This window comes from Haloarcula terrestris (genome assembly GCF_031624315.1).
Classification (GTDB): domain Archaea; phylum Halobacteriota; class Halobacteria; order Halobacteriales; family Haloarculaceae; genus Haloarcula; species Haloarcula terrestris.
The window spans coordinates 1-53885 of record NZ_JAMQOM010000010.1 but is presented as its reverse complement, the minus strand read 5'-3'; the positions used below and the strand labels follow the sequence as shown (position 1 = coordinate 53885).

Genomic DNA, 53885 nt, shown 5'->3' with positions numbered 1-53885 from the left:
TCCTCAACGGCGTCGAAGTCCAGCGTTAGGCCCAGGCCGGGCTCCTCGGGGATCGGCATGTACCCGTCTTGGATGAGGTCGTCCTGCTCGACAAGGTCTTCCCACCAGCCCAGCTCGTAGGAGTGGTACTCGACGGCGAGCGCGTTCGGGATGGCTGCGCCGACCTGTGCGGAGGCCATCGTCCCGATAGGCGAGGAGACGTTGTGCATCGCGACCGGGACGTAGAACATGTCCGCGAGGGTGGCGATCTTCGCCGTCTCGCGCATGCCGCCCACCTTCGGGCAGTCGGGTGCGATGATGTCGACGGCCTGGTCGGTGATGAGTTGGCGCTGGCCGTGGGTCCGGTAGACGTTCTCGCCGACGGCGATAGGCGTCCCGGTCGACTGTGTGACTTCGCGCTGCACGTCGTGGTTCTCCGGCGGGACAGGGTCTTCCAGCCACCACACGTCGTACTGTTCGAGTTCGCGCGCCAGGCGCTTCGCGCTCCCGCTCGCGAAGGCCCAGTGACAGTCGAACGCGGCGTCGGCCTTGTCGCCGACGCGCTCGGTGACTCGCTTGACGATCTCGGCCTTGTGTTCGATTTCGGGCTGGCGGAGGTGCCGGTTCGCGCGGTCTTTCTCGTGGCCCGACGGCACGTCAAGGTCGAACTTCAGGGCGTCGTAGCCCAGTTCGTCGACGACGCGCTCGGCTTCGTCGGCACAGGCTTCGGGGTCGGCCTCCTCCTCGGTGTGACAGTCACAGTAGGTCCGGACCTCGTCGCGGTATTTCCCGCCGAGGAGCTGATACGCCGGCACGTCGAGGATCTTCCCGGCCACGTCGTGCAGGGCCAGTTCGATGCCGGAGATGGCGGCGATGTCCTTCCCGGCGACGGAGCCCTCGCCGGACATCTTCTGGACCATGTGCTCGTAGAGCCGGTCGATGTCGAGTGGGTTCTCGCCGACGACGAACGGCTTCAGGCGTTCGATGATCTCCGGGATCGCGCCGCCCCAGTAGGCCTCGCCGTTGCCGGCGACGCCGGCGTCCGTGTATACGCGGACGAGCGTCCACGGGTAGTTCCCGTCAACGATGACTGTCTGAACATCGGTAATCTCCACGTCGCGCCTCTCGCCGCGGGAGTCGGTGAGTCCCATCGTCTCCGCCGAGAGATCGCGCATGGTGTACTCTGCATTCGGGTCTCGTAGATCTGCGTAGCTCATGCAACAGGCTGAAATCCAAGTCCACGATAAAAACAGTTCCGGGTCGAGGCGTGATAACATGTGCCGCAAATACCGAGTCCAGCGGCTCCCAGCGATACTGCGGCCACACCCCCTGGTCGATATCGGCTCAGACGACGGTGACGGAGTTGTTCAGCGTCCCGATGGATTCAATGTCGATTGAGATCTCGTCGCCTTCCTGCAGCGTGAAGTCGTCGTCGGGAACGAGGCAGGTCCCGGTAAGCAGCACCGACAGTTCGGGGACTGCGTTGTGCGCGTTGTAGTACGAGACCAGTTCCTCGCAGGTCCGTTTCATTTCGCCGGTGTTGGTCTCCCCGCGGTAGACACACTCGCCGTCGCGGTGAATCGACATCGAGAGCGACAGCGAATGCGGGTCTTCGATGTCGGTGACGACAGTGGGTCCGACCGAGCAACAGCGGTCGTACACCTTGGCCTGGGGGAGGTACAGCGGGTTCTCCCCCTCGATAGAGCGACTGCTCATGTCGTTGCCGATAGTGTAGCCGACGATTTCCCCCTCGTAGAGGACGATGCCGAGTTCGGGCTCGGGTACGTCCCAGTCCGAGTCGGCGCGGATACCGACATCCTCGTCGGGACCGACGGTACGGTTCGGTGTGGACTTGAAGAAAATCTCCGGTCGCTCCGCGTCGTGGACGTACAGATACATCTCCGGCGTGTCGCTTTCCTCCTTCCGGGCCTCCTCGCTGATCTGGTACGTGACGCCAGCGGCCCAGACTTCGTCCGCCGTGACTGGGTTGATGGCGTCCGCGTCGAGTTGCTGCTCTGGAATCGTTTCGGCGGCGTCAAGGTGGCGTGTGCTGATTGTATCCGGTGAGGTATCCGAAATCGAAGCCGCCTTGAGGAGGTCGCGGAACGTCCGGAGCTGGGGTTTGGCGCTGGTCAAATCGTACGCCCCGTCGTCGGTCTCGACTGCTAACCGCTGTGAGTTCCCGTCGCGTAGCTGGTAATACCTCATACGGAGTAGCAAACTGCAATACTATATGAATCTTGTGCTGCCGGCGCCATATCTCCCACCGACAGGCCCGGATAGCGGAGAAAACCGCTCAGCCCTCAGAAACCTTTCGGGCCTTCAGTACACGAGGACACAGACGAAAGCACGCGATGGACACCGCTGACCATTGGGCCGGTGCATCGTTCCCCCAGCCGAATCACCGTTCATAATTGCTGAACAGCTTGAATGACAGACGTACAGACGTTATTCTGGGATTCTCCCGATCAGGTGGGAAGAAATGTCGATATTGTCCCCAGAAACCGCTTCTACAGCATGGTGGGCCCGCAGTACTGGTATACTATCCTGTGACCATTGTCAGAATCTGTTCCACATTGCTGAATTAACTTTCCGTACTGTTGACTACCCTCCTCACACATGGGAATGGCTGTATCGCTAGAAAGAACTATATAAAAACTCGTAAATAGTGCATATTTACCGAATCTGATCGAGTTCTCCGCTTGGAATTTCGTACTACTATTTTAAAGTATCGGCTCAGAACTCCTGTGATCGCCTGTCCGCCTGTCCGGAATTCGTACTGCCTGTTCCACGTTGGAAAACTCGCACGCGGTGGCCCTGACAGACGATCCAGGCCTGCTTGGATCGCGGTAACTGAATGCGCTATTCGACATATCCGCTGTGGTATCTGTCTCTAAAATCTTGGTAGCAGCATTTCACATCATATTGGCCCTCACTGTATTCATATATGTATATATTTGCAGAAACGCTCTCGTTAGATCCCTAAGGTAGTATTTCTAGATACATATACTAGAATACAGAGATAAACAGCGGAATACCCTTCCTCAATCCCTTTTGATCTATTCCGGTGGCTGGAATACCCGGACAGTGTCCCGGTTGCCGTCCATTGAGTCGGTTTCGATGAGATCACATGCTGTGAACACTGCGTTCCAGTCCCTGTAGTACAGCGGGACGTTATCGTCGACGTAGTTTACCTCACCCGCAGTGCCACCTTCGTTCTCGACAGTGATCAGCAGGTCATCGACGATCCGTGCCAGTTCCTCAAACGCCCAGTCGACATCCGGATGCAGATGCTGCAGCGTTTCGACGGAAAAGACGACATCGTACGCGTCGTCCACGACATCCGTGACGAACTCCTCGATGGCCATCGCGTGAAACGAGCCACTTGCCGCGAGCTCGGGGTACGTCTCGGCGAGGACATCTAACGCATCGGCGTTGATGTCGACGCCGGTCAGATCAGAGAAGCCAGCGTCGGACAGCGCAGCGAGATGCCGCCCGGAGCTACACCCCACCTCTAGAATAGCCGCGTCTTTCTCGACGTGCTCTTCGAGAATCGACCGCACCAGCTCACTCGTCTCGTCCGCGCCGTAGTACGCATAATACGTCGGAGAATACTCTCCGGACCGCTCGGCCCATTCCGCACGGATGTCGTTTGAGTCCACGGTAACCCCCCGGGGCGGGCACGGAAAGGTCTGCCGGCTCCGCCGTGGTGTCAGCGTCCCGACCGAAAAACGCAACACCTTCGCTGACGAGGGGTCGGCATGGTCTGGACAGTGATGCCGGACTTCGAGGGGGACGACGAGGCACGGTCCCAGTTCACCTGGGACCTGCCGGAGTCGTATAATCCGGCCGTCGATTTTCTGCGGAAACACGAGAACCCTGACAGGGTGGCGCTCGAACAGGCCTACCCCGATGGGCGGCGCGAACAGTACACGTTCCGCGAACTGGACGAGCTATCTGACCGGCTGGCGGCGGGGTTGGCCGACCTCGGCATCGAGGCCGGCGACCGCGTCGGCGTCGTCGTGCCACAGAAGCCCCAGAACCCGATCACGCACCTGGCGAACTGGAAGCTCGGGGCCGTCTCGATCCCGCTGACGGTCCTGTTCGGGACGGACGCGCTGCAGTATCGGTTAGACGACGCCGACGCGAAAATCGCCGTTATCGACCCGGCCGTGCGAGATGACATCGACGCGGTCAGAGACGACTGTTCGGTGCTGGAACACGTCGTCGAGATCGAAACTGACACACCAGGCGGCGATGTTCACGCCTTCGAGGACGTGCTTGCCGCCCCAGCCGACACCGATATCGAGCCATACGCCTCCACGCCGGACACGGACACCGCGATCATGTACACGAGCGGGTCGACAGGACCGCCCAAGGGTGTCCGCCATTCCCACGCGCTCTGGCTCGGGCGGGCCGCAGCGGCGTACAACTTCTTCGATCAGGGACTGGGACCGGCGGCAACAGTCTGGACACCTGCGGACTGGGCCTGGGGTGCAGCGCTCGGCGGCACCCTGTTCGCGACGTGGCACCACGGCGGTACTATCGTCGGCTACCCCGCCTCGGGGTTCGAGGCCGAGGAAGCGTTCGACCTCCTTGCCGAGTTCGACGTGACCCGGTCGTTCATGCCGGCGACGGCCCTGCGGCTCCTGATGGACGTGGATGACCCGACTGCGACGTACGACCTCGAAATCGAGACGTTCGCCGTCGGCGGCGAGTCGCTGACGCCGGAAATCGTCGATTGGGTTGCGGAAGCCTTCGATTCGGTCACGATCAACGAGTTCTACGGCCAAACAGAGTTGAATCTCGTTGTCGCCAACAACTCGAACTGGTTCGACACCCGGCCAGGGAGCATGGGCAAGCCGCTGCCGGGATATGACCTGGCGATTCTGGACCCCGACGCCGCCGACCGCGGGGTTGCTGAACGCCTTCCAACCGGCGACATCGGCGAGATAGCGCTGCGTCCCCACGACCGCTCGGTGTTCTTCGACGAGTACTGGCACCTGCCGGAGAAGACGGCGGCCAAGGAAGTCGAGAGCTGGTTCGTCACCGGCGACCTGGCCCGGCAGGACGACGACGGCTACGTCTGGTTCAAATCACGCAAGGACGACGTGATTATTACGAGCGGCTACCGCGTCGGCCCGATGGAGGTCGAGAGCGCGATCCTCGAACACCCCGATGTGGTCCAGACCGGTGTCATCGGTGCCCCTGACGACACGCGCGGAGAGATAATCAAAGCCTACGTCGAGGCCGCTGAGGACGCGCCAGACCAGAACACGCTCCGGGCAGAGATCCAATCCGTCGTCCGGAACCAGCTCGCCGAGTACGAGTACCCCCGCGAGATCGAGTTCGCCGAAGCCTTGCCACAGACGACCAGCGGGAAGATCCGGCGGAAAGCGCTACAGGAGTGGAACGCCAACGGTGATTCCACCAGTGAATCTTCGTAGTATCGGTGAAATTGCCGCTGTTAGACTGTAGATAGCTCTATATTCAAGATTTTACATTCAAGGAATCGGAAAGAGATATGAGAAAACCAAAGTTTCTGAGAAGCGCTATCTGAGAGAGGATTTGGTGTATGAAACTGAGAGATATAATACTAAATCTGCGTTAATGGATGTAATCGCACACACCTTTGATTAATTTATCGTCATACGATACACCTGATTGTAGGCAATGAGCAGCCCGTGAATCGTGGCTTTTGTTCTGTATTCCGCTCAGGCGACTCCTGACGGTTGCTCGGATACTCTCGACTGATCAGTTCCGGGAGCGAACTACGGCCACACTGTGCTCTGGAATCGAGAATACAGGTATGAATGGAACGGACAGCCAGGATGGCCCGGCGTTCGGACGCGGGTAATCCCGTTTGCCTCCTCCACCCCGCGACCCCACGAGCGACGGGTGTTCGATGGTCCGCTGCTCACTTCCGTGCCTGGCGGAGTGCCATCGTTTAACCACGTGAGCGCACCCCTGCAGGTGCGACCACGCGGACCGCCGTCCCCGTGGGACGAGGCTTCCACGTTAGCTTACGGGGTCCACGTCCGTCAGACCGGACGCCCCCGGTGTTCGGTCCCCGCTCAAGACCACAGTGCGGGCGAGGAGGGGGGCCTAGCCCCCCGACCTAGTCCATCTGAAACTCCGCCGCCACCCCATAAGGGCCTTTCGGATGCGCCACAGACCGCTGGACGACGCCCCGGTCGGGAGACGGCCCTACAGCAGGTCAAGCGCCCGCGCGAACCACGTGCCACCGAGCGGGATGAGACAGCCGGCGACGACAACAGCCCAGCGGTGGTGTTCCATCAGCGTCGATTCAGTCAGGCCCAGCACGAGGCTTTCGGGGACGGTAACCGCCCAGAGGGCACTGAGAGCGACGATGAACACGCCCATCCCGATGCTCGCGCCCGCCGCGATACTGGGGTCCGAACGGCCCTCCCGGCCGGCCGCTAACACGATGATGCAGACGAGCGCGAACACCCCCGGCAACAGCGGCGAAAGTGCCCCCGAGCCGTAGTACGCCCCCACGGCGCTGGTCGTCTCAACGAGACCGTACGGGACCGCGAGCGCGAGGAGATACAGAACGCAACCGACGATACCGACGGTCGGAGCGAGCCGCAAATCGTCCATACCGTCGCTGCGTCCGGCGTCGTCTTAACAGCGACGTTCGAGCGAAACGAGGAAATGGCCGCTCTCCGTACTCAGGGCTATGGGACTTGGTTCCACCGCGAAAAAAATCCAGAAGGTCGCCGATATCGCCGAGGACCTCTACAAGAAGGTCAACGAGCTGAAGACACAACTGGAGGACTTACGAAGCACCGTCGACGAGACGAACGCCCGTGTCGACGGGATGGAGCAGGACCTGGCCGAACAGCGCGCGCTCATCGAGGCACTCGCCGAGGAACGCGGCGTCGATACGGACGCTGTCGTGGCTGATGTCACCGCTGACGCCGATACAGACGCGGCAGAAGCAGTCTCTGAGTGAGCAGGGGATCGCGGTCGCCTCGCGCGGCGGAACCGGTTGGTTTAAACCATAACGTCGTCATACCACTTTACGTAGGGCGCTTAGCTCAGCTTGGACAGAGTGCTTGGCTTCGGACCAAACCGTCGGGGGTTCAAATCCCTCAGCGCCCGTGACTTCTGCGCGAACGACAGTGAGCGCTGAGAAACGTCGGCTGAGGGATTTGCATCAGGGAGGAGCTTGCTCCGACCGTGGTTCAAATCCCTCAGCGCCCGTGTTCTGCCGCGAGCAAATTCGCGAGCGGCTGCCACCGTAACCTGTGGGATTTGAACCACGCGAGACTCGCTTCGCTCGTCTCGCAGTCGGGTGAAAATCCCTCAGCGCCCGTCCTGGATTTTGACGGTTCAAATCGCCCGATGGCAGTAACTCTATTCGTCGGACGGGCGAAGGCGGAGATTGCTATCGTTCACATATCGAACGGTTCTCTATCGGCACATGTACTCCCTCGTCTCCTGTTGAGAACGACGAGATACCGCCGGGTAAATAGTAAAATCTAGATTAGTAAAATGTAGATTTTGCTAATCAGAAGGATTATCATCGTCCCGCGGATAAGGATAGTATGAGCCCGCGTTTCGTCGACCGTGGGGCTGAACTCGAACTGTTAGAGTCGCGCTTCGAGAGCGAGGCGGCGGAGCTACTCGTCGTGTACGGGCGACAGCGACTCGGCAAGAGTGCGCTCGTTCGTGAAGCAGTTCGAAACCGCGAAAACACCGTGTACTGGCAGGCGACCGAGGAGACCGAAGACGCACAGCTGTCGAACTTTGTCGAGACTGCCAGCGAAACGTTCCCCCTCCTTGACGATATCCAGCGCGACTGGGAACCACTTCTCAGAGCACTTGGCCGGGAGGACGCCGTCGTGATTCTTGATGAGTTCCCGTACCTGATCAAGTCGAACGAGGCGCTCCCGTCCAAGATCCAGCGTGTCTGGGATATGCATCTTCAGGAGACAGCCACGACGCTGGTGCTCGTGGGCTCTTCGATAAGTATCATGGAAGACAAAGTCCTCAGCGGCGGGAGTCCGCTCTACGGCCGACGGACAGGCACCATCGACCTCCCTCCGCTGGACTTGACCGATGCCAGAGCGTTCTATCCCGAAGACGAACCGGATTCAGTCATCCAGTCGTGGGGCGTCTTTGGCGGGACACCGTTCTACCTGCAGGCGCTCACACCGTCGGCGTCGCTCGCGGAGAATATCCAGTCACACATCCTCTCGGAACACGGGGTGTTGCACAACGAGCCGGAGTTCTTGCTTCGAACGGAGTTCGGAATCCGCGAGCCCCAGACGTACTACACAATCCTCCGAGCGATTGCGACCGGAAAGCGAGCGGCCAACGAGATCGCCGATTTCGTCGGGGTCGACTCAAACACGCTCGGTTCGTACCTCTCGAAGCTCCGTCGAATCCGACTCATCGAGCGTGACATTCCCGTCACGGCGAATCCGAACTCGACGCGGAAGAGCCGGTATCGACTCCGAGAGCCGCTGTTCAGATTCTGGTTTCGCTACGTCTACGGTCAGGAGGAAAAACTAACGCAACTGGACGACGACGCTTACGAGCAACTGGTCGAACCGACGTTCACCGACTACATGGGAACGATGTTCGAGCAGGTGTGCCAGAACGCACTCCCATCGCTGATTCCGAAGGTGTATCAGGGGATTGGGTACTGGTGGCATCACCAGCACGAACTCGATGTCGCTGGGCTGGCCGACGACGGCACGCTTGTTGCGGGTGAGTGTAAATACACCACGAGACGGATGACTGAGGGAGACCTAGCCGACCTAGAGCGCAGTACTGGGCAGGTGCAATGGTCTCCGGCAGACGGTACAGAACGGACAGAACACTACTGCTGTTTCTGTCGCTCAGGGTTCTCCGACGACTTGCGACAGACCGCTTCGGAGCGGGCCGACGTATCACTCTTTACGCCTGAAGAGATCGTGACGAATAGATAAATAGAATCAGTTGCTCCGAGAGATCCCACTGAGACCGCCCAAGGTTGATCCAGCAGGGCGCAAATATTCACCGTTCACCACACGAGCGAGCGCCCTCAGCGCCCGTATCGGTTAATACGGCCGAATTGTCTGGGCATTCGACTTCTACTCGCCATATCGAACTCTAGACTTCAGTTCCTTTCGTTCGACAATTGAACGGTCCCGAATTGGAGCAGTGCCGTCCGGCGACCCACGTACATGTACACAAGTCTTCTCAGAGAAAATCAATCGCCGATTGAGGGAGCACCATCGTTAGTGACAGAAACCCACTGGCTTCGAGAACCTACTGGGGCGCTGTCAAGTGGTCCGTGCTGAATACAGAGCGTGTATTCACCAATCGACCAGGACTCGAATCGCCAAAATACTGGGAAGATATTTGAGTGAGGGCGTACGACCGTCTCTGTTATTATGCTTCTATTTCGCTCATCTTCTGCATGACATGATCAAGGGCGTGGCTATGCTCGTCTTGTGGGCTGAACAGGACGAACTCGACACTCTCGTTCTCTGTGAAAATCGTGTGTCCGGGAGGCCAGTAGACGGCCTCACCCGCCTTGTGTACTTCTTCGGTTCCGTCGGCGTACCGGACATGGATTGCGCCGTCCACAATGTATCCCCAGTGGGGACATTGGCACAGGTCGTTTTCCAGCCCTTCAAGCAGTCCCGTGACATCAACGCCAGCAGACATCGTCCCACGGACGACGTCGAACTCCCGTCCCTCGAACGCCCCGAAATCGGTCAGTTGCTGAATGTTCGCGTCTGGTGATTCGACCTTCGCCGGTATCTCTTCTGTCTGTTGGTGCATATTGAGTTTCTACCCGCTTGCAAGATAGGACGCCTAGCCATGTGAACTGGTAGCATTTTCATGTCGGGAGAGTGTGAGGAGCAACTGAGTGACTCACGACCATCCACAATGAGTTCTCGCGTTTTTGAATCAGCGATGAGTGCAGAGATGACGACGTTGGCGTCAATAACCAGCTTCATTCGTCGTCTCTACGCCGATTCCTCGTCAACGCGCGTCCGTCCGCTCTCGTTTATTTTGTCGGCAATCTCCTGCACATCGCTCTCGGTGAGATTGCTCTCACCGGTGAGTTCATTCATCGCTTCGAGCGCCTCGATTTTTTCCTCTATGGCCTGTCGCGTGACCTCGCTCCAGTTGATTTCCGGATGGCTCTCCATTCGCTCTTTGAGGTCGTCGTCCACGTTGACGGTGATACTGGGTATACAGAATCCTATGGACACACAGATTACTGTGTTTTCGGTCTCTGTTAGAAATCTCGAATTCGTGAGCCGCTGCTGCGGTAATCTGTGGTCTTGACTCATACTAGCCACGGTCCGCAGTCCCCCACGTGAGAATACAACCGACGAGTGCTCAGTCGTCAGCCGGTTCCACGACGCTATCCAGCCCGGTCATTTCCAGGCCGCCGCCGATAGTGCGGTTCGGGTACGGGATGTTGATGTCCGCTGCGTCGAACCGCTCTTTGACCGTCTTGACGTATTCGGCGCGGGTCTTGACGAAGTCGGCACGGTTCGGGTCCTCAATCCAGATCCGGGACTGGAGACCGACTGAGGAATCGCCGAGCTCGACCAGTCGAACGGACGGTTCGGGGTCGTCCATGATCTCGGGATGGTTCCGCGCTTCCTCCAGAATGATCTCGGTCGCCTTGTCGATGTCGTCGTCGTAGCCGATGCCGAACATGAACTTCAGTCGGAGCTGGTCCTTGGCGACGGGGTTCTTGATGACGCCGTCGGTCAGGTTCGAGTTCGGCACTGTCAATAGCTCGTTGTCGAACGTTCGGACCCGCGAGACTCGCAGGCTGATGTCCTCGACGACGCCGGAGTTGCCGTCCCACTCGATCCAGTCGCCGATCCGGAACGGCTTGTCGGTGTAGATGAACACGCCAGCGACGAAGTTCTTGATGACATCTTGCATCGCGAAACCGATAGCAAGCGTCGCTGCGGCGGCGATGGTCGCCAGCGACTGCAGGAAGTTCCCATACTCGGCCAGCCCGAAGGCGACGGAGATGGCGACGAACACGATACCGATGCTGACGATCTTCTTGAGCGGTCGCCGGGCATGTGTATCGAGGTCGCGGGACTTGAGCGAGCGGTCGACGATGGGTAGCACAATCGCCTTCCCGAGGACGTAGACGAGAACGAAGACGACGATGAAAACCGCTGCCGAGGCGATGGACCCGGCGGCCGGCACACCGAAGCTTTCGAGCAGGTCGGCGAGCGGTTGGACCTGCATCATTTCTCGAACACCGCGGTGTGACCCCGCACCTGAATGACCTCAGCGTTGACCAGCTCGGCCAGGTCGTCGGCGAGTTCCTCGGCCGTCGTGCCGCCCCGGGACGACCGGAGGAACTTGACCTTCACCAGGTCCGTGTTCTCTAACTGGTCTTCGAGTTCGTCCGCAACGGACTCGATGCCGTGCTTGCCGACGCGGAGCGTCGCGTCGAGGTCGTGTATCCGCGACTGTCGAGAAGAATCACTCATGTACACCGTTTAGCAAGGACAGCCCCTTAAAACCAATAGTCGTAAAGAAACCTCAGTCGTACGGATAGCGCGACTGTGCGCCACAGTCACACGTGATGACGACGTGGCCGGACTGGGTCCGGGACCTGGCGTTGTGCCCATGTAACAGGTACGTATCGCAGGCGTCACACGTCGACCGCTCGAACGACCGCGGCAGGCGCAGGCGGTGGCGTTCGGCGACCCGGCGAGCGCGGCGGACGTACGATCGGGCGCGCTCCTCGTTGCCGGCCTGGACCGCCTCGCGAGCGAGTGACTGGAGGCGCTCGATCCGCTCGCGGGCGATTGTCGCCTCGTCCGTCATTGCCGGTACTGTGTCGGCGGCGGGAAAATGCCTTCCGAACGAGCTAGCAGATGTGAGGCCATAGTTTGGAAACTTCTCGAACAGCCAGAAAGTCCCACCCTGTAGTTGTTTGACCAGCCGAAAAGGGTCGGAGTCTCTCAGCGTATCAGGGCCGTTTCTTTTGGGCGAAGTCGGTAGGATTTTCGGCCCCGGCGGAGTTGCCCGAGACGTGCGCGTCCTGAACTATCTCGAACTGGCCGACCGCCTCGACCGGTCGGGCATCGGCACCGCCGTGGACCACCAGCGGGCGGCGCTGTCCGAGACCGACATCGAGGTGGAGACGACGCCCTGGCAGGAGGGGCATCCGGCGTGGGCACTCGGGGGCAACGTCGCCTTCGACGACCCGGTGTTCCGCGAGTTCGATATCGCTCATTGCAACATGATCGGGCCGGGCTCGGTCGCCGTGGCTCGGTACGCGGACCATGCGGACATCCCGCTCGTCCTCCACGCTCACGTCACCCGCGAGGACTTCCGGGACAGTTTCCGCGGATCGAACCTGATCGCGCCGGCGCTGGGCCGCTATCTGAAGCGGTTCTACTCGCAGGCCGACCTCGTGCTCTGTCCCTCCGAGTACACGAAGGGCATCCTCGAATCCTATCCCGTCGACACGCCGATACGGCCGATGACGAACGGTGTCGATATCGACGCACTGGCGGGCTTCGAGGACCTGCGCGAGGACTACCGACGGCGCTACGATCTGGACGGGATGGTCGTTTTCGCCGTCGGCAACGTCTTCGAGCGCAAGGGGCTGACGACGTTCTGCGAACTCGCCCAGGAGACGGACTATGACTTCGCGTGGTTCGGGCCCTACGACGCCGGACCACAGGCCTCCAAGACCGTCTCGCGGTGGGTGAACGACCCGCCCGAAAACGTGACCTTTACCGGCTGGGTCGAGGACATCCGCGGCGCGTTCGGAGCCGGCGACGTGTACCTGTTCCCGACGAAGGCCGAGAACCAGGGCATCGCCGTGCTGGAGGCGATGGCCTGCGGGAAAGCGGTCGTCCTCTCGGATATCCCGGTGTTCCGGGAGTACTACGAGGACGGCCACGACTGTCTCATCTGTGCGGACGAAGCGGAGTTCCGCGAGGCACTGGAGCGCCTCGCTGAGAACCCCGACCTGCGGGAGCAACTGGGCGAGAACGCCAAAGAGACGGCCAGCGAACACAGCCTGGACCGGGTCGGCCGGCGGCTGGTCGAGACGTACGAAGAACTGGCCTGAGCGGGTCGCGGCGGATGGCTTGAGCGGTCGAAGCGATTGTTACGCTGAAACCGGTTCGCTGTCGACAGACACCGCCGGCGAGCGCCGCCAGACGACTGCGACCAGCGCCGCGCCGACAAGGACCAGCGCGCCAGCGACAGAAAACGCCAGCAGGAAGTCGTAGCCGCCGAGCCAGCCACCGAGTATCGACCCGATACCGCTCGCCAGCCCGGAGATAGCAGTGTACAGCCCGAGCGCTTCACCGCGGATGGCCGACGGCGCGAGCTGGGTGACGACGCTGGCCGCAGTGACGGCGATGACGGCCCAGGCGACGCCGATGAGGACGAACACGATACCGTTGAGAATCGTGCCCACGAGCGTCGCCGAAAGCAGGAGTCCCACGACGGCAACGGCCGGATGGAGCGCTGCGCGGGCGAGCAGGCTCCCGACCTGGAGTCCGCTCGGGTCGTATCGCTCGGTGAGTTTGCCGGCGCGGTCGTACCACAGCGCCGAGCCGACGCTGGAAACGAGATACAGTGCGAAGACGAGTCCCGATTCGTAGCCGAGCGTCCGCGAGAGATACAGCGGCAGCGGCCCCCAGAACACGCCGAAGCCAACGAAAAACGCCACGACGGCCCCGAAGTAGATCGTCAGCGCCGGTGAGAACCGGGCGGCGACCTCCCTGGGATGCATCGACCGCGTGAGCCAGTACAACCGGCCCGGGCCAACCGGGAACGTCGCGCTCCTGACCGGGAGCCGACGCGACCGGGCGATGGCCCGCGCGATCCGGCTGGCCCGCGGGCGGTCGAGTTCGTCGGGGTCGGCCGGTAGCCGTTTCGCCGCGAGAAACGCCGACAGACCGACCGCGGCCGCACACACCCACAGCAGCGACTGCTGGGCGGAAATCGCTCCGAGCGGGGCCGACAACAGCGTCGTCCACACCAGCCCGAGGACTAACCCGCCCGCCCATCCCCAGCCCTGGTAGCGGTTCAGGACGGCGAACCGCGTCGGCCAGTCCCGTTCGACGGTGCCGACGGTGACGAGCAGCGTCAGCACCGGCGCGACAGCACCCGCCGCGAACCACAGTAAGCCGTTGCCGACGATGACCAGCCACGGCTGCTCGGTGAGCGAGACGAGCACCAGCGCGGAGGTCGCCAGTCCCAGCGCGATGAGGACGAGCGACCGGCGCTTCCCTGTTTTGTCGGCGATGCGTCCGAAGATGAGTGCGCCCGGTGCGCCCGCGGCGGCGGCCACCCCCGCGAGGACGCCCAGCATGAACGTCTCGCCGCCGATAGCAACGAAATACAGCGGAACGAGCAACGAGCCCGCGCCCAGTGCCACCGATGCGATTGCCCAGGCGTACAGCCAGCCATCCCGATCCATTATCCCCAATCTACCACGGTCCCCCAAAAGGACTCTGGCACCCACCAACGGGTGACAACTGTCTGACGGGTGGCTTACCAATGGCAACGGTTTAAGCCCTGGTCCTGCTACGCCGCGGCGATGGCACTGCCGCACGTCGCGACGTTCACCGACACGTACCTCCCGACCGTCAATGGGGTGACCTACACGGTCGAGACGTGGCGGGACCGCTGGCGCGACCGCGGCGGTCGCATGGACGTGGTGTATCCGAACAGCGATCACGAGCCCTCCGGCAACGAGTACCCAGTCCGGAGCCTGCCGTTTCCCTTCTACGAGGGGTTTCGCCTAGGGATGCCACAGATACCGAAAGGCGTCCGGGATGCCGAACTGGTCCACGCCCACACCCCCTTCAGCCTCGGGATGGCCGGCCAGCGACTCGCGGGCAAACTCGACGTGCCGTTCGTCGCGTCGTATCACACGCCGACGAGCGAGTACGCCGAGTACGTCTCATTCAACGGCGCTGTCGAGTCGGCGGTCCGCTCCAGCGCCGAGAGCTACGAACGGTGGTTCCTGGGCCGTGCCGACACCGTCATCGCGCCGGGCGAGCGTGCGGCCACGCACCTCCGGGAGTCTATCGACCTCGATACGACGGTGACGGTGGTCCCGAACGGCGTCGACACGACCGTGTTCGAACCGGTCGACACGGCCGCGTTCCGGGACCGCTACGACCTCCCCGACGGCCCCATCGTCGGCTACACCGGCCGCCACGGCTACGAGAAGTGCCTGGAGGACATCATCACCGCCTGCGAGGGCCTGGATGTGACTGTCGTGTTCGGCGGCGACGGGCCGGCCCGGGAATCCCTCGAAGCGACGGCCGAACACAGCGACGTTGACGTGCGCTTCCTCGGCTTTCTCGACCGGGCGGAACTCCCGGAACTCTACTCTACTCTAGACGTGTTCGCGTTCCCCAGCCCCGTCGAGACACAGGGGCTGGTCGCGCTGGAGGCCAACTGCTGTGGCACGCCGGTCGCGGGTGTCGACGCCGGCGCGCTCAGCGACACCATCGAGGACGGCGAGACCGGCTACTCCTACGATGAGGGCGACATCGACGGCTTCCGCCGGGCTATCGAGCGCGTCCTCGACGACCGGGAGCGCCTGCGGGAGCGCTGCGTGGCCCGGCGAAACGTCGTGAGCGTCGAGCACGCAATCGACAAGCTGGCCGACGTGTACGACAGCGTGCTGTAGCTGTCGCCACCGCGGCACTCGATCCGGCAACTCAGTTCCGCGAGTGCGACCAGCCGACACCGAACGCCAGTCCGTTCAGCGTCCCCAGCGCCATGCCGAGGTAGAAATCTCCCAGTGCGACGGCCAGTATCATCCCGACCCCAATCCCGAGCGCCAGTCCCTTCAGGACCGTCGGCCAGTGGAGCCAGCTCAATCGCCCGTCGGCGTCGTCGCTCATACCCTCTCTCGGGCCGCCGGCGAGTAAACTGTGTCCTTTCGAGATTACGGTCGATTACGCTCGTCGAGCACGGACTGTCGCTCCTGCAGGGCGGCGATACGGTCGTCAACGTTTGGATGTGATCCGGGCAGCAGCCGTTCGGTGACGCTGTGCCACCGACGGGCGAGCCGTTCGGCCCGTCCCTCCGGCGCGGTCTGTTCGCCGGGCTCAATTGCGTGTGGGACCACACAGAGCTCTCGGACGCCGGTCTCGGCGGTCCGGATGTCCCTGTCCGGGCGCTGGTCGTCTGTCAGCGACTCCAGCGCGCTGGCAAGTGCCGCCGGGGAGCCACAGATGGCGACACCGCCCGCATCGGCGGCGTACTCTCGGATCCGTGAGAGGAGTCGGTAGCAGGCCGTGCTGGCGAGATACAGTGTCGCCGCGACTGGTATCGCGATGACAGCAAAGAGCAGCATCACGAGGTGAATGTTCCCGCCAGCGACCCACGTCCCGTCCCGGTCGTCGCCGCCGAGGAACCAGTGACAGAACACCGAATACTGCAGTGTCTTCCCGAGCGTGCGAGCGAACAGCGCGCTGACAGTCGGGAGGAACGCGGCTGCAGTCATGACGAACGCGTCGCCGTTCTTGAGATGCGCCAGTTCGTGGGCGATGACGGCGTCGAGTTCTGCATCGTCGAGTTGGTCGACGAGCGCCGTGGTCACGAATAGCGTCTGCTCGCCGGGCCGACTGGCGACGTAGCTGTTGGGCGTCTCCGAGTCGATGACTGTCACGTCCGGTGTCGCCATGTTCGCCGTCTGTGCCAGCCGAGCCACCCGTTCTCGGAGGCGGTCGGCGGTTTCGCTGCGCCGTATCTTCGCCCGCATCTCATCGACGGACTCGGGGTCGGACGCCGGGGATTCGGTTTCGGTCGTCCCGGCGTCCCGGAGCGTCATCCGGTAGCCGTAGATGGATTGGACCGCGAGGACGAGCGGCGTCCCACCGAGGACGACGGGCCACAGCGGCACGATATCGAATCCCATCGTCCAGAACAGCGTCCCGGTGTCGTACCCGACCAGCGGCAGGAGACCGACCGCGACATGCCCCAGCACGTACGCGACGGCGACAGCCACGGCGTCGAAAGCGACGAGCACCACTACGAGCGCGATGAGGCGTGCGCGGAGGGACCACGTAGTGGACCGGAGGGGAGCCATAATTGTTCGTTCGTTGTGACGAACAAAAAGCGTACGGGGAGTCCGGGTCCGGTCTCAGGTCAGCGCGCTGCCGGCCCGGATGATTTCTCGTTCGCCAAAGGCCGGCCCGACCAACTGGAGCCCGACCGGGAGCCCGTCGTCGGTTTCGCCGGCGGGGACGGAGATAGCCGGAAGGTTCGCGAGGTTCACCGGGGTCGTGTTGGCGTCGGCTAGATACATCGTGAGCGGGTCGTCAAGGCTCTCACCGCGTTTCATCGGCGGCACGGGCATCGTCGGCGACGCCAGCACGTCGGCGTCCTCAAGCGCTTCGTCGAAGTCCTGTTTGACCCACGCGCGGGCGTCCTGGGCCTTCTTGTAGTACTTGTCGTGGTAGCCCGCTGAGAGGGCGTACGTGCCGAGCAGGATCCGGCGTTTGACCTCCTCACCGAAGCCCGCCTCGCGTGCGTTGGCGAAGGACTCGTTCCAGTTGCCGTCGTAGCCGCCCGACTGTCCGTACCGCACCCCGTCGAACCGCGCGAGGTTTGAGGATGCTTCGGACATCGCGATGACGTAGTACGCCTCGACGGCGTGTTCGACCGAGGGGAGGTCGACCTCGTGGTAGCTCGCGCCCTGGGCTTCGAGGTCGTCCAGTGCCGTCCAGAACGTCTCGACGACTTCCTCGTCGGCCCCGTCAAGGAGTTCCGTCGGCACGCCGATGGAGAGCCCGTCGACATCGCCGTCGGCGGCCGCCGCGTAGGAGCCGTCGGTTTCGGGCGCTTCCTGTGTCGTCGCGTCGTGTTCGTCCGGCCCGGCGATGACATCCAGCAGTTCGGCGGCGTCCTCGACGGTCGGCGCGATGGGGCCGATCTGTTCGAGGCTGTTGGCGTAGGCGACGAGGCCGTACCGGGAGACCAGTCCGTAGGTGGGCTTGATGCCGACGACGCCACAGAAGGCGGCCGGACAGCGGATGGAGCCGCCGGTATCGCTCCCCAGCGCGAGGTCGGCGTCGCCGGCAGCGACGACGGCGGCCGAGCCACCGGAGGACCCGCCCGGAACGCGGCCCTCGGCGACGGGGTTCTCGACAGGGCCGTACGCCGACGTTTCGGTGGTCGTCCCCATCCCGAACTCGTCCATGTTCGTCTTGCCGGGGATGGTCGCGCCGGCGTCTTTCAGGCGCTGGACGACTGTCGCGTCGTACGGTGGGACGTAGCCTTCGAGCATCGCCGAGCCACAGGTCGTCTGGACGCCCTCGGTGGAGATGTTGTCCTTGACCGCAACGGTCTTGTCCGCCAGCGGGCCGTCGTCGGCCCCTTCGATGGTTTCGTCGGAGATGTAGCCGTTGTACGCCGTCATCTACGACACCTTCGGCCCTTTGAACTGTCCGTCCTCGGTATCGCTGGCGTTTTGAAGCGCTTCCTCCTGTGAGAGGCTCTCGCGCGTCTCGTCGGGTCGCATCACGTTCGAGAGTTCGGCCTCCCGTTCTGTCTCGGGCACGTCATCGAGCGCTTCGAACGCGTCGAGAATGTCGCCCAACTGCTCGGTGAACCGCTCGATCTCGTCGTCTGCGAGGTCGACACGGGCGAGGTCGGCGACGTGCCGGACCTCCTCGGGATCGACGGCGGGGTCGCTCATGTCGGGCCGGAGTGCTGGATGCGCGGTAAGCGTTTCGAAACACCGGGGAGAAATGTAGCGAAAGTAACTGGTTGTGAACAGTATCCATACGAATCGCCAATTCTTGTTTTCTCTTCGGAAAATTGGACTTCCGAAACGGACAAAAGTTTTAAGTCGCCGTAGATACAACAATAGGCTACAACACGTTTTTCGGGTACGATACCCGGTTGTCCACCCCCAACAAATGACCGATACCAGCATCCGCCGATACTCGAACGAGCGCGAGACGGAGACAGAGCAGACCGAAGAAGAGGAGTCGGAGACGCTCGTCTGTCCGGAGTGTAGCGGGTCGCTACTCTCCGACAGCGAGCGCGGTGAGACGGTGTGTGAGGACTGTGGCCTGGTCGTCGAGGAGGACGAGATCGATCCCGGTCCCGAGTGGCGCGCGTTCGATTCGAAGGAGAAAGACGAGAAGTCCCGCGTCGGTGCCCCGACGACGAACATGATGCACGACAAGGGGCTCTCGACCAACATCGGCTGGCAGGACAAGGACGCCTACGGCAACTCCCTGTCCTCGCGCCAGCGCGAGAAGATGCAGCGACTGCGGACCTGGAACGAGCGGTTCCGGACACGGGACTCCAAGGAGCGCAACCTCAAGCAGGCCCTCGGTGAGATCGACCGGATGGCCTCCGCGCTCGGCCTCCCGGAGAACGTCCGCGAGACGGCCAGCGTCATCTACCGCCGCGCCCTCGACGAGGACCTGCTGCCCGGCCGCTCCATCGAGGGCGTCTCGACGGCGTCGCTGTACGCCGCCGCACGCCAGGCCGGTACGCCGCGGTCCCTCGATGAGATCGCCGGCGTCTCCCGCGTCGAGAAAGACGAGATCGCCCGCACCTACCGCTACGTCGTCCGGGAACTCAGCCTCGAAATCCAGCCGGCCGACCCGGAGAGCTACGTCCCGCGGTTCGCGTCGGATCTCGATCTCTCCGAGGAGGTCGAGCGCCGCGCCCGCCAGCTCCTCCAGAACGCCAAGGAGGAGGGCGTCCACTCCGGCAAGTCGCCGGTCGGCCTCGCCGCCGCCGCAGTGTACGCCGCCTCGCTGCTCACCAACGAGAAGGTGACCCAGAGCGAGGTCAGCGAGGTCGCCAACATCTCCGAGGTCACCATCCGCAACCGCTACCACGAACTGCTGGAAGCGGAAGACAACATCCACCCCTGACCGGTATCGTAACCGAAACAACCGTCTGTGCCGTCCCGTTGGTATGGAGACCACTCGACATTTTGTTGCGACCGTCTACGTCGTCAGCGACGGTGCCGTCGCGCTCCACGAACACAGTAAGCTCGACATGTGGCTGCCAGCCGGCGGCCACATCGACCGCGACGAACTCCCGCACGAGGCCGCGCTACGCGAGACGCGCGAGGAACTCGGCCTCGACGTAGAGCTGATTGCCCCACAGCAGGACATCGAGAGCGAGACGGTTCGCTCCATCCCACAGCCACAGCACTTCCTGCTTGAGGACATCAACGTCGACGCCAACGGGGATGTCGGCCACCAGCACATCGACTTCATCTTCTACGGCCGCGCGGACAGCCGCGACATCGAGCCGGGGCCGGGCGAACAGCCAGCCGAGGACTGGGAGTGGTTCGCTGCCGACGAACTGCAAGCACAGGCAGACCAGTTCCCGGCCGACGTAGTCGAAGTCGGACAGCGCGCGATTGAAGCGGTACGCGAGGCGTAACACCAGGGCCCATAGCGGCGTATCGAGCATTGGTCGCCCCAGCATCCGTGCTGAGAATGGCCACTGACCAGAAGCGGTATCGCTACCGTTCCAGTTGTTAGGTAGTTGGTAACTAACCGCATGGACCGTGTAGTAGTCACCATGTATCAGGTGGTACTCCCGGTCGACGCCAGCGAGGAACGGGCGAGAGCACAGGCCAGTGCGACGACGGGGCTCCCCCACGCCGAGGACTCGGTGACAGCGACGGTCCTGCGCGTGTTCGACGACGAGGGGACGGCCGACAAAACGTCGGTCAAGCAGACGCCCGCGGGGAAGGCACTCGTCGAAGCGCTCCAGGAGACGGGGGTCGATATCGAGACGGAGACGCGCCACGGAAACCCGGAAGTCCAGATCCTCAACGTCGCTGAAGAGCGCGATGCGGACATGATTATCCTCGGCGGCCGGAAACGCTCGCCACTGGGCGCGCTGGTCTTCGGGAGCGTCAGCCAGAGCGTGATTCTCGACTCCGAGCGGCCGGTCGCCGTAACCGGCAGCGCCGAGTGACCCTCACGCCACGAGCGATTCGACGTACTGCGTGACGTGGTCGTCCATCCGGCGCTTGTAGCCGGCCTGCCGGGCCAGGCGGTCGAGTTCCCGAGCGGCAAGCGAGCCGTACTGAGCGGCCTTCTTGTCCCGATCCGCGATCTCCTGGGGGAGGGACTCGCGGGCCGCCGCCCGGAGCGCGACCTTCCGCGTCTCGCCGTCGACGAGCAGGTCACCGTCCAGTCGGAGCGCGGCCGCGACGACGCGGTCGTGTAACAGCGGCGTCACCGGCTCGACGCCGGCGGCCCGCAACGCGAGCACGTCCCGCTCTAACTGGTCCGGGAGCGAAGCGATGACCTCGCGCTGGGCTCCGCGGACGGTGTCGGCCTCGACGCGTGGGTCCTCGGGAGCCTTGGCGACTTTCGCGTAGCCGCCGAACAGCTCGTCGGCCCCTTGGCCGAGTGCGAGCCGCTCGAAGCCATCGGCGGCGACGCGTTCGGCGACGAGATACAACGGGAGCGCGATCTGGACCGCCATCGCGTTCGTGCGCCCGGTCGCACGGGCGATTTCGGGTACCGCCCGCTCGATGGCGTCGTGTGTGAGTTCGACGACGCGGACTTCCGTTCCCAGCAGATCAGCGGCTGACCGCGCCGCTTCAACATCGTGGCTATCCGGGAAGCCGGCGACGTACAGCGGCGCGTCGAGTCGAGCCGCGAGCAGCGCCGAGTCCACGCCGCCGGAGAACGCGATTGCGAGGGAATCAGTGTCGATAGCATCGATACTCGTCTCGACAGCGTCGCGGACCTGCTCGATGGCCGTCTCGCGGTCGCCGACCGGCTCGGGCGACGGGAGCGACCATCGCCGTTGGGATCCGTTATCGTCCCGAACGTGGCCGGCCGAGAACGACGCCGGGTCGTCGAGGTCCGTCGGGTCGTGGCTCCACTGTTCGGGGTCGAGACGCGTCTCCGCAGACACAGCACGCTCCACGAACAGCGGATATCGGCCGAGCACGTCACGGACGAGCGTGCCGTCGAGGTCGCCCGCGAACCCGCCGGTTCCGGGGAGCGGGTCGCTACTGTCGATGGCCTCGGCGACGGTGTCCGGGTCGGCTCCCTGCATCACTGGAGTAGCTCCGCGATGCCGTTCTTGACGCGTCGTTTCGCCCCACCGGCGGCCTGCCGGAAGCTGATGCGCCACGGCGTCCGCTTGCCCTCGACGGTCGTTTTGCCCTCACGGATGGCGTCGAGAATCGCGTCGGCCGAGCGCTCGTCCGTGTCGACGTTCGTGACTGCCTGCCCGACCATCTCCGCGATGTGGGCGTCGCTGCCGGCGGTCATCGGCAGTCCTTCTCGACGGGCGAAGCGTTCGGCCTGCCGGTTCGACCGCCCGGTCAGCAGCCGCGAGTTGTACACTTCGATGGCGTCGGCGGTGGCGAGTTCGTCTTTCGAGATGTGTTCTAACACGCCGTGGCGGGACTCCTGAAACGGGTGCGGGACGACTGCGAGCCCGCCCTGGTCGCGGATGCGGTCGAGCGTCTCGTCGAAGGGAAGCTGGGGCGGAATCGCCTCCTGAATCCCCAGAGCGAGGACGTGTCCGGCGGCGCACGTGACCTCCATCCCGGGAATGCCGACGAGGCCGTACTCCGGGGCGAGTTCGGCCGCTCGGAGGCTCGCGGCGATCTCGTCGTGGTCCGTCACCGCCAGCGCGTCCAGTCCGACCGCACTGGCTTGCTCTAAGAGGAGCTCGACCGGGTCCCGGCCGTCGTACGACAGCGACGAATGCGTATGTAGCTCAACCGACTGCACAGGTCCCGATAGCGGGGGGCAGGGCAAAAACGCCCCGGTCCGCCCTAAGCAGGGTCACAGAAACGGAGAACGTGTCGGCCGCCCGTTCCAGTGGCGGCCGAATGCCCGAAGGAACGCCCATCTGTCCCACGAGACTGAGCGCGTGCTTTCCCGACGACACGACCGTCAAGCGACGGTCGCGTTCCAAAGTACCAGCGCAGATCGGTTGAGTCACTGTCCCCAGAAATGGGGGCATTGAAACCGGTATTGTTGGGTAGTATATCCCCTTAAAAAATAAGGTCCGATGTCACATTGGAACCGTATATGCCGACAAAAACTGGGGGCTCACACGCTCTCGCCACGTTCGTGACCCTGATCCTCGGTGCATTGTTGTCGAAGTACATCTGGGAACTCGTGCCCCCGCTCGGTGACCTTTCGCTCCGGGTTATGACGTTTATTACTGCCGTGACCGGGGCATCAATCCCCACAAGCGAACAGTTCGCCGGGACTGTCGTCGTGATGGTCGGGATCTCGTTCGTCTGGGGTGTCGTGTATCATCTGGGCCGCCACTCCTGAACGGTGACGGACGTATTCGAGGGGACACAGCGCGACAACCGTATCCGTTCAATCTGCGGTGTGGCGCGTTGATTCCCCGGTGTCAAACGCCGGTTGTCCGCGGATCTCCTCGTCTTCGAGGTAACACTGCGGGTCCGGCGCGAACAGGTCGTCTTCGACGGTCAGCGCCCGGAGCCGGGAGGCCCCGCGACACACCCCAGCGTAGCGGCAGTCGGCACATTTCCCCGTGAGGTGGTCCTCCCGGTTGCGAAGCGCCGAAAGCAGCGGGTTCGACTCGTCCTCCCAGATGTCGCCAAAGGAGCGGTCGCGGACGTTCCCCAGCGAGTAGCCCTGCCAGAACTGCGTCAGGTGGACGTTGCCCTGGTAGTCCACGTCGGCAACGCGTTCGCCGGTCGGGTCGCCGCCGTTGACCCGCAGGTACTCGTACACCCGCCGGGCCTGCGCGTCGCTCATGTGCTCGCGGGCGTACTCGACGAGGTAGGCCGCGTCAGCGTAGTTCCCGACCAGTAGCGTCTCGATCTCCTCGCCGCGGTCGTGGTACTCGCGGGTCATGTCACAGACCCGCTTCACAGCCTGCCGACGGTCCTCGGGGGTGAGGTCGGCATCGACGATTTCGGTCCCTCGGCCGCCGTAGTCCAGGTGGTAGAAACAGAAGCGGTCCACACCCACGTCGGTCAGCAAGTCGACGACGCCCTCTAAATCCGCGGCGTTGCGCTCGGTGATGGTGTACCGGAGTCCGGTCTTCAGTCCCGCGTCGAGACAGTTCTCGATCCCCTGGACAGCGCCCTCGAACGCGCCGTCGACTCCCCGGAAGTCGTCGTTTCGGTCCGGCAGGCCGTCGACAGAGACGCCGGCGTATTTCAGCCCGGCGTCCTTGAGCGACTGGGCGCGCTCCTCGGTGATGAGTGTCCCGTTGGTCGAGAGCACCGGCCGGACGCCGACCTCGTTAGCGTAGGCGACCAGTTCTTCGAGATCTTGGCGGACGAGCGGCTCGCCTCCGGAGAACAGCACGACCGGCGCACCGTAGTCGGCCAGGTCCGCAAGCAGCGCTTTCCCCTCCGCGGTCGAGAGTTCCCCGTCGGCGATTTCGGTGTCGGCGGCGGCGTAACAGTGGTCACAGTAAAGGTTGCACTGCTTGGTGACGTTCCAGACGACGACGGGCCGGCGCTGCTTTTCGTCCCGTATCTGGCGTTTGGTCGACTCGTCAGCGGCGTCGTATCGGAGGCCGTCACCTTCGGCGTCTAAGTCACAGAGCAGTTTCGAGACCGAAATCATCGGTTGTCTCCCCGAAGCGTCGCTGATTCCATTTCGTCGACGGTCATCGTGGCGTCATCCCCGGGTGCCCCCGAACCGAGCGTCGCAGCATCCGTCTGATAGCGCTGTGTCTCGTCGGCGGGACACAGCCACAGCGTGACAGCAGTCCGTCCGAACAGCGATGCCGCCTGTTCTCTGGCGATGTCAGCGGATGGGGCGCTGACGCTGCCGACGTGCGTGAGCGGGTCCGCCGTGTCCTCGCGGACGAACACCTCCCACTCACGGCTCGTCGCGCCGCGTGGGGCGTCCACTTCGGTGTCGAGTTCTCCCATGGCTTCGGATTCGTTCACACGTCAAAAACGGCCCTTGCGTGTTCCCAGTCCGTGAGAACCCTCGGCGAGTTTGATATCGCGCTATGAGATATATTGTAGCGAACCGGGATTGGGTCGTACAGTTGAACCGCTTGCCGAGAAACCGCCGAAAACAGCCGCATGGGACAGACCAACAGACCGCTCCGAATCCGCTCTCAGCCTTCGTAGCCGGCGTACTCCATCAGCTGTTTGAAGATGTCGGTGTCCATCGCTTCCTTGTAGACGACGCCGGTGACCATCCCGCCGGGGTAGGAGTTGCCGTTCATCGCGTGGCTGACCTTGTGACAGTGCGCGAGGTAGATGCCGGGATCGGCGTCGGCCTCAAACTCGATGGTGTGTCGCCCGGCGGGCGGGATGCTGGTGATGTCCTGGTCGTGACGGGCGGCTTCCGGAATCTTCCCGCCGTCCTTGTGGGTCACCTGGAACCGGTGGTTGTGGATGTGCATCGGGTGGTCCATGTACCCGTTGTTACACATGTGGATGCGGACCGTATCGCCCTGCTCGACGATAATCGGCGAGCCGTCTTCGGGATGGAGCGTCCGCGGTGCGGCCTTACCGTTGATGGTGAACGTGTCGGGTCGGCGGTTGCGAGCGTCGTAGCTGGCGTCCATCCCGGCCATCTGGCGGTTGAGCCGGGAGTCCCACTCCTTGAGCGTCATGAAATACTCCTTGTCAGCCGGCTCGTAGCCCTTCGGGTCGACGCGGAAGATGCCGTACATCCCCATGTCGATGTGCCGGTGGGTCTGGTAGTGGCAGTGATAGAGGTGCGTCCCGGGCACGTTCGCGGGGATGGTGTAGGTGTGTTTCTCGCCGGGGTCGATACGGATCCCCGTCGTGGTCGGGACGCCGTCGTCTTCCCATTTCTTCCGGACGGCGTGGAAATGCACCGTGTGCGGGCGCATACCGTCCGTGTTGTCGAAGGTGACCTCCATGTCCTCGCCCTCGGTCGTCCGGAGAATCGGTCCCGGGACGCTTGGCTCGCCGTCGTCGGCTTTGAACGCCCACACCTGTGGGAGTTCGACGGGGCCACCCATCGATTCGCCGGGGTGGGCCTCGTGTTTGGCCGGCACAGAGGAGAGCGTCACCTCTCCGCCCTGCTCGTCGACGTTGACGATCTCCGGCGGCGACGTGGTCGGGAGATCGCTGTCGGACTGGGCCGGGGTTGCGCTGCTGTCAACTGACTCTTCGGTTGGAACCTCACCCGGAGCGGTACAGCCCGCGAGCGCGAGCGTGCCGCCGAGGCCGGACGCTTTCACGAAGTCGCGACGGGAGATGCCCGAGCCGGGTGCGCCAATCTGGTCTTCCATAAGCAATTGAGGATAAGACACCACAGTATAAACCCCCGAAGGGGCGTTCCCAGCCCTGCAGAAGCGTTCTCAGGTACTGGGAACAGAGTGAGAGTATACACATAAGCACCCCATATATCACGGAACGTGAAGCCTGCAACCGGTCGATGTCGGGCGGTAAGCGCTCCGAAGTCGGTTATATTAAACGTCTCGGGCGGGCAGTGTCGGGCAAGGATGGTCCGGGACCCCTTCGCTGACGAGGAGACGCCGGAGTTGCAGACGGTCCTCGACGCGCTCGACGACGAGGATTGTCGCGCTATCGTCAGCGTACTGGAGGAACCACTGACGGCGAGTGAAATATCGGAGCGCAGCGGTGTGCCGCTGTCGACGACCTACCGAAAGCTCGAACTGCTGACGGAGTCCTCGTTGCTGTACGAGGGCGTCGAAGTCCGCTCGGACGGCCAACACGCCAGCCGGTACGCGATTGACTTCGAGGAGGTCGTCATCAGTCTCGACGAGGAACTGTCGCTCACCGTCGACATCTCACACCGGGCTCGGACACCGGACCAACGGCTGGAGAACCTCTGGTCCGAGGTACGAAAGGAGACATAACCATGGTACACATTCCAAGTTCAGAAGTCGGCATCGTCGTTTCGAAGACGCTCATCCTCATTCTCGGTGGACTGATAACCTACTATTCGTATCAAGCGTATACGCGGACGAAAAGCCCACAGCACAAGTGGCTCACGTACGGGTTCGGCGTGGTGACAGTTGGCGCGTTCGCCGGGGGAGTGCTTGACATCGTCGTCGGCAGATACCTCGGCCAGCAGCTCCTCTCTGTCAGCGTCTTTACGTCGAGTTCGCTGACGGCTATCGGCCTGGGCATCATTCTGTACTCGTTGTACGTTCAGTAGCAACCGTTCGGCACACCGCAGCGACCGTCTGTCCGGTGTTTTCGGGATCGCTCGGGAGGATTCACTGTCTAGCGGCGTTCCCACTGGGTGATAACACTGTGAGCTGTATATTTATCCGCGTGTATCACTGGTCGTTATGTTGGGAGCGAACGCAGTCCTGTTAGTCGGGATGAAGACAGTCACGCTGTGCTGTGGGGCGATACTGACCCCACTGACGTACCGGGCGTACCGCCGCACCAAGGCCCCGGCGATGCGGGCACTTTGTCTCGGTATCGGGTTCGTCACGTTGGGCGCAATACTCGGCGGGAGCCTCCATCAGCTCATCGGCATGCCGGTGGCACAGAGCGTCACTGTCGAGGAGCTGTTCACCGCTGTAGGGTTCTTTATTCTGACCTACTCGCTATACACGGAGCAACCGACGACGACCTGAATTCACGACTCCTCGGCCGCTGTCTGTTCACGCCCGATCAACAGTGTCGGCAGCGACTGCGGGCTGTGTTCGACGAGGACGGTAACGAGGTTGCTGGCGAACAGGAGCGTGCCGAGAAGCGCAAGCGCCCCAGCGATCAGCGCCACTGTGTCTGGCATCTCAAGCCACTGCTCGCTCACCAGAAGGCCGTACGCGAGAGTCAGCGCCACGCCGTCGAGGGCAGCGATCCGGTGGTCGTACAGGTCATCGACTATCGGCACGTCCTCGAATCCCAGCCGGTCGCTGTACCGGTGGACCCAGACGATGAACGGGACGACGTGATACAGCGTCCCGAGAACGACGAAACCGACGCCGCCAACGAGCAGTACCGTTGACGGGTGACCGAGCAGCCCGCTGTAGGAAAGCGGGTCTTGCCACCACGCGGCCACCGTCAGTCCCGCCCAGAGGACCAGTGACACCGCCGCGATGCTGTAGCGGGTCAACATCGGCGACCACTCGACGCGCGCACTGACGAGCTGACGCGCAAGCAGCGCCGCCACCACGCCGATACCGACCGCGACCAGGACCGCACCGAGTTGCGCCAGCAAGGTGGACCCAATCAGTCGACCGCCGGCAAGTGCTAGCACGCCAATCGGATAGAGGGCGGTCTCTGCTCGCTGGGCCGCCACGTCGACCTTGCCGGTGTCGGCCTGCGTGAACATCGGCGCAAGCTGTGCCAGCGCGCCTGCGACAGTCGTCAAGACCGCCCCGAACACGGCAAGGGTTCCGTGGGCCAACAGGAGCCCCTGCCGGCCAACGCCCAGAAGCGGAAGGATGCCGACAGCGTGATCGAGCGCCAGCCCGACCCCGGCGGCCGTCACGAGGGCGAAAAACACCAGTGCCCAGCCGAAGTGGATGGCCGTTACATCGGATTCAGCTGCCAGCAGCGTCCGCCCGATGTTGTAACAGAGGATCCAGACACCGACCAGTGCGAACGAGCCGGCGACCGGCAACAGGGTCCGGCTGGCCGTCAGGAAGCAAGCCGCCAGGCCCGCAAATCCGACCGCCGCGAGTGCCAACTGTGCGGCCGCCAGGCGACGCGAGTGCAGTTCGACCCCGCACCAGACCGGGACGAACTGCGTCAGCGCGCCCATGATGGTGAGACAGACCCAGCCCGCGAGCAAGAGGTGGACCTGTGCGAGATGCCCGGCTCGTCCGCCAACGACACCGACGGCGACACCGGCGACGAGAAATGCCAGTGCGACCACGAAATGACGCAGCGGAATCGTCATCGGCGGTGCGGCGTTCGCGTCCACGTCGGCAGGGATGCCGCTCATTACTGCCTGCTACGGCCCTGTCCCTGCTGGCAATGTGGCCGAATATGTTCGGGAAAACAGTCGGCCCGTTCACAGCCGAACCCGAATATATGGCGGCGAACAACCAGCCCACGGAACGAGTCACAGCCCTGATTTCGGAAACGGACGCGCCCGACGACGCACCGACAGCGCAGCTTGACGTGCGATCACTCGGGCCACCAAAGCCGCTCAAGCAGACACTGGAACGGCTCGCCGATCTGAACGACAACACCGTTCTGCTCCAGTTCAACGACCGCGCCCCGCAACACCTCTATCCGAAACTCGACGACAGAGGGTACGACTTCGAAACTGTTGAGACCGACGACACGACAGTGACAGTCATCTGGCGCAGATGAGTCGGAACACTGAGTCGCCCGTCGACGTTGACGAAGCGCTCACTCGTATCGATAGCCGGGGCGCAAAGATTCGAAAGGAGCAACTCGAACGGACACTGTCACAGCTACAGGCTGACAGCGAGTTGACAGCCGACCAGCGGCTGGCGGTCGAGGAACTGAGCGAACGCCTGGTCGACCAATTGCTTGCTGTCCCGCGGGCGAGTCTACAGGACGCGGCGCGGAACGCGGACGAGGAGACGATCGAGACGGCGATGTCCCTGTTCGAGTAGCCCTACTCTGAGGACGCTGCGAGGACGAGCAGCGCCTCACTGTCCGCCGTTGCTGCTGGTGAAATGTCCTGATCGCCATCGAATCGGACGGTTTCTCCCGGCGACAGCGACAGCGTCTCGTCGCCGAGCGTCAGGTCCACGGCACCCGAACGGAGATAGAACACGATATCCCGACCGGGATGGGTGTGGGCCGGAATCGACTCGCCCGCATCGAGGGACAACTGGATGGTCTTGGGCTCTCCGTTGAACAGTCTCGTCCGGCCGGCCCCGTCACCGTCGAGATCGGCTCGCTCTGTTCCGGTAGACTCGGCGTCACTCATTGTTTCGGGAGGTCCGCGACGTACTTCTGTGGCCCGTCCTGTTCACACTGGTAGTTCGCCGCGTCGAAAGCGTCGACTTCGGCCTGCATCTCGTAGAACAGTGGCTTGGGCTCGTGATCGTTGATAATCCGGAGCGTTTCACCGGCCGCCAACGCCTCGAAGGCGTTGTGTATCTTGGGATGGCGCTCCGGCGGCGGCGTCTCGCGCAGATCGAGTGTGGTTGCTGGCATCATGCGGATGTTCGATGCAGGCCGGTGAGGGGGTTCTCCCGAATATGTTCGGGGATAGGCCCTGATACGTAGCCGCGATACGTTTGGGTATGAGCCTTCTCTCCGGCCTCCGCGGCGGTTCAGATGTCGGGTTCGATAGCTACGGGACGTTCGTTCCCGAACACACCCCGGATCCAGGACCGTTCCTGTCGGACGCATCGGTACTGACTGGGGCCGACCACGCGGCCTTCCACCGGCTTACGATGGATCTGTTCGACGAGCGCGGCGTGTACGATATGACCTTCGGCTACAACCTCGCGCGGCTGAACCTCGATCACCGGCACCCGGACGCCGGGTTCCGCTACGCTCGTGAGCCCGACGACAGCAGCGTGTTGCGGGCCGAATTCACGCCGACAACGGAGTTCTGCCCGCAGAGCGATACCTTGACCGTCGGCGCGTTCCGCGCCTGGAACGGGCTGACGGACCGCCACGAGTACGATGTCGTCCGCGTCCGCGTCGATCCGATGCACCACCAGAGCACGCGGATCAACGACAAGCTTCAGCGCCTCGAAACGCAGTTCCGACAAACTGGTGAACTCCAGACGGACGACGAGGACGGGGCGTCCGATGATAGTGTCCCGTTCTGACAGGACTGTGATTGTATCGGCCCGAATCCACCGCTAAAATCTGTAGAGGCCGTCAACGCGGTTGGTAAGGAGCTATTACTATCTGAGATCTAAATGATCTTCCGTGGTGTTGTTGCTATCGTTACCGCGCTATAACGGCGGTTTTAACGGCTGAGAAAGTGGAAACACTTATACAATCACCTTGTCAAATAATGGTAGACCAAGCTTACCGGATGTGGGGATTCGGGCTTGGTGGGCTGGTGGAGCCTCACACCTCCACAGTGAGATACATGTCAGACAAAAGTATTGAGTTGACGCGACGCAGAGTATTGGGTGGAATCGCTACGGTTGGTGCGGCAAGTGCAGCGGCAGGTGCCGGGACGTTCGCGTACTTCAGTGATGAAGAAACAAGCACGGGTAACACGATCCAAGCCGGGACGGTTGACCTTGGTTCTCCAGAGACCAGCGGTAGCCAGTCACTTGGGACCGATCTCGCGCCGGGTGACAACTTTACCATCCAGATCGAAACAACATACAATGGATCTATTGATGACGTCGATCTAAACCTCAACGCTCAGCTAACAGATCCTACTGTGAATACAGAAACCGGTGATAACACTACCGACCTCTCCGCGGCACAGTTCGCGTCTGCATTCAAAATTGATGGGAACGATGGTGAGGCATATGTGCAAATCAATCCAGAAGATGACGGTCCAAAAGATGATTTACTCGGTTCAGACTCACTAGCCGAAACCGATATCAATACAGATCTCGATGTTAGCTCGGGAGATGTTGACGACGACGGTAATTACGATGTGTCCGGTGTGGATCTAAACGATATAGTTTCCGATGGTCTGAGTGGAGAGACCGATTATGCGACACTTCAGAATGGGGACACGGTGCGAGTCCAAATCAGTGGAACCCTCGATACGGACCTCGGAAATGCTGGACAGGCAGATAGCGTTGACGTTCAAGTAGCGTTCGGTGTCCAACAGAATGGGGAGTCGAGTCAGGCTCCAAGCTTCCAATAAATACCAATAGAGATACTAATGACAACCTCCCTTGAGGATAAGTAGTTGATCTGATTTGCCTGATATAGGGCAATAAATGGGGACTTGGAGTCAGTGAAGCGCAAATATCATCCGTGAATCAGCGTACTGGAATCACACGTAGACAACTGCTCGGCGGCCTCATTACCGTTGGTGCCGGCAGCGCCGCCACAGGAGCGGGAACCATGGCGTATTTCAGCGACAGCGAAAGCAGTACTGGTAACCAGATTTCGGCCGGGACGCTGAACCTCGGATTCACCGAGAGTGCGTCGTTCAGTTTCAGTACAGCGCTTCCTCCGGGAGAAACCACGACAGACACCGTGACGCTCGTCAACTCCGGCACAATCTCCGGGTCACTGGATGTGGATTTCGACTACGCGGAGAGGGACAGCTCACAGAACGACACGGACGAGAGCGCATCTGCGGTGGCCGAGAACCTCGCTGTCAAAACGCTGACGTACGACGATACGGACCACACCGGCCAGATCACGACAGACAATCCGTCCCCGACGCTCGTAGACTTGGCTGACAACGCCCATGGCTCCGATGAGACAACACAGAACGACCTCGTAAACCTCGATGACCCGGGAAATAGTGGCAAGAAATTCACCATCGGGCTGGAACTCGCCGAGAGCGTCGGAAACAGCTTCCAGGGCGACGGGGTCGAAATCACCGTCACGTTCCATTTAAATCAGAATGACTCCCAGTAACACCGAAGGCGGTACCGACTGGCGGCGGGTCGCCAACTGGGTCGGTTTGGGAATCTTGCTTATCGTCGTCGGGGTGTTCGTTGCCGCGGCAGTGCCACAAGCAGTCGGCGCGGACGAAAGCTACGTCGTCCTCTCGTCGAGTATGTCGCCTGCTATCGAGGCCGGGTCGGTCGTGTTTGTGAACAGCGTCCCGTCGGCCGAGATCTCCGAGGGTGACGTTATCACCTACGACCGCTCGCCCGGCGGCACGACTTCGCGGGTCACTCACCGGGTCGTCGATGTTATCGAGGCGGACGGTCAGCGGCAGTTCAGGACGAAAGGCGACGCAAACGAGGACCCGGATCCAGAGCCTGTTCGCGCAACGGCAGTCGTCGGCGTCGTCGCGTTCAGCGTGCCCTACATCGGGCACGTCATCACGTTCTCACAGACCCGTTTGGGACTGCTAGCGCTCGTTGTTGTTCCAGCACTACTGCTGGTGATTCTCGAAATCCGGGACCTGCTCTCGGGAACGGGAGACGGAGAGCAATGAACAGTGGAAAGCCGGCTCCGAGGAACGCTGGGGTGACCTGAGATGGGATACAGCATCTTTCGGGACGAAGACGGAAACTACAACAAGCGATTCATCGGACTGCTCCTTCTCATCCTATTCGTCATAATCGGGGCTGGCGTGGGGACGATCGGCCTTACCAGCGACGACGACCCGGCACCTGGACGGCCCGATATCGAGCTGACACCGGTGCCGGCGGAGCCGACGCCGACACCGACGCCTGCGGAGACTGAACCGTCCCAACCCGAGACATCGACCGAGAGCGGCGGCAGTGGGTCACCGCCGCCAAGCGACCTTGTCAATGAAACGCCGACCCCGACTTCGACACCGGCCCTGACTGACAGCTTACCCGACGACAGCGCAACCGGCGAGACAACAGACGAGCCCTCTGGCGGCGTCGGCGGCGGCTCTTCCGATAGCAACGGGGGGTCCGCTGGTGGCGGTGGAGGGGCTGCTGGTGGCGGTGGGGACGACAGCGGAACGGCCGGCAATCTGTCGCTGGAGACACAGGGTTCCGCAGTGCTATTGGAGGTCGGGGAACTCGCGCCCGGCGAAACGGAATCTGGCTCGGTTGTCGTCCGGAACAGCGGCTCGGACGCGGGGACGCTCGGCGTTGCCGACGTAAACGTGACCGACGACGAGAACGGGCTTCGGGAGCCCGAACGGGCGCTGGGTGACACAGCGGCGACCGGCGAACTGTCCGACCATCTTGCGGTCAAACTGTGGATTACCTATGCGAACGGGACCACGGAGTATCTGGCCGGTTCGGCCACATCGAGTGTCACGCTATCTTCGCTCGATGGGGCTTCCGAACAGGGGACGCGAGCAGTCGGCGGCGGGGATCAAGCCACGGTGGAAATCGAAGTAACACTGCCCATGTCGACCGGCAACGAGGTCCAGAGCGACCGCGTCGAACTCACTGTCCCCTTCGTCCTGCAAGCGCTGCGTTCCTGAGACGGTTTAGGAGAACAGCAGATTGAGATTGAACCCGGTTACGCCGAGGCCCATCACTGTCAGGAGCGCCGGCGGCCCGTAGTACAGCAGCGGATCCTCGTCGAGTACGCCACCCCAGATGCTCACGCCGAGACAGCAGTAGATAACGAGCAGTTTGAGTCCAAGAAAGCCGCCGCCGCCGAAGGACTGGATCGCCCACCTGATCGCCGGGTTTGCCTCGGTGAACGCCGGGACGAAGTAGACGATTGCGATTGTGGTCACGACATCGCCCACGCCGTACGTCGCCAGCGCCACTGCCCACACGCTGGAGAAAGACCGGCCGGAGAAGGAACTCCCCTCCAGCGTCAGCCAGTCGGTGTCGGCAGTAGCCATTGACACACGATATGTACGGCGGCCACATATATCCCGATGTCTTATTATATGGTTTGATACTCATGGTAAACTCTGATACCAGACTAGGTTCGGATCTGTCTCTCAAAACCGCTCATTCCAACTTTAGCGGGCATGAAAAGCATATTTCTGATCATTCGCTGTGCTTATCCATCTCCCGTAGTCAAATTCAAGTTTGAAATCGAGACAGCCGGAATGACAGGCTAGGTACTACCGGTGGTCGTCTACGCACTCGAATATCTCGCTGTCAAGTTCGTTACCAGCGCGGGTGCATGGAAAGGGACTTATCCGGCGGGCGGCCACGAGGAGGTAATGAGCCTGTCCGACGCGGACCACGAACTCGTGGTCGAGGAGATCGGTCGGGAGCCGACACGGGCGGAGGCCGCTCTCTTCGAGAACCTCTGGAGCGAACACTGCGCGTATCGCTCCTCTCGCCCCCTGCTGTCGGCGTTCGACTCCGAGGGCGACCAGGTCGTCATCGGTCCCGGCGACGACGCGGCCGTCGTCTCCCTGCCGACCCACGGTGACGGCGAAGAGATGTACATCACGATGGGCGTCGAGTCCCACAACCACCCGTCCTACGTCGACCCGTTCGACGGGGCGGCGACAGGCGTGGGCGGTATCGTCCGCGACACGCTGTCGATGGGGGCCTATCCCATCGCACTGGCCGACTGTCTGTACTTCGGTGACTTCGACCGGGAACACTCCCGCTATCTCTTCGAGGGCGTCGTCGAAGGCATCTCCCACTACGGGAACTGCATCGGCGTCCCGACCGTCGCCGGCAGCGTCGCTTTCCACGACGACTACGAGGGCAATCCGCTCGTGAACGTCTCCTGTATCGGCCTGCTGGAGCCCGAGCGGACCATCACCGCCGAGGCCCAGCAGCCCGGCAACAAGCTCGTCCTCGTCGGCAACGCCACGGGGCGGGACGGCCTCGGTGGCGCGTCCTTCGCCAGCGAGGACCTCGCGGAGGACGCCGAAACGGAGGACCGGCCGGCCGTTCAGGTCGGCGACCCGTACTCCGAGAAGCTCCTCATCGAGTGCAACGAGGCGCTACTGGACGAGGACCTCGTCGAGTCGGCTCGTGACCTCGGCGCGGCGGGTCTGGGCGGTGCATCCTCCGAACTGGTCGCGAAGGGCGGCCTCGGCGCGCGCATCGAACTCGACCGCGTCCACGAGCGCGAGCCCAACATGAACGCCATGGAGTACCTGCTGGCCGAGAGCCAGGAGCGGATGGTGTACGAAGTCACGCCCGAAAACGTCGACCGCGTGGCCGAACTCGCCGAGCGGTTCGACCTGGGCTGTTCGGTCATCGGGGAACTCACCGACCCGGGTACGAACTACGTCTGCACGTTCGAGGACGAGACGGTCGTTGACGTGGACGCGGCGTTCCTCGGCGACGGCGCGCCGATGAACGACCTCCCGAGCGACGCACCGCCGGAACAGGAACGGGACCTGCCGACGGTGTCGCTGGACGAGGCGTTCGAGCGAATCGTCGGCAGCCCGAACTGCGCTTCGAAGCGGTGGGTGTACCGCCAGTACGACCACGAGGTGCAGGTCCGCACGAGCGTCCTGCCTGGCGACGACGCTGCACTGCTTGCGGTCCGTGAGGCCGGGACCGGGCTGGCGTTCTCCGCCGGTGCGGACCCCAACTGGACCGACGCCGCGCCGTACGAGGGCGCGCGCGCAGTCGCGCTGGAAAACGCCACCAACGTCGCCGCCAAGGGCGCAACGCCCCACGCGGCTGTGGACTGTCTGAACGGCGGCAACCCCGAGAAGCCCGACGTGTATGGCGGCTTCAAGGGCATCGTCGACGGGCTGGCGGACATGTGCAGCGACCTCGACGTGCCCGTCGTCGGCGGCAACGTCTCGCTGTACAACGACTCACAGACCGGCCCGATTCCGCCGACGCCGACGCTCGCACTGGTCGGGGTCAAGGAGGGCTACGACGCCCCGCCGCTGTCGCTGTCCGGCGAGGGGACGCTCGTCGTCGTCGGCGACACCGCGCTGGAGGGCGAGGCCGACCCACGACTCGGCGGCTCCGAGTACACCGCGCAGTTCGGTGGCACCGACCGGTTCCCCGAACTCCCGGCAGACTCGACGGGGCTCATCGAGACCGTTGCCGAAGTCGCCGATGCCGACCACGTGCTGGCGAGCCACGACGTGAGCCACGGCGGCCTCGCGGTGACGCTGGCCGAGATGGTGCATGAAGACGCCGGCGCGTCGGTCGACATCGAGACGGTCGAACGGGGCACCCGGAAGCGACTGCTGTTCAACGAGCGGCCCGGCCGCGTCGTGTTCGAGACGACCGACCCGGCGGCTGTCCGGGAGGCCTTCGACGGCGTCGCCCCGGTGACGGAACTGGGCGAGGCAAACGGCTCGAACCGGCTCGATATCACCGTCAACGACGAGACGTTGCAGTACGACGCCGCGGACATCGGCGACCTGCGCTCTGTTATTGCGGACGAGCTAGCCTGACGACGAGCGGTTTTAGGACTGTCCGACTCCGCGGCGAAAAAAGCGACCCGAGAGTCAGGCCAGCGCCAGCGCGATGCCGAACGTAAGCACCAGTCCGACCAGCAACATGCCCAGCCCCGTGCCGACCTGCGACATCGTGAAGTCGCTCTGGGGAGCCGTCGACCGAAGCGGCGGTTCTCCTGCGGGGAGGTCGACGTGTTCGGGGTCGTAGTCCGGTCGGTCCGCCTCGTGGTGGTCGTCTGCCATGAGCGATGGTTCTGGGGCGGGCTACGTGTAGCTGTCGGATTTCAGCCGGCCGATCAGCGCCCGGGCACTTGCACCAGTCGAAACGGTCAAACGGCGCTGTTGCGAACCCACAGGTATCTGATGACGCTCACGAAACGGATTATCCCCTGTATCGACGTGGACGTAGACGAGAACGGAGATGCGGCGGTGTATACGGGAGTCAACTTCGAGGACCTGGAGTACACCGGCGACCCGGTGGAGATGGCCAAGGCCTACAACGAGTCCGGGGCCGACGAGTTCGTCTTCCTCGATATCACGGCCTCCGCCGAGGGCCGCGAGACGATGCTCGATACGGTCTCGGCGGTCGCCGACGAGGTATTCATCCCGCTGACCGTCGGCGGCGGCATCCGGACCCGCGCGGATATCAAGGAGACGCTCCGGGCGGGCGCGGACAAGGTCTCGATCAACTCCGGCGCTATCGCTGAGCCGGACCTCATCAACGAGGGTGCGGCGGCCTTTGGCAGCCAGTGTATCGTCATCTCCGTCGACGCCCGCCGGCGCTTCGACGAGGCGGGCGAGTACTACACCGAGGTCGACGGCGAGTCCTGCTGGTTCGAATGCACCGTTAAGGGCGGCCGCGAGGGGACCGGGCTGGATGTCGTCGAGTGGGCCACCGAGGCGGAGGAACGGGGCGCGGGCGAGCTGTTCGTCAACTCTATCGACGCCGACGGGACCAAGGACGGCTACGATATCCCACTGATGCAGGCCGTCTGTGACACCGTCTCGACGCCGGTCATCGCCTCCTCGGGCTGTGGCGGACCAGAAGACATGGAGGAAGTGTTCGTCGACGCCGGTGCGGACGCCGGCCTCGCGGCCTCGATCTTCCACTTCGGCGAGTACTCCATCGCCGAGACCAAGGAGTATCTGGACAGCAAGGGGATCCCCGTTCGGCTGTAAGACCCCCGATTTAGGATAGCAATAGTGAATGCCCACACCTTTCATTCTCTCGGTATGATGCAGTTCTCCCGCAGCCACAGGTGGCTCGGTTCACTCTGCGTCCGGCCGTGTGCTACCGGCGCTCGCTGGCAGGGCCGCGTACCGCCCGTCGCTCAGAAAGGCGACCAGTCGAACGTAACGCAGGTGTGAGTCTGCCCCGATGAGTGGATCTGTGACCGAGCGACCGAGGGGACGGTGGCGTGGTACAGACCTACGAGAAGCGCCGAATCCGCCGACTCCGATTCGGCACCGGACCTGTTTTATTCGCCCAACACGGAGAGCCACCAATGAAATGGCGGTGTGAATGGTGTGGCAAACCCCACGAGGAGGACGACCCGCCGTGTGACAACTGCGGCCACGGCACCTTCGAGGAAGCTGTGACGCAGGTCAACGAGGAGGTCGTCGAAGGCGGCCCCCGGTGGGTCTGTCTGAACTGCGGCCGCCAACACCAGAAGAACTCCCCGCCGTGCAAGCGCTGCGGTGACAGCAACTTCGAGCGGCGGACGGGGCCGCCCGAAGACGACCCGCTCGACGAGATCCAGACCGGCTGGCTGGACGTGGCCGAGACGAAGTACGTGATCGGCTACGCCGCCGTGGCGGTGTTGCTCGGGCTCATTGTACTCGCTGCTGTGGGCGGTATCACGCTCCCGGGCTTTGCCGCCGAGACCCCTGCCGGGCCGCCGTCGATTGCGTCTCCCGCCGGGAGCGGTGACACGCTCAACTCGCTCTCGCTCGCCGAGGCCGAGGACACCTACATTGATGTGTATAACGTCCGGCGCTCGGGCGTCGGCGGCGGAACGGTCTCGCGGAACGCGACCCTGGACGACGCCGCGGCCTACTACAACAAGGGCCGCGTCGACACGCGGTACAACAACGCGGAGCCACCCACGCGAGAGGGCGTCTCCCGGTTCCCGATCCCCTGTGACCGCCCGGCAGTAGTCAGCTACGAGGTGGCTTACGACCGAACGCCACAGTCACTCGACCAGTACCAGAACGAGACGGCGCTGGCGACTGCCCTCGTTGACAGCTACATCGAGCGGGGCAACAGGATCCAGCGATCAGACGCGGGGCTGATCGGCCTCGATATCCATGTCGGTCCGGACGAACGCGTGTTCGTCACGTACGTGCTCTGTTAGAAGTTACGCGGCGGCTTCGAACGCGTCAGTGAAGTCGTCCGCCTTCTCGATGACGGCGTCGGTCCCGTCTTCGAGGGCCTCGAGCGCGTCGACGCCCGCTTCGGTTTTGATGGTCAGTACCGGGTCTGTCTGACCACCGGACTGCTCCGGGTTCACGTCGTAGGTCGCCGCCGTGACGCCCTCGGTCTCCAGCAGCGCCCCCTTAATGACGTTCATGAAGGTGTGGTCCTCACCGGCGATTTCGATAGAGAGTTCCGTGTCGGATTTGTCGATAACGCGAAGGTCCATACCCACTGTTTGGTCGCCTCCGACCCATCAACGCTTCGCTTCCCACCTGTTGTCGGTGTCAGCCTGGGCACCAGCGCGAGGGCAGGAGAGTGACAGCATCTACACGAGCGCGTAGATCATCAGGAGGCCGAAGTAGATGAGCACGAGCGCGCCCAGCGCCTGGAGGCGGAACGTCGCAAGCGACTCCTCCTCACCGTCATGGGCTTCCCGGAAGGCGTCGACTTCCGCGTCGTCGAGTTCGTTGGGATGGTCCAGCCCGCGGTGGAGCGCGAGCCAGGACTCGTGGGCGAAGGGCCGGCCACAGTACGAACAGTCGTAGGCCTCCGCGTCAGCCGGTACGTCGTAGGTCTTATCGGTGTCGTTGGGCGATGCTGGCTGCTCGTCCGTGGTTGCGACTGTTTCAGTCATAAGTGTGGCAGTGCCACCTCCGGCTGGGAGACGACCCAGAGGCTCGTCATCGTGTAGAACACCATGACCGCGATGAAGGGGTACTGGGACCGGATCGCCTGCAAGCGTGCGGGGAACAGGTCGTAGGCGGCGGCGTGGGCCACCCAGATAGCAACCAGGTGGCCGACGATGACCGACGTGAGCGCAATCGCGCCGAACCACTCCGGCAGTTCGACGGTCGGCACTGTCGCCGGATTCGCAAACGGCGATGTGAGCGCGACGGCCAGGGACGGCGCGAGGACGAGGAAGTATCCGAGGTAGTGTGCGAAGTGGTAGCCGACAGCGATGGCGATAAGCGGCGGTGCGAACCGCTGGGCGAGGATTGCCGGGGTGAGGTACGTCTCCGACATGTCCCGGGAGAGGCGGACCGCGAGCCGGTACACCCCGAGGAAGCAGGCGAAGCCGACGGCGAGTGCCACCGGGTACAGGAGATGGGGCGGGACGCCGGCCTCGACGATCGGCGTCGTCAGGTCCCGCCAGGCCGGTGTCGTGACCAGCCCGTCGTAGGTCGTGACCCACAGCAGGGCGACCACGAACGCAACCTCGTCAGGGCCGTCGACCAGCCGCGGCGTCGAGAGGTCCATGCCGGGGAGTCGGAGCCGAAGCCCGTCCTCGCCGCTGCCGACGGGGGCGAACCGGCCGTAGTAGCGGAACACCCCCTCTACGGGGTCGGCGTGGGTGAACCAGTCGTCGGGGCCGAACACGACCGCGCCCGCGAGCGTCACCACGGAATAGCTGGCGACGGCAGACGCGAGCAGTCGCGGCTGGTCGGCGAGCGGACTGACGACCTCAAGCCACACCAGCACGAGCAGCCCGGCGACGGCGGGCCAAGACCCGAGGCGGTCGGGATAGGGCCGCTCCAGCGTCGGCAGGAGTTCGGCGAGGGTCTTCAGGGGATTGAGCGTCGCCCAGGCGTTGCCAAGGAGATACGTCGTCATCGCCAGCCCGGCCCACCAGCCGACCCAGACGAGCAGTATCGCCAGGTTTGTCCGGGCGTTCGTCGGGCCGACGAAGCCGATTACGAGAACCGCAACGAGTCCGACGAGCCCGATGAGTCGGCCGGCACTCGCCAGGGTGCGTCCGGAGACGCTCGACAACGGCCGCCCCCAGCCGTGGATGCGTTCGATGAGCGCCCGGTCCGTGACGAACGAGGCCAGCAGGAACGACGCGCCGACGGCTGCCCCGCCGGTGCTCAGGAACAGCCACGTCGGGATCGTCAGCGACTCCCGACCGCCACCGGCGAGACTCCCTCCGTGGGCGCTCGCCGTTCCCGTTGCGGCCAGCAGTCCCAGCCCACACAGCACCAGCGCGGCCCTGTGACGCCTCCCAAATGTCATCGTCGGCAGTTGGGCCTTCGCCCCCGTGTAGCTTCCGGGATGTCCACGGGTCGCCCGGTGTGATACCGGGCCAGTGCCGCGGAGAATTGGATGGGCTTTTAGTATTCCATTCGTAAGAGGGCTAGTATGAGTGTCTCCGATGAACACGCGGACGACGGGCACGGGGAGCATCACCTCCCGGCGACGGAGGACTGGCCCCACGGGTTCGGCGAGGCCAGCTGGTGGCCGTTCGTGACGGCGATCGGTGGCTCGGGCATCTACATCAGCGCGGCCCTGTTCGTGCTCTCGATGGGCGAGAACGCACTGGTCAGCCAGACGGTCGGCGCAGGAGCGATGGCCGGCAGCGTCGGCATCTTCCTCGTCGGTCTCTACGGCTGGCTCTACCACGCCTTCGTCTCGGACTTCTGGGAGCGCGGCACGGACTATCACTCCGATAAGACGCTGAAGTTCGCGATGCTGTTGTTCCTCGGGACGGAACTCGCTACCTTCGGCGCTGGCTTCGTCTACTACTTCATCGTCCGCGGCGGTGAGGTCTGGACACAGGCGTCGATTCCGCACGTGTTCGGCTCGCTGGTCATCATCAACACGCTGCTTCTGATCGCCAGCTCGGTGACACTCCACTTCAGTCACATCGCGCTCCGGAACGGGAACCGGGGTCGGTTCATGAAACTACTGGGTGCGACGCTACTGCTTGGCATCGTCTTCATCGGCGGCCAGGTGTACGAATACTACGAGTTCATCGTCCACGAGGGCTTTACCATCACCGGCGGCATCTACGGTTCCGCCTTCTACGGCCTGACCGGGCTTCACGGTCTGCACGTTACGATGGGCGCTGTCCTGCTGGGCATCGTCTTCGTCCGCTCCTACTACGGCCAGTATTCGGCTGAACGACACACGTCTGTCTCGACGGCCTCGATGTACTGGCACTTCGTCGACGTTGTCTGGATCTTCCTCGTCGTCGTCCTGTACATGGGCGCGAACCTGGTGTAGATCGCCGACGAGTTTTAGACGGCCGGCGCTCGTTGCACACGCATGGAGGAGTTAGATGTCAGCGGGAGCTTCGACGTACACGAGTACCGACACGGGCTCAAGCTCCTGAAAGACGACCGCGGGACGATGACGCTATCGAACCGGACGGGGTTTGGCTGTCCGGCCTGTGGCAACGAGTTCGAGACGCTCTTTATCAGCGAGAAACGGACGAACACGTTCGGAAATCCCGATTCGCCCTTCTGTCTAGTCCGGACCGACGACCAACTGCTGGTCCTGACACACTGATACTGTCGGCTGTCCGTCTGTGAAGACTGTTGCTACCTCGGGGTGGCGAACATCTTGAAATAGTTAAGCCGGCAGTATGAGCCGCTTCGGGGCCGGTAACAAGGCTTATCCCACCTGATCCGATTCGAACACGTATGCAAAAAGCGATCCCTGCAATCGGTCTCGCCGTCCTCGTCGTCCTGTCGGGCTGTGTGACAGCCACCGTCGACTCGACGGTCACTGCCGATGGCACGGTCTCGGAGTACGACCTGACGCTTGAGATGTCCCCGTCAGTGTACGACGGCCTCCAGAGTCAGGCCCAGCAGGAGGGCTATGACTCAATCGAGGGGTACCTCCTGGCCGACGTAAACACCAGCCGGATGGAGAACCACACGTACGACCAGAACCTGGAAGGCGAGAACGTCACGCTCTCCCTGACGTTCACGAACTGGAACCCCGGGCCGGACAGCGACGTGTCGACGAACGTCAGCGGCGGTAACGTCACGTACGAGGACCGGACCTTCCTCACCGCCGACCAGGAATCCGACGTGGCATTCGGCGACGGCGTTGCGGTCGAGTACCGCCTGACGATGCCCGCCGACATCACGTCCTCGAACGCGGACCTCGTCCAGAACGACACCGCCTCGTGGGAGTACGCGGCCGACGAACCGGTCGACGAACCGATTCGCGCGACCAGCCCCGCGCCGTCGTCGGCCTTCGGCCCCGGTATGGGGATTCCCGTCGCCGTCGTTGCGCTGCTCGGGGCCGCACTGCTGGCTCGTCGGGACTGACGCCCTCTCCACGACAGCGGACCTGAACACCAGCGGTTGAAGTATTCGATTTTTTATACTGTACGTTTATTGCCGTTTCGCCCGGACACAGAACGATGCGCGCAGCCAGACTCCACGAATACACGCACGACATGTCGGAGGGGCTCTCGATAGACGAAGTGGACGCGCCACAGGTCACCGCGGGGGACGATGTCATCGTCGAGGTCGACGGAGCCGGCTGGTGCCAGACCGACAATCACATCATCGAGGGGATGTGGGCGGAGTACGTCCCGCAGGATCTCCCGATGACACTGGGCCACGAGAACGCCGGAACGGTCGTCGAGACGGGCGACGACGTTGCTATCGTCTCCGAGGGCGACCAAGTCATCTGCCACCCGGTCCAGACCTGTGGGACCTGCCGCCCGTGCCGACAGGGCGAGACGATGTACTGCGAGAACGACGCGTTCAACGGCCTGACGACGGACGGTGGCTTCGCCGACCAGTTACTGACTAGCGACCGGTCGGTAATCCCGCTCCCCGAGGGCGTCGACCCGGCGGACATCGCGCCACACGCCGACGCCGGCATCACGGCCTACCACGCGGCGAAGAAGGCCGTCGACGGGCTCAATCCCGGTGATACTGCGGTCATCATCGGCATCGGCGGCCTCGGCCACATCGGCCTCCAGTGCCTCGATGCGATGTGTGCCGCCGACCTCGTCGCCGCCGACATCAAACAGTCCGCTCGTGAGCTCGCTGACGACCTCGGCGCACACTATACCATCGACCCCGAAAGCGAAGACGTAGCCAGCGAAGTCGAGGCCATCAGCGACGGCGTCGGCGCTGCGCAGGTGCTCGATTTCGTCGGGGCCGACGAGACGACGGCGCTCGCGCCCGACATCTGTGCCGCCGGTGGCGACCACCATATCATCGGCTACGGGGGCCACATCCACGAACCCGCGCAGGCACTCGTCAACGGCGAATTCGCCTATCAGGGTAACATCGTCGGGCAGTACACCGAACTCCAGGAACTGGTCGCGCTCGTCGAGCGCGGCGCGGTCGCCCTCCACACGACCCGGTATGACCTCGACGACGTGAACACCGTCGCACAGAAGCTGGAAGACCGGGAGATCGACGGCCGCGCGGTCATCACGCCCTGAACCGTTTCCGAGACGGTATCTCAACGCCGGACGGGACACTCACCGTTCGGCTCAGCGACCGTCGGCGCGGGTCTGTTCCGTTTCGTCGACCAGGTCGTGATAGCGCCTGAGAAACGCGTCCCGGCTCACGGTCCCGGCACCGGCCGCCTCAAGCCGGTCTTCCAGCCCAGTTCGGTCGAAGTGACAGTACTCTCGATAACAGGGCTTGCACAGATACTCGAAGGACTTGTCATCACGGTTCCAGCGGTCGCCGTACTTGTCGTATTCTCGGGCGTCCGACCGAGCGATCGTTTCACCGCAGGCGATACAATGGACCGCTTCGTCGCTGTCGCGGTGCCAGGCGTTTCTGAAATTCATCGGAACTCACAGCCTCCTAACTGCTGGTGTCCGCGAGTGTCTCGGTGCGCCCGTGACGGCACGACGTTGCGTGTCCGACAGCCATCCGAATAAATACTGTGTCGCCATCGTGCTCAAGAGGTAATTCGGCCCTACAGCCTGTCGAATTTGCACGTCACTGGTGAGGGTTGTTTTTATACCCATAGTTCTGTCCGCTGTTGGCGAAGCGAAAACGGTCTCCAACTCGGCTGTATCGGCCATCGAAACGTTTGACGACACGCCGTTTCCGACTACCGTGGTAACAGTCTCGCCGCGACAGGCCGGTCAGCGGTGTTTCGCGTTCTCCGACTCTGATTCGGCCCAGCCCGATTTCCCGTGCCTGTGTTGGTCATACTGTCGGCTGTACGTCTGTGAAGAATGTCGCCACCTCGGGGTGGCGAATATCTTGAAATAGTTACAGCTGACAGTAGCAACAGCGCCAGCAGAGAACGAACCAGAGACAGAGCAACGCTCCACCCAATTTTGGGAGTGTGACAGCTGAACAGATATATAGTTCAGGGAGTGTGTTTATGACAGTTGGAATATGACTTTCAGTATGGCTGAAAACGACGATGACACGAAAGCTGAGGTAACGATGGCAAAAATCATCGAGGAGATCAAGCAGGATCTCGATGACGATATCGGAGCGGAAATCAGCGACAATCAGATCGCTCAGGTGGCTATCTCGGCCATCGAATGGGCCGAAGCGCATCCCGAAGAATCCGGTGTGGCTACTCTGTACGAGCACTCAACTCGGAAATCCGGTGACCCAGTGGAATATGAGCACGGAACTCGAGATTAGATGCTTCTCTCGCTTCCCGATAGCGTCGTTCTACTGGCGATACTTCTGCCCGGATATGTGTTGACGTACGTGTTGCTCTGGCAGGCGAGAGTTCCGGATACGTTCACAGAGGCGGAAAAACAAGCTTTCAGTCTTACTGGAAGCGCTCTGCTCGCCTTTGCCGGGTACCTGCTATATGTCTCAGTAACATCGATAATTCGGCGGGAGATAATACTACTCCCGGAACTCCGATTTACACTTCAAGAATCTCTCGTGGTGTTATCGATGTTGACCCTTGCCGCAATCCCAGTGGGATATGCCATTGGCACCCTGTATGATATACGCTTCCACCAACGCAGGAGTATATTTCGAACGCGACGAAAAACGTGGGACTACATCCATCAAGAAGCAAACTCGCCGGTCGTTGCTGCGATCAAGACACCCTCTGGAGCGGAAATTCAGGGAGACATACAGTATGCAGGGGAACGAGAGCAAAACGATTTGCTGCTTCGGAATCCACTGCTAAAAGATTCAGAAGGCGAGGTAGTACGGCGACTCGGGAGGTATACGTATCTACCAGAGGAGGAAATCGATAGGATAGATATTTTCACGGAGTTGAAACAGAGGAGAAAACTCTATTCCGAAAAGCAAAAACATACCGCAACAGCTACTCCGAGCGTTAGCGTACCGGGGACGGACCTCAGACGCTCTTGCACAGACAAGACGGTTCTTGAGGTACAGCTACAAAACGAGACCAGTGACGATGTCTACACTGAGGTCGTCGCCGAGTTCATCGGCGAGGGCCGCTGTATACTCGATGAAGGGATCGCAGTCGTTCCGATCATGCGAGGGGGCGAACGACGGTCGGTCAGATTCCAGTACAACGGCAGTCCGGATACAGAAATCGTTGATACCGAAGTCAGACTGTCACCGATATCGATAGCTGACTGATGGGATACTCCGACCAGTCGTCGTGTACTGCGGCGCGTAATCCTATTCCGGACCACTACTCTGTCTGTCAGTAGGAAACCCGACATCCGGTCCAGTTCCGAGACTATCGTTCCACACAGAGGTGCAATTGGGCCGGAACAGACACGCGGCTTGAAATGCTCCCGATCAGCCTATGTCTTTAGAGGCGTCAGAAATCGAAAGCCGGTGGAGGGATTTGAACCCTCGGCCTAATCCTTACGAAGGATTCGCTCTGCCAGTCTGAGCTACACCGGCGCGGCGCTCGCGTACATCACTCTTTGGACGCATAACCGCAATAAGGATTGCGAATCGGGGCCACTGAGGGGGACGTTCTCACTCGTCTCGGGACCCGACGACGGTGACCGGGTCGTCCGCCTCAAGCAAGACTTGCTGTGAGACGCTCCCGAACACCGCCTTTCCGGTTGGCGACCGCTTTCGCGACCCCATGACGATCTGGTCGACATCGAACTCGTCGGCCAGGTCTCTGATGCCGTCCGCGGGCGGTTGCGTCCCCTCAGCCAGTTCGACATCGACCTCGTGGTCTTCGAGGTACTCACGCACGAGCCGTACGGTGGAGATGCGCTCGACGTTGCGGATTTCCTCGGGCGCTTCCGCCTCCTCCTTGGTCAGTGCGTGGGTGACGATGGCCTTGATCTGGGTGTCCGCGGACGGTAGTTCCGTGACGAAGGCGGCCTGTCCGCGAGCACGGTCTTCGTCGGCGTCGACGGGAACAAGTATGGTGTACATCTGTCAGCCTCCTAGGTAAAGGCGTCCGACTTCCTCATCGTTAAGCAGTTCGGTCCCCGTGCCAGTGAACTTGATCTCGCCGCTCGCCAGTACGAAGCCGCGGTCGGCGATAGAGAGCCCCTTTTCGGCGTTCTGTTCGACGAGCAGGATGGTAGTTCCGAGGTCGTTGAGTTGCTCGATTCGTTCGAACACGTCGTCGATGAATCGGGGCTCGAGCCCGATCGACGGTTCGTCGAGCATCATCACGTCCGGCTCGACCATCAGCGCGCGGGCCAGTTCCAGCAGGCGACGCTGGCCACCGGAGAGCGTGCCGGCCGACTGGCTCCGGAGGTCGGCAAGCACCGGGAACTCCTCGTACAGTTCCTCGGCACGGGCGGCGGCGCGGTCGTCGTCGTTGAACACGTAGCCGCCCATCAGCATGTTCTCGTGGACGCTCATGCCCGGGAAGACGCTGGCGTCCTGCAGGACGTAGCTCATCCCGTTGGCGAGGTTCGCCTGGGGCGACCGGCCGGTGATCTCTTGGCCGCGGAACGACACTGTCCCGGACAGCACGTCCGCAAAGCCGTAGATACTTTTCATCAGCGTGGACTTCCCAGAGCCGTTCGGGCCGATGAGACAGGCGATCTGTTCGTCCTCGACGGCGATGCTCACGTCGTGCAACACGGTGGTGTTGCCGTAGCCGGCCGTGACGTTCTCCATCCGGAGCACCGTGTCCCCGGTCGGCTCGCTCGTAGCGTCTGGTGTAGATGCCATACTCACTCCCTCCCGAGATACGCGTCGAGCACGCGCTGGTCGTTCTGTATCTCTTCGGGCGTCCCGTTGGCGATGCGTTCGCCGTGAGCCAGGACGTAGATGCGGTCAGCGATGTCCATGACGAAGTCCATGTTGTGTTCGATGAGGAAGATTGTCGACTCGTGTTCCTCGTTTGCGTTGCGGATGTAGTCGATGAGGTTCCCGAGCATCGAGGGGTTGATGCCGCCGGCAGGCTCGTCCATCAACAGAATTTCGGGTTCCGACATCAGCTCCATCGCGAACTCGAGCAGCTTCTGCTGGCCGAAGCTCATCCGCCCGGCGCGAGTCTCCGCTAACCCGCCGAGATCGACGTAGTCCAGTAGTTCGTCCGTCCGGGACAGCAGCGAACGGTCTGGACGGCGCATGAGACTCGACACGTCAGCGCCGCCTTCCTGAGCCGCCAGCAGTAGGTTCTCACGAACGCTCATGTCTCCGAAGATGCGGGTCTCCTGGAACATCCGGCCCAGACCGGCCCGGGCGATTTTGTGTTCGGGCCAGTCCGTCACGTCCTCGCCCTGCAGGTAGACCCGGCCCTCGTCGGGCGTCAGCGTTCCGGTGATGCAGTTGAACAGCGTGGACTTGCCGGCACCGTTCGGCCCGATAAGGCCAACGATTTCGCCGCTGTGGATTTCGATGTCCACATCGTCGACGGCAGTCAGGCCGCCGAAGCGCTTCGTGACGCCGTCCGTCCGAAGCACAGCGCGGTCACTGTCGGCAGCGGCCGTCGGTCCGCTCTCCGCTTTACTCATCAGTACTTCCCTCCGACCCGTCGTCAGCGTCAGTGGCGGCCATGCCGCCGTGTTTGTAGTAGTCCATCTGGCTTGCGTATTCGCTGAGCGTTCCGACGACGCCCTTCGGGAAGCCGATGACAGTGACGATGACAGCCCCGCCCAGCAGGACGAGCTGCCACCCGACAGCGTACGTCTCCACGAGTTCGATAATCGTGTGGAGTCCGAACGCGCCGATGACGGGGCCGGCGACGGTGCCGGACCCGCCCAGCAGGGCCATGGCGATGAGCTCAACGTTCCAGGCCCCGTTGTAGGCCGTCTGGGGGTCGATGAACGTGTTGAACAGGCTGTACGCGGCCCCGGCAAAGCCCGTGAACAGGCCGGCCAGCATCCACGCGGCCGTCTTGTAGTACGTGGTGTTGAACCCCATCGCCGTGGCCTTCTCCTCGTCGTCGCGGATGGCGTTCAGAACGAAGCCAAACCGTGTCCCGGAGAGGTAGTAGACGAGCCCCATCTCGACGACGAGGACGCCGAGGAACAGGTAGTAGAAGGTCTCGGCGGACGGCGTCTCCAGCAGTATCTTCCCGCTGGCACCGCCGGTGATATCGAGGATGCGGGAGACCTGCTGAGCGACCAGCAGGACGCCCAGCGTCGCGATGGCGAAGTAGTGCCCCCGAAGTCGGAGCACGACGACACCGATGACGGCCGCGAAGCTCACGGCAAGCAGGCCGGCCAGCAGGAACGCGACCGGGAACGCGACGGCGAAGTCCTTCGTCAGGATGGCTGTCGCGTACGCACCGATACCGAAGAAGGCCATGTTCCCGAAACTGGGATAGCCTGTCTGTCCGCCGACGATATCCCAGGACAGCGCCAGGATAGCGAACAGGAACATCTCGGTGAGCACCGTCATATAGTAGCCTCCTTCCAATCCGAGAACCGGGAACGAGGCCGCGATCAGCGCACCGAGACCGAGAAGCGGCCAGCCGTAGTCGTCACAGGTCCCGAGGAACCGGTCGACCTGTTCCGGCGGGAGAATCGAGCGGAGAACGCCGCCCGAATCCTCGTCGGTCGTGCTCATTGCTCAGCCTCCTGGCCGAACAGGCCCTTCGGTTTGAGGATGAGCAAGACGATGAGCAGCGAGAAGCTCACCGCGAGCGTCCACTGCGAGGAGACGAAGCCGGCGACCAGTTCCTCGACGGAGCCGAGCAACAGGCCGCCGATGAGCGCGCCGGGGATGCTCCCGACGCCCCCAAAGACCACGATGATGAAGCTCTTGAGCGTGTAGATGAGCCCCATCTGTGGCTGGATGTTCAGGATGACGGCGATGAACGCGCCGATACCGCCGGCAATGGCCGAGGAGACGCCGAACGTCACCGCGCGGGTATGCTCGACGTTGATGCCGACGAGCGCCGCGGCCTCGGGGTTCTGCGAGACGGCCCGTATCGCCCGTCCAGTCCGCGTTTTCTGGAGGAACACGTACATGAGTGCCGTCAGGGCGAGCGCCCCGGCGAAGGCGACGAGTTTCATCTTCGGGACGACGATGCCACCGAGAGTCATCGACGGGTCCGCGAAGCTGACCTGAATCGACCGCGGGTTCGCCGACCACGCCTGTATTGCCAGCTGCTGAATGGCGATGCTCGCACCGAACGTCACCAGCAGCGTGAGGAAGATGTCGGTCCCGATGACTCGCGAAACCAGTGTGCGCTGGAGCGCGTACCCGATGCCGAACAGCACGGCGATGGCGACCGGAATCGTCGCCAGAAACAGGAGCGGTGACCCCTCCGCATTCCCGGATATCAGCGTCAGCACCCAGTAGGAGGTGTATCCACCGAGCATCACCATCTCGCCGTGGGCCAGGTTGATGATGTCGACGACGCCCCAGATGAGCGCGAATCCGACCGCCACGCCTGCGAACAGCGCACCGACCAGCAGGCCGTTGACGACGAATTGGGTCGCAGCCATCGCTCTCAGCGCTCGCTCCAGTCAGGCATCGGGTACATCGGGTCCGACTGGGCGACGTTACTCGGATGGACGATCTGGAGGCCGGGGTCGGGCTGCCACTGGTAGACCAGCATGTTCTTGTCGATGACGCCGCTGTCGTCGAAGGCGACGGTGCCGTACACAGTGGAGAACTCGGCCTGTTGGATGTGGTCCCGGACCGCGGTCGGGTTGAGTTCGTCGACGTTCTGGAAGGCGTTCATATAGGTGAGGATGACTGCCTCACCGGCCGCGCTGTGGTAGTCCGGCGTGTAGTCGTAGTTCTCCTCGATAGCGGAGACGAAGTCGCCGGTCTTGCCGAACACCGGGTCATCGAAGTTCGCGTTGACGGCCCAGGAGGACGGTCCGTACATGTAGTTGGCGTTCGCGCCGGCCTCGTCCTTGAACGAGTCGTTCAGGCTGCCGACGGTCCCCATCGCCGCGTCGACGTTGACGCCCTGGCTCTCCATCTGGTTGGCGAGGATGATGTTGTGCTTCTGGTGGGCACACAGCAGGAGAATGTCGGCACCGCTGTCCCGAACCCGGCCGAGGTTGGTCGAGAGGTCGGACGTGTCCGAGGGGAACGTCTGGTCGACGACCAGTTCGAGGTCGGTGCTCTCGATTTTGTTGCGTGCGCCTTCCGCGGTCGACTGGCTGAACGTCCCGTCCTCCGCGAGGATGGCGATAGACTCCGGCGTCGTGTCCTGCGCGAGGCACATGTCGATGTAGCTCTTCGCGTACTTGTTCGCCGTCGGCAGGAGGCCGAAAATCCACTCGTTGCCCTGCGCGAAAATCTCCGGGCTCGCGCCGCCGCCCTCGACCATCGGCTTCTGGTTCTGTGCGGCGACAGCGCTCGCGGGCAGGGTCACCGTACTGGAGTAGGGACCCAGCAGGTAGTCGACGCCCTCGCGGTCGATGAGTTCCTGATAGATGGACTTCGACTGTGAGGCGTCAGTGCTGTCGTCCCGGAGGACCATCTCCAGTTCGTAGGTGTTGCCGTCGCCGGCCTCGATGCCGCCGGACTCGTTGATGCGCTGGATCGTCAGCTCGTAGGCATCTTTGTACAGCTTCCCGAGGTCGGCGTTGTCCCCGGTGAGACTCATCGAGCCGCCGAGGGTGATGACGTTCGTTCCACTGCCGCTCTCACCGGTGGACCCACCGTCACTACCGCCGTCGCCGTCGCTGCCGCCGTCACTACCGCCGTCGCCGCCGCTGCTGCCGTCGCCACCGTCACCCGAACAGCCAGCGAGGCCGGTCAGTCCGAGGACACCTGTGCTTCCTGCCACCTTCAGAAACGCGCGTCGGTCTTGTTTTCCAGTCATGGGTCGTTTTGCGCCCGTGTATCAATGATACACGGCCTGTACGTCCCGTTGTGACATACCCTATTAAATGTTAAGGATACATCCCCGAAGCTGTGTGCATACTTACAACTACTCCCGCAGAAACGAGCCGTACTGAGGGGCAGCCTACCAGAGGACGCGGGGCCAGAGGACCGCGAAGGAAACGAGGACGAGTGCCGTCAACACGAGCGTCATCAGGACGTTCAACACGACGCCGGCCCGTATCATGTCCCGCTGCTTCAGGTGGCCACTGCCGAAGACGATCGCGTTCGGTGGAGTGGCGACGGGGAGCGCGAACGCGAAACTCGCCGCGATGGCTCCGGTAACGGTCAGCGTGACGGCTGCCTGTACCGGTTCGACGCCGAGGGTTCCGGCGAGGACGCTTCCGAGGCCGATGAGGACCGGGGCGAGTATGGTCGTCGTCGCGGTGTTCGAAGACAGTTCCGTCACCAGCACGGTGAAGACGACGACGGCGAGCACGACGAGGGAAAGCGGCGCACCGATCAGCGTGTCGAAGACAGTGCGTGCGAGCCACGTCGTCGCCTCGGTTTCGGCCAGTGCGTCCGCCAGCGAGATACCGCCGCCGAACAGGATGATGGTCCCCCAGTCGATGTCGACCAGATTCTCCCAGTCGTCGGCTCCGGAGAGGACGAGCGCCGGAATAGCGAGTAGTCCGACCACCACGAGGTACAGGACGCCACGGTGGCCGGTCAGACCGAACACAGTTTCGCCCGTCCCGCCGAACAGCGTCACAAACACCGTTTCGGGGAGGAGTCCCTCGAACAGGAACCCGAGCCCACCGAGGATCCACAGGCCTGCCGTGGCAGCGAAGATGTACGCTGCGCGCCGACCACTCGCAGAGAGCGGTCCCTCCTCTTCGAGGTACGCGTTCGCCTGCGCTTTCGCGCCGCTCACGTCCTCAACTTCCGGGGGATACAACCAGAACGTCAGGACGTACCACGTCAGCGGCAGGGTCAAGACGACGATTGGAAGCCCGATGGCCAGCCACTGCACGAACGAGATCTCGACGCCGATGAGCCTGTCGAGAAACGCTACGGCGACGACGTTGGGCGGCGTGCCAATGAGGGTGCCAACCCCGCCGACACTTGCCGCATAGGCCGTTCCGAGCAAGGTCGCGATTCGCATGTTCGATGCCTCGCCGTCAGGGACATCCCGGCCGACGACCTCGGCGAGCACACCGAGTGCCACGGGCGTCATCATCGCCGTCGTCGCCGTGTTCGACACCCACATCGAGAGAAACGCCGTCGCGACCATGATCGCCAAAATGAGCAGTCGCGGTGAGCGCCCCATCCAGCCAATGAGGTGCAGAGCGATTCGGCGGTCGATGTTGTGGGTCTGGAGCGCCTTCGCGAGCATGAATCCAGCCACGAACAGGTAGATGAGCGGATCGGCAAAGCCCGAAAGCGCGGCCTCCATCTCGGTGTAGATACCGAACACCGTCAGCAACACCGGTATCAGCAGCGCTGTTACCGGGAGCGGCAGCGCGTCGGTCACCCAGAGAATCGCCGCGAAGGCCATCGTCGCCAGCGCGTACTGGGCGGCGATGTCGAGTCCGGATGGCGTCGGGGCTGCAGCTATCGCGACCGTCGAGACGAGGGCGACGACGATCGCCGCTGCCGTCCGCTGTGGTTGCGTTCGTCCCGACGTACGTGTTTACTCCGAGGATTCAACCGCCGGCACAGCCTGAGCCCGTGAAACCATTTCGTTGTCTCGGGAGACTCGCTTGAGTTCGTCGTAGGGATTGCGTCCCTGCTGGCGCCACGTCGCCAGCA

At 62.7% G+C, this 53885-nt stretch carries 63 protein-coding genes, 2 tRNA genes, 1 other RNA gene and 1 pseudogene (1 of these 67 running past the window's edge); 29 read left to right on the top strand and 38 right to left on the bottom strand.

Annotated features, from left to right (window positions below; all coding sequences use genetic code 11):
• The 3 genes from NDI54_RS17780 to NDI54_RS17770 form a co-directional block, all read right to left on the bottom strand.
• Positions 1-1196: the 5' portion of a mandelate racemase/muconate lactonizing enzyme family protein gene (locus tag NDI54_RS17780; RefSeq protein ID WP_310897780.1), read on the bottom strand. Its footprint begins 37 nt before the window's first position; the window shows 1196 of its 1233 coding nt (coding positions 1-1196); its start codon is at positions 1194-1196; the stop codon falls past the left edge of the window.
• A gap of 127 nt (positions 1197-1323) precedes the next feature.
• The gene (locus NDI54_RS17775; RefSeq protein WP_310897779.1) at positions 1324-2187 is read right to left on the bottom strand and encodes a fumarylacetoacetate hydrolase family protein; all 864 of its coding nucleotides are present in this window, start codon (positions 2185-2187) and stop codon (positions 1324-1326) included.
• Positions 2188-3038: 851 nt separating this feature from the next.
• Positions 3039-3641, bottom strand: a complete 603-nt coding sequence (locus tag NDI54_RS17770; protein WP_310897778.1) for a class I SAM-dependent methyltransferase — start codon at positions 3639-3641, stop codon at positions 3039-3041.
• Positions 3642-3740: 99 nt separating this feature from the next.
• Here NDI54_RS17770 and NDI54_RS17765 point away from each other — a divergent pair, with 99 nt between their 5' ends.
• Positions 3741-5426: an acyl-CoA synthetase gene (locus tag NDI54_RS17765; protein ID WP_310897777.1), complete on the top strand. Its 1686-nt coding sequence runs from the start codon at positions 3741-3743 to the stop codon at positions 5424-5426.
• A 369-nt stretch (positions 5427-5795) separates the two neighbouring features.
• Here NDI54_RS17765 and ffs read toward each other — a convergent pair.
• An RNA gene (ffs, locus tag NDI54_RS17760) (signal recognition particle sRNA) lies at positions 5796-6108 on the bottom strand.
• 78 nt (positions 6109-6186) lie between these two features.
• Positions 6187-6600 (bottom strand): DUF7548 family protein, encoded by a 414-nt coding sequence (locus tag NDI54_RS17755; RefSeq protein WP_310897776.1) that lies wholly within the window; start codon positions 6598-6600, stop codon positions 6187-6189.
• A gap of 79 nt (positions 6601-6679) precedes the next feature.
• Here NDI54_RS17755 and NDI54_RS17750 point away from each other — a divergent pair, with 79 nt between their 5' ends.
• The 3 genes from NDI54_RS17750 (at position 6680) to NDI54_RS17740 (ending at position 8939) form a co-directional block, all read left to right on the top strand.
• The gene (locus NDI54_RS17750) at positions 6680-6955 is read left to right on the top strand and encodes a DUF5798 family protein (RefSeq protein ID WP_310897775.1); all 276 of its coding nucleotides are present in this window, start codon (positions 6680-6682) and stop codon (positions 6953-6955) included.
• 74 nt (positions 6956-7029) lie between these two features.
• Positions 7030-7104: transfer RNA gene (locus NDI54_RS17745), tRNA-Arg, on the top strand.
• A gap of 446 nt (positions 7105-7550) precedes the next feature.
• Positions 7551-8939, top strand: coding sequence for an ATP-binding protein (locus NDI54_RS17740; protein ID WP_310897774.1), 1389 nt, complete (start codon positions 7551-7553; stop codon positions 8937-8939).
• 445 nt (positions 8940-9384) lie between these two features.
• On the opposite strand, the gene NDI54_RS17735 is transcribed toward NDI54_RS17740, so the two are convergent.
• From NDI54_RS17735 to NDI54_RS17715, 6 genes and pseudogenes are all read right to left on the bottom strand, one after another.
• Complete coding sequence (locus tag NDI54_RS17735; protein ID WP_310897773.1) at positions 9385-9780, bottom strand: cupin domain-containing protein; 396 nt, start codon at positions 9778-9780, stop codon at positions 9385-9387.
• Positions 9781-9884: 104 nt separating this feature from the next.
• Positions 9885-9959: pseudogene (locus tag NDI54_RS21470) on the bottom strand (PIN domain-containing protein); the annotation flags it as partial.
• 9 nt (positions 9960-9968) lie between these two features.
• Entirely contained in the window at positions 9969-10199 is a 231-nt protein-coding gene (locus NDI54_RS17730; RefSeq protein ID WP_406600204.1) for a hypothetical protein, read from the bottom strand.
• 148 nt (positions 10200-10347) lie between these two features.
• Entirely contained in the window at positions 10348-11226 is an 879-nt protein-coding gene (locus tag NDI54_RS17725; RefSeq protein WP_310897823.1) for a mechanosensitive ion channel family protein, read from the bottom strand.
• The gene (locus tag NDI54_RS17720) at positions 11226-11474 is read right to left on the bottom strand and encodes a YhbY family RNA-binding protein (RefSeq protein ID WP_310897771.1); all 249 of its coding nucleotides are present in this window, start codon (positions 11472-11474) and stop codon (positions 11226-11228) included. Before NDI54_RS17720 ends, NDI54_RS17725 begins: the two co-directional genes overlap by 1 nt.
• 52 nt (positions 11475-11526) lie before the next feature.
• Complete coding sequence (locus NDI54_RS17715; protein WP_004591847.1) at positions 11527-11814, bottom strand: ribonuclease P protein component 4; 288 nt, start codon at positions 11812-11814, stop codon at positions 11527-11529.
• A gap of 208 nt (positions 11815-12022) precedes the next feature.
• Here NDI54_RS17715 and NDI54_RS17710 point away from each other — a divergent pair, with 208 nt between their 5' ends.
• A complete protein-coding gene (locus NDI54_RS17710; RefSeq protein WP_310897770.1) occupies positions 12023-13072 on the top strand; it encodes a glycosyltransferase family 4 protein in 1050 nt (349 codons plus the stop codon).
• Positions 13073-13111: 39 nt separating this feature from the next.
• Here the strand turns inward: NDI54_RS17710 and NDI54_RS17705 are convergent, their stop codons facing one another.
• The gene (locus tag NDI54_RS17705) at positions 13112-14434 is read right to left on the bottom strand and encodes an MFS transporter (RefSeq protein ID WP_310897769.1); all 1323 of its coding nucleotides are present in this window, start codon (positions 14432-14434) and stop codon (positions 13112-13114) included.
• A 120-nt stretch (positions 14435-14554) separates the two neighbouring features.
• On the opposite strand from NDI54_RS17705, the gene NDI54_RS17700 reads away from it, so the two are divergent.
• Positions 14555-15658, top strand: coding sequence for a glycosyltransferase (locus tag NDI54_RS17700; protein ID WP_310897768.1), 1104 nt, complete (start codon positions 14555-14557; stop codon positions 15656-15658).
• 31 nt (positions 15659-15689) lie between these two features.
• Here NDI54_RS17700 and NDI54_RS17695 read toward each other — a convergent pair whose 3' ends face one another.
• The 4 genes from NDI54_RS17695 to gatC are packed head-to-tail and all read right to left on the bottom strand — an operon-like array spanning position 15690 to position 18676.
• Complete coding sequence (locus NDI54_RS17695; RefSeq protein WP_310897767.1) at positions 15690-15875, bottom strand: hypothetical protein; 186 nt, start codon at positions 15873-15875, stop codon at positions 15690-15692.
• A gap of 44 nt (positions 15876-15919) precedes the next feature.
• Positions 15920-17065, bottom strand: coding sequence for a M48 family metallopeptidase (locus NDI54_RS17690; RefSeq protein WP_310897766.1), 1146 nt, complete (start codon positions 17063-17065; stop codon positions 15920-15922).
• A 54-nt stretch (positions 17066-17119) separates the two neighbouring features.
• Complete coding sequence (gene gatA / locus NDI54_RS17685; protein ID WP_310897765.1) at positions 17120-18397, bottom strand: Asp-tRNA(Asn)/Glu-tRNA(Gln) amidotransferase subunit GatA; 1278 nt, start codon at positions 18395-18397, stop codon at positions 17120-17122.
• Positions 18398-18676: an Asp-tRNA(Asn)/Glu-tRNA(Gln) amidotransferase subunit GatC gene (gatC, locus tag NDI54_RS17680; protein WP_137684241.1), complete on the bottom strand. Its 279-nt coding sequence runs from the start codon at positions 18674-18676 to the stop codon at positions 18398-18400.
• A gap of 223 nt (positions 18677-18899) precedes the next feature.
• On the opposite strand from gatC, the gene NDI54_RS17675 reads away from it, so the two are divergent.
• From NDI54_RS17675 to NDI54_RS17665, 3 genes are all read left to right on the top strand, one after another.
• The gene (locus tag NDI54_RS17675) at positions 18900-19874 is read left to right on the top strand and encodes a transcription initiation factor IIB (RefSeq protein WP_310897764.1); all 975 of its coding nucleotides are present in this window, start codon (positions 18900-18902) and stop codon (positions 19872-19874) included.
• 43 nt (positions 19875-19917) lie between these two features.
• Entirely contained in the window at positions 19918-20394 is a 477-nt protein-coding gene (locus NDI54_RS17670) for an NUDIX hydrolase (protein WP_310897763.1), read from the top strand.
• Between the two features lie 120 nt (positions 20395-20514).
• The gene (locus NDI54_RS17665) at positions 20515-20937 is read left to right on the top strand and encodes a universal stress protein (protein WP_310897762.1); all 423 of its coding nucleotides are present in this window, start codon (positions 20515-20517) and stop codon (positions 20935-20937) included.
• A 3-nt stretch (positions 20938-20940) separates the two neighbouring features.
• Here NDI54_RS17665 and NDI54_RS17660 read toward each other — a convergent pair whose 3' ends face one another.
• Positions 20941-22035 carry an asparagine synthase C-terminal domain-containing protein gene (locus tag NDI54_RS17660; protein ID WP_310897761.1) on the bottom strand — a complete coding sequence of 365 codons (1095 nt, stop codon included), beginning with the start codon at positions 22033-22035 and terminating at the stop codon, positions 20941-20943.
• Positions 22035-22721 (bottom strand): PHP domain-containing protein, encoded by a 687-nt coding sequence (locus tag NDI54_RS17655; protein WP_310897760.1) that lies wholly within the window; start codon positions 22719-22721, stop codon positions 22035-22037. The genes NDI54_RS17660 and NDI54_RS17655 overlap by 1 nt, the downstream gene beginning before the upstream one ends.
• A gap of 303 nt (positions 22722-23024) precedes the next feature.
• On the opposite strand from NDI54_RS17655, the gene NDI54_RS17650 reads away from it, so the two are divergent.
• Positions 23025-23276: a hypothetical protein gene (locus NDI54_RS17650; protein WP_310897759.1), complete on the top strand. Its 252-nt coding sequence runs from the start codon at positions 23025-23027 to the stop codon at positions 23274-23276.
• A gap of 48 nt (positions 23277-23324) precedes the next feature.
• On the opposite strand, the gene NDI54_RS17645 is transcribed toward NDI54_RS17650, so the two are convergent.
• The 3 genes from NDI54_RS17645 to NDI54_RS17635 all read right to left on the bottom strand — a co-directional run bounded on the left by NDI54_RS17645 (position 23325) and on the right by NDI54_RS17635 (position 26208).
• Positions 23325-24551 carry a TIGR04347 family pseudo-SAM/SPASM protein gene (locus NDI54_RS17645; RefSeq protein WP_310897758.1) on the bottom strand — a complete coding sequence of 409 codons (1227 nt, stop codon included), beginning with the start codon at positions 24549-24551 and terminating at the stop codon, positions 23325-23327.
• Positions 24548-24862, bottom strand: coding sequence for an Htur_1727 family rSAM-partnered candidate RiPP (locus NDI54_RS17640; protein ID WP_310897757.1), 315 nt, complete (start codon positions 24860-24862; stop codon positions 24548-24550). The genes NDI54_RS17645 and NDI54_RS17640 overlap by 4 nt, the downstream gene beginning before the upstream one ends.
• Positions 24863-25056: 194 nt before the next feature.
• On the bottom strand, positions 25057-26208 hold the full coding sequence (locus NDI54_RS17635; RefSeq protein WP_310897756.1) for a multicopper oxidase domain-containing protein: 1152 nt from the start codon (positions 26206-26208) through the stop codon (positions 25057-25059).
• A 213-nt stretch (positions 26209-26421) separates the two neighbouring features.
• Between NDI54_RS17635 and NDI54_RS17630 the strand changes: the two genes are divergently transcribed.
• The 3 genes from NDI54_RS17630 to NDI54_RS17620 all read left to right on the top strand — a co-directional run bounded on the left by NDI54_RS17630 (position 26422) and on the right by NDI54_RS17620 (position 27531).
• Complete coding sequence (locus tag NDI54_RS17630; protein WP_310897755.1) at positions 26422-26799, top strand: helix-turn-helix domain-containing protein; 378 nt, start codon at positions 26422-26424, stop codon at positions 26797-26799.
• A 2-nt stretch (positions 26800-26801) separates the two neighbouring features.
• Positions 26802-27101 carry a DUF7521 family protein gene (locus NDI54_RS17625; protein WP_310897754.1) on the top strand — a complete coding sequence of 100 codons (300 nt, stop codon included), beginning with the start codon at positions 26802-26804 and terminating at the stop codon, positions 27099-27101.
• A 136-nt stretch (positions 27102-27237) separates the two neighbouring features.
• On the top strand, positions 27238-27531 hold the full coding sequence (locus tag NDI54_RS17620; protein WP_310897753.1) for a DUF7521 family protein: 294 nt from the start codon (positions 27238-27240) through the stop codon (positions 27529-27531).
• A gap of 2 nt (positions 27532-27533) precedes the next feature.
• On the opposite strand, the gene NDI54_RS17615 is transcribed toward NDI54_RS17620, so the two are convergent.
• Positions 27534-28847 carry a hypothetical protein gene (locus NDI54_RS17615; protein ID WP_310897752.1) on the bottom strand — a complete coding sequence of 438 codons (1314 nt, stop codon included), beginning with the start codon at positions 28845-28847 and terminating at the stop codon, positions 27534-27536.
• 32 nt (positions 28848-28879) lie between these two features.
• On the opposite strand from NDI54_RS17615, the gene NDI54_RS17610 reads away from it, so the two are divergent.
• Positions 28880-29221, top strand: coding sequence for a DUF2249 domain-containing protein (locus NDI54_RS17610; protein WP_310897751.1), 342 nt, complete (start codon positions 28880-28882; stop codon positions 29219-29221).
• On the top strand, positions 29218-29490 hold the full coding sequence (locus NDI54_RS17605; protein ID WP_310897750.1) for a glutamyl-tRNA reductase: 273 nt from the start codon (positions 29218-29220) through the stop codon (positions 29488-29490). Before NDI54_RS17610 ends, NDI54_RS17605 begins: the two co-directional genes overlap by 4 nt.
• Before the next feature lie 2 nt (positions 29491-29492).
• Here the strand turns inward: NDI54_RS17605 and NDI54_RS17600 are convergent, their stop codons facing one another.
• Together NDI54_RS17600 and NDI54_RS17595 are read right to left on the bottom strand one after the other, a co-directional pair.
• Positions 29493-29810, bottom strand: coding sequence for a cupin domain-containing protein (locus NDI54_RS17600; RefSeq protein ID WP_310897749.1), 318 nt, complete (start codon positions 29808-29810; stop codon positions 29493-29495).
• Positions 29807-30040 (bottom strand): DUF2249 domain-containing protein, encoded by a 234-nt coding sequence (locus tag NDI54_RS17595; RefSeq protein WP_310897748.1) that lies wholly within the window; start codon positions 30038-30040, stop codon positions 29807-29809. Before NDI54_RS17595 ends, NDI54_RS17600 begins: the two co-directional genes overlap by 4 nt.
• A gap of 89 nt (positions 30041-30129) precedes the next feature.
• Here NDI54_RS17595 and NDI54_RS17590 point away from each other — a divergent pair, with 89 nt between their 5' ends.
• The 5 genes from NDI54_RS17590 to NDI54_RS17570 all read left to right on the top strand — a co-directional run bounded on the left by NDI54_RS17590 (position 30130) and on the right by NDI54_RS17570 (position 33905).
• Positions 30130-30666: a hypothetical protein gene (locus NDI54_RS17590; RefSeq protein ID WP_310897747.1), complete on the top strand. Its 537-nt coding sequence runs from the start codon at positions 30130-30132 to the stop codon at positions 30664-30666.
• Between the two features lie 191 nt (positions 30667-30857).
• Positions 30858-31676, top strand: a complete 819-nt coding sequence (locus NDI54_RS17585; RefSeq protein WP_310897746.1) for a TasA family protein — start codon at positions 30858-30860, stop codon at positions 31674-31676.
• A 113-nt stretch (positions 31677-31789) separates the two neighbouring features.
• Positions 31790-32404: a TasA family protein gene (locus NDI54_RS17580; protein ID WP_310897745.1), complete on the top strand. Its 615-nt coding sequence runs from the start codon at positions 31790-31792 to the stop codon at positions 32402-32404.
• Entirely contained in the window at positions 32391-32933 is a 543-nt protein-coding gene (locus tag NDI54_RS17575) for a signal peptidase I (RefSeq protein ID WP_310897744.1), read from the top strand. Before NDI54_RS17580 ends, NDI54_RS17575 begins: the two co-directional genes overlap by 14 nt.
• Before the next feature lie 42 nt (positions 32934-32975).
• A complete protein-coding gene (locus NDI54_RS17570; RefSeq protein WP_310897743.1) occupies positions 32976-33905 on the top strand; it encodes a hypothetical protein in 930 nt (309 codons plus the stop codon).
• Between the two features lie 6 nt (positions 33906-33911).
• Here NDI54_RS17570 and NDI54_RS17565 read toward each other — a convergent pair whose 3' ends face one another.
• Complete coding sequence (locus NDI54_RS17565) at positions 33912-34277, bottom strand: hypothetical protein (protein ID WP_310897742.1); 366 nt, start codon at positions 34275-34277, stop codon at positions 33912-33914.
• Between the two features lie 330 nt (positions 34278-34607).
• On the opposite strand from NDI54_RS17565, the gene purL reads away from it, so the two are divergent.
• Positions 34608-36773, top strand: a complete 2166-nt coding sequence (gene purL, locus NDI54_RS17560; RefSeq protein WP_310897741.1) for a phosphoribosylformylglycinamidine synthase subunit PurL — start codon at positions 34608-34610, stop codon at positions 36771-36773.
• Positions 36774-36827: 54 nt separating this feature from the next.
• On the opposite strand, the gene NDI54_RS17555 is transcribed toward purL, so the two are convergent.
• On the bottom strand, positions 36828-37019 hold the full coding sequence (locus NDI54_RS17555; RefSeq protein WP_310897740.1) for a DUF7550 family protein: 192 nt from the start codon (positions 37017-37019) through the stop codon (positions 36828-36830).
• Positions 37020-37139: 120 nt separating this feature from the next.
• Between NDI54_RS17555 and hisF the strand changes: the two genes are divergently transcribed.
• Positions 37140-37955, top strand: a complete 816-nt coding sequence (gene hisF / locus NDI54_RS17550; RefSeq protein WP_310897739.1) for an imidazole glycerol phosphate synthase subunit HisF — start codon at positions 37140-37142, stop codon at positions 37953-37955.
• 326 nt (positions 37956-38281) lie between these two features.
• Positions 38282-39130, top strand: a complete 849-nt coding sequence (locus NDI54_RS17545) for a hypothetical protein (protein WP_310897738.1) — start codon at positions 38282-38284, stop codon at positions 39128-39130.
• Between the two features lie 3 nt (positions 39131-39133).
• Here the strand turns inward: NDI54_RS17545 and NDI54_RS17540 are convergent, their stop codons facing one another.
• The 3 genes from NDI54_RS17540 to NDI54_RS17530 all read right to left on the bottom strand — a co-directional run bounded on the left by NDI54_RS17540 (position 39134) and on the right by NDI54_RS17530 (position 41169).
• A complete protein-coding gene (locus tag NDI54_RS17540) occupies positions 39134-39418 on the bottom strand; it encodes a DNA-directed RNA polymerase subunit L (RefSeq protein ID WP_310897737.1) in 285 nt (94 codons plus the stop codon).
• A gap of 99 nt (positions 39419-39517) precedes the next feature.
• On the bottom strand, positions 39518-39826 hold the full coding sequence (locus tag NDI54_RS17535; RefSeq protein ID WP_310897736.1) for a DUF7410 domain-containing protein: 309 nt from the start codon (positions 39824-39826) through the stop codon (positions 39518-39520).
• The gene (locus NDI54_RS17530; RefSeq protein ID WP_310897822.1) at positions 39823-41169 is read right to left on the bottom strand and encodes a hypothetical protein; all 1347 of its coding nucleotides are present in this window, start codon (positions 41167-41169) and stop codon (positions 39823-39825) included. The genes NDI54_RS17535 and NDI54_RS17530 overlap by 4 nt, the downstream gene beginning before the upstream one ends.
• A gap of 159 nt (positions 41170-41328) precedes the next feature.
• Here NDI54_RS17530 and NDI54_RS17525 point away from each other — a divergent pair, with 159 nt between their 5' ends.
• The 4 genes from NDI54_RS17525 to NDI54_RS17510 all read left to right on the top strand — a co-directional run bounded on the left by NDI54_RS17525 (position 41329) and on the right by NDI54_RS17510 (position 44383).
• Positions 41329-42192: a cytochrome c oxidase subunit 3 gene (locus NDI54_RS17525; RefSeq protein ID WP_310897735.1), complete on the top strand. Its 864-nt coding sequence runs from the start codon at positions 41329-41331 to the stop codon at positions 42190-42192.
• Between the two features lie 42 nt (positions 42193-42234).
• Entirely contained in the window at positions 42235-42477 is a 243-nt protein-coding gene (locus NDI54_RS17520) for a DUF7385 family protein (RefSeq protein WP_310897734.1), read from the top strand.
• A 134-nt stretch (positions 42478-42611) separates the two neighbouring features.
• On the top strand, positions 42612-43247 hold the full coding sequence (locus tag NDI54_RS17515) for a PGF-CTERM sorting domain-containing protein (protein ID WP_310897733.1): 636 nt from the start codon (positions 42612-42614) through the stop codon (positions 43245-43247).
• Positions 43248-43342: 95 nt separating this feature from the next.
• Positions 43343-44383 carry an NAD(P)-dependent alcohol dehydrogenase gene (locus NDI54_RS17510; RefSeq protein WP_310897732.1) on the top strand — a complete coding sequence of 347 codons (1041 nt, stop codon included), beginning with the start codon at positions 43343-43345 and terminating at the stop codon, positions 44381-44383.
• A 51-nt stretch (positions 44384-44434) separates the two neighbouring features.
• Here NDI54_RS17510 and NDI54_RS17505 read toward each other — a convergent pair whose 3' ends face one another.
• Positions 44435-44740, bottom strand: coding sequence for a DUF7562 family protein (locus NDI54_RS17505; RefSeq protein WP_310897731.1), 306 nt, complete (start codon positions 44738-44740; stop codon positions 44435-44437).
• A 574-nt stretch (positions 44741-45314) separates the two neighbouring features.
• Between NDI54_RS17505 and NDI54_RS17500 the strand changes: the two genes are divergently transcribed.
• On the top strand, positions 45315-45560 hold the full coding sequence (locus tag NDI54_RS17500) for a hypothetical protein (RefSeq protein ID WP_310897730.1): 246 nt from the start codon (positions 45315-45317) through the stop codon (positions 45558-45560).
• Positions 45561-46490, top strand: a complete 930-nt coding sequence (locus tag NDI54_RS17495) for a DUF6338 family protein (protein ID WP_310897729.1) — start codon at positions 45561-45563, stop codon at positions 46488-46490.
• Between the two features lie 199 nt (positions 46491-46689).
• Here NDI54_RS17495 and NDI54_RS17490 read toward each other — a convergent pair.
• The 8 genes from NDI54_RS17490 to NDI54_RS17455 all read right to left on the bottom strand — a co-directional run bounded on the left by NDI54_RS17490 (position 46690) and on the right by NDI54_RS17455 (position 53721).
• A tRNA-Thr gene (locus NDI54_RS17490) sits at positions 46690-46763 on the bottom strand.
• Between the two features lie 78 nt (positions 46764-46841).
• Entirely contained in the window at positions 46842-47255 is a 414-nt protein-coding gene (locus tag NDI54_RS17485) for a universal stress protein (protein ID WP_310897728.1), read from the bottom strand.
• A gap of 3 nt (positions 47256-47258) precedes the next feature.
• Positions 47259-48008 carry an ABC transporter ATP-binding protein gene (locus NDI54_RS17480; RefSeq protein ID WP_310897727.1) on the bottom strand — a complete coding sequence of 250 codons (750 nt, stop codon included), beginning with the start codon at positions 48006-48008 and terminating at the stop codon, positions 47259-47261.
• A 2-nt stretch (positions 48009-48010) separates the two neighbouring features.
• A complete protein-coding gene (locus NDI54_RS17475; RefSeq protein WP_310897726.1) occupies positions 48011-48796 on the bottom strand; it encodes an ABC transporter ATP-binding protein in 786 nt (261 codons plus the stop codon).
• Positions 48789-49853, bottom strand: coding sequence for a branched-chain amino acid ABC transporter permease (locus NDI54_RS17470; protein WP_310897725.1), 1065 nt, complete (start codon positions 49851-49853; stop codon positions 48789-48791). The genes NDI54_RS17475 and NDI54_RS17470 overlap by 8 nt, the downstream gene beginning before the upstream one ends.
• Positions 49850-50737: a branched-chain amino acid ABC transporter permease gene (locus NDI54_RS17465; RefSeq protein ID WP_310897724.1), complete on the bottom strand. Its 888-nt coding sequence runs from the start codon at positions 50735-50737 to the stop codon at positions 49850-49852. The genes NDI54_RS17470 and NDI54_RS17465 overlap by 4 nt, the downstream gene beginning before the upstream one ends.
• A gap of 5 nt (positions 50738-50742) precedes the next feature.
• The gene (locus NDI54_RS17460) at positions 50743-52074 is read right to left on the bottom strand and encodes an amino acid ABC transporter substrate-binding protein (protein ID WP_310897723.1); all 1332 of its coding nucleotides are present in this window, start codon (positions 52072-52074) and stop codon (positions 50743-50745) included.
• Positions 52075-52218: 144 nt separating this feature from the next.
• Positions 52219-53721 carry an SLC13 family permease gene (locus tag NDI54_RS17455; protein WP_310897821.1) on the bottom strand — a complete coding sequence of 501 codons (1503 nt, stop codon included), beginning with the start codon at positions 53719-53721 and terminating at the stop codon, positions 52219-52221.
• Positions 53722-53885: the final 164 nt, after the last annotated feature.

Bases quoted from the DNA above. Each gene is read 5' to 3' on its own strand.
- NDI54_RS17765 (WP_310897777.1), top strand. From the start codon at position 3,741: ATGGTCTGGACAGTGATGCCGGACTTCGAGGGGGACGACGAGGCACGG.
- NDI54_RS17515 (WP_310897733.1), top strand. From the start codon at position 42,612: ATGCAAAAAGCGATCCCTGCAATCGGTCTCGCCGTCCTCGTCGTCCTG.
- NDI54_RS17640 (WP_310897757.1), bottom strand. From the start codon at position 24,862: ATGGGAGAACTCGACACCGAAGTGGACGCCCCACGCGGCGCGACGAGC.
- NDI54_RS17465 (WP_310897724.1), bottom strand. From the start codon at position 50,737: ATGGCTGCGACCCAATTCGTCGTCAACGGCCTGCTGGTCGGTGCGCTG.
- NDI54_RS17610 (WP_310897751.1), top strand. From the start codon at position 28,880: ATGTGGCCGAATATGTTCGGGAAAACAGTCGGCCCGTTCACAGCCGAA.
- NDI54_RS17670 (WP_310897763.1), top strand. From the start codon at position 19,918: ATGGAGACCACTCGACATTTTGTTGCGACCGTCTACGTCGTCAGCGAC.
- NDI54_RS17605 (WP_310897750.1), top strand. From the start codon at position 29,218: ATGAGTCGGAACACTGAGTCGCCCGTCGACGTTGACGAAGCGCTCACT.
- NDI54_RS17505 (WP_310897731.1), bottom strand. From the start codon at position 44,740: ATGAATTTCAGAAACGCCTGGCACCGCGACAGCGACGAAGCGGTCCAT.
- purL (WP_310897741.1), top strand. From the start codon at position 34,608: ATGAGCCTGTCCGACGCGGACCACGAACTCGTGGTCGAGGAGATCGGT.
- NDI54_RS17705 (WP_310897769.1), bottom strand. From the start codon at position 14,434: ATGGATCGGGATGGCTGGCTGTACGCCTGGGCAATCGCATCGGTGGCA.
- NDI54_RS17775 (WP_310897779.1), bottom strand. From the start codon at position 2,187: ATGAGGTATTACCAGCTACGCGACGGGAACTCACAGCGGTTAGCAGTC.
- NDI54_RS17620 (WP_310897753.1), top strand. From the start codon at position 27,238: ATGTTGGGAGCGAACGCAGTCCTGTTAGTCGGGATGAAGACAGTCACG.
- NDI54_RS17540 (WP_310897737.1), bottom strand. From the start codon at position 39,418: ATGGACCTTCGCGTTATCGACAAATCCGACACGGAACTCTCTATCGAA.
- NDI54_RS17750 (WP_310897775.1), top strand. From the start codon at position 6,680: ATGGGACTTGGTTCCACCGCGAAAAAAATCCAGAAGGTCGCCGATATC.
- NDI54_RS17570 (WP_310897743.1), top strand. From the start codon at position 32,976: ATGGGATACAGCATCTTTCGGGACGAAGACGGAAACTACAACAAGCGA.
- NDI54_RS17600 (WP_310897749.1), bottom strand. From the start codon at position 29,810: ATGAGTGACGCCGAGTCTACCGGAACAGAGCGAGCCGATCTCGACGGT.
- NDI54_RS17645 (WP_310897758.1), bottom strand. From the start codon at position 24,551: ATGATTTCGGTCTCGAAACTGCTCTGTGACTTAGACGCCGAAGGTGAC.
- NDI54_RS17525 (WP_310897735.1), top strand. From the start codon at position 41,329: ATGAGTGTCTCCGATGAACACGCGGACGACGGGCACGGGGAGCATCAC.
- NDI54_RS17555 (WP_310897740.1), bottom strand. From the start codon at position 37,019: ATGGCAGACGACCACCACGAGGCGGACCGACCGGACTACGACCCCGAA.
- NDI54_RS17625 (WP_310897754.1), top strand. From the start codon at position 26,802: ATGGTACACATTCCAAGTTCAGAAGTCGGCATCGTCGTTTCGAAGACG.
- NDI54_RS17595 (WP_310897748.1), bottom strand. From the start codon at position 30,040: ATGCCAGCAACCACACTCGATCTGCGCGAGACGCCGCCGCCGGAGCGC.
- NDI54_RS17650 (WP_310897759.1), top strand. From the start codon at position 23,025: ATGCCGACAAAAACTGGGGGCTCACACGCTCTCGCCACGTTCGTGACC.
- NDI54_RS17590 (WP_310897747.1), top strand. From the start codon at position 30,130: ATGAGCCTTCTCTCCGGCCTCCGCGGCGGTTCAGATGTCGGGTTCGAT.
- NDI54_RS17630 (WP_310897755.1), top strand. From the start codon at position 26,422: ATGGTCCGGGACCCCTTCGCTGACGAGGAGACGCCGGAGTTGCAGACG.
- gatC (WP_137684241.1), bottom strand. From the start codon at position 18,676: ATGAGCGACCCCGCCGTCGATCCCGAGGAGGTCCGGCACGTCGCCGAC.
- NDI54_RS17460 (WP_310897723.1), bottom strand. From the start codon at position 52,074: ATGACTGGAAAACAAGACCGACGCGCGTTTCTGAAGGTGGCAGGAAGC.
- gatA (WP_310897765.1), bottom strand. From the start codon at position 18,397: ATGACGGCGTACAACGGCTACATCTCCGACGAAACCATCGAAGGGGCC.
- NDI54_RS17740 (WP_310897774.1), top strand. From the start codon at position 7,551: ATGAGCCCGCGTTTCGTCGACCGTGGGGCTGAACTCGAACTGTTAGAG.
- NDI54_RS17495 (WP_310897729.1), top strand. From the start codon at position 45,561: ATGCTTCTCTCGCTTCCCGATAGCGTCGTTCTACTGGCGATACTTCTG.
- NDI54_RS17720 (WP_310897771.1), bottom strand. From the start codon at position 11,474: ATGAGTGATTCTTCTCGACAGTCGCGGATACACGACCTCGACGCGACG.
- NDI54_RS17480 (WP_310897727.1), bottom strand. From the start codon at position 48,008: ATGGCATCTACACCAGACGCTACGAGCGAGCCGACCGGGGACACGGTG.
- NDI54_RS17565 (WP_310897742.1), bottom strand. From the start codon at position 34,277: ATGGCTACTGCCGACACCGACTGGCTGACGCTGGAGGGGAGTTCCTTC.
- NDI54_RS17755 (WP_310897776.1), bottom strand. From the start codon at position 6,600: ATGGACGATTTGCGGCTCGCTCCGACCGTCGGTATCGTCGGTTGCGTT.
- NDI54_RS17665 (WP_310897762.1), top strand. From the start codon at position 20,515: ATGGACCGTGTAGTAGTCACCATGTATCAGGTGGTACTCCCGGTCGAC.
- NDI54_RS17545 (WP_310897738.1), top strand. From the start codon at position 38,282: ATGAAATGGCGGTGTGAATGGTGTGGCAAACCCCACGAGGAGGACGAC.
- NDI54_RS17500 (WP_310897730.1), top strand. From the start codon at position 45,315: ATGGCTGAAAACGACGATGACACGAAAGCTGAGGTAACGATGGCAAAA.
- NDI54_RS17735 (WP_310897773.1), bottom strand. From the start codon at position 9,780: ATGCACCAACAGACAGAAGAGATACCGGCGAAGGTCGAATCACCAGAC.
- NDI54_RS17470 (WP_310897725.1), bottom strand. From the start codon at position 49,853: ATGAGCACGACCGACGAGGATTCGGGCGGCGTTCTCCGCTCGATTCTC.
- NDI54_RS17695 (WP_310897767.1), bottom strand. From the start codon at position 15,875: ATGAGCGACGACGCCGACGGGCGATTGAGCTGGCTCCACTGGCCGACG.
- NDI54_RS17535 (WP_310897736.1), bottom strand. From the start codon at position 39,826: ATGACTGAAACAGTCGCAACCACGGACGAGCAGCCAGCATCGCCCAAC.
- NDI54_RS17520 (WP_310897734.1), top strand. From the start codon at position 42,235: ATGGAGGAGTTAGATGTCAGCGGGAGCTTCGACGTACACGAGTACCGA.
- NDI54_RS17635 (WP_310897756.1), bottom strand. From the start codon at position 26,208: ATGGAAGACCAGATTGGCGCACCCGGCTCGGGCATCTCCCGTCGCGAC.
- NDI54_RS17690 (WP_310897766.1), bottom strand. From the start codon at position 17,065: ATGGCTCCCCTCCGGTCCACTACGTGGTCCCTCCGCGCACGCCTCATC.
- NDI54_RS17585 (WP_310897746.1), top strand. From the start codon at position 30,858: ATGGTAGACCAAGCTTACCGGATGTGGGGATTCGGGCTTGGTGGGCTG.
- NDI54_RS17660 (WP_310897761.1), bottom strand. From the start codon at position 22,035: ATGCAGGGAGCCGACCCGGACACCGTCGCCGAGGCCATCGACAGTAGC.
- NDI54_RS17485 (WP_310897728.1), bottom strand. From the start codon at position 47,255: ATGTACACCATACTTGTTCCCGTCGACGCCGACGAAGACCGTGCTCGC.
- NDI54_RS17575 (WP_310897744.1), top strand. From the start codon at position 32,391: ATGACTCCCAGTAACACCGAAGGCGGTACCGACTGGCGGCGGGTCGCC.
- NDI54_RS17675 (WP_310897764.1), top strand. From the start codon at position 18,900: ATGACCGATACCAGCATCCGCCGATACTCGAACGAGCGCGAGACGGAG.
- NDI54_RS17725 (WP_310897823.1), bottom strand. From the start codon at position 11,226: ATGCAGGTCCAACCGCTCGCCGACCTGCTCGAAAGCTTCGGTGTGCCG.
- NDI54_RS17615 (WP_310897752.1), bottom strand. From the start codon at position 28,847: ATGAGCGGCATCCCTGCCGACGTGGACGCGAACGCCGCACCGCCGATG.
- NDI54_RS17715 (WP_004591847.1), bottom strand. From the start codon at position 11,814: ATGACGGACGAGGCGACAATCGCCCGCGAGCGGATCGAGCGCCTCCAG.
- hisF (WP_310897739.1), top strand. From the start codon at position 37,140: ATGACGCTCACGAAACGGATTATCCCCTGTATCGACGTGGACGTAGAC.
- NDI54_RS17510 (WP_310897732.1), top strand. From the start codon at position 43,343: ATGCGCGCAGCCAGACTCCACGAATACACGCACGACATGTCGGAGGGG.
- NDI54_RS17475 (WP_310897726.1), bottom strand. From the start codon at position 48,796: ATGAGTAAAGCGGAGAGCGGACCGACGGCCGCTGCCGACAGTGACCGC.
- NDI54_RS17700 (WP_310897768.1), top strand. From the start codon at position 14,555: ATGGCACTGCCGCACGTCGCGACGTTCACCGACACGTACCTCCCGACC.